General features: G+C 73.6%; 53 protein-coding genes (2 of these 53 running past the window's edge). 35 read left to right on the top strand and 18 right to left on the bottom strand.

Annotated elements, in window-relative coordinates; all coding sequences use genetic code 11:
* Together GA0070213_RS21105 and GA0070213_RS21100 are read right to left on the bottom strand one after the other, a co-directional pair.
* Window positions 1-198: the beginning of a HAMP domain-containing sensor histidine kinase gene (locus tag GA0070213_RS21105; protein ID WP_175441425.1), read on the bottom strand. 1,191 nt of this gene lie to the left of the window's left edge; 198 of the gene's 1,389 nt are visible here — the first part of the coding sequence; its start codon is at window positions 196-198; its stop codon lies beyond the left edge, outside the window.
* A gap of 29 nt (window positions 199-227) precedes the next feature.
* Window positions 228-917 (bottom strand): response regulator transcription factor, encoded by a 690-nt coding sequence (locus tag GA0070213_RS21100; RefSeq protein WP_018784999.1) that lies wholly within the window; start codon window positions 915-917, stop codon window positions 228-230.
* 73 nt (window positions 918-990) lie between these two features.
* On the opposite strand from GA0070213_RS21100, the gene GA0070213_RS21095 reads away from it, so the two are divergent.
* Window positions 991-1,920: an ADP-ribosylglycohydrolase family protein gene (locus GA0070213_RS21095; protein ID WP_091067417.1), complete on the top strand. Its 930-nt coding sequence runs from the start codon at window positions 991-993 to the stop codon at window positions 1,918-1,920.
* 158 nt (window positions 1,921-2,078) lie between these two features.
* Here GA0070213_RS21095 and GA0070213_RS21090 read toward each other — a convergent pair whose 3' ends face one another.
* On the bottom strand, window positions 2,079-2,939 hold the full coding sequence (locus GA0070213_RS21090) for a DUF1775 domain-containing protein (RefSeq protein ID WP_091067414.1): 861 nt from the start codon (window positions 2,937-2,939) through the stop codon (window positions 2,079-2,081).
* Window positions 2,940-3,140: 201 nt separating this feature from the next.
* Between GA0070213_RS21090 and thrS the strand changes: the two genes are divergently transcribed.
* Complete coding sequence (thrS, locus tag GA0070213_RS21085; RefSeq protein WP_091067409.1) at window positions 3,141-5,150, top strand: threonine--tRNA ligase; 2,010 nt, start codon at window positions 3,141-3,143, stop codon at window positions 5,148-5,150.
* 50 nt (window positions 5,151-5,200) lie between these two features.
* The gene (locus GA0070213_RS21080; RefSeq protein ID WP_091067406.1) at window positions 5,201-5,746 is read left to right on the top strand and encodes an HIT family protein; all 546 of its coding nucleotides are present in this window, start codon (window positions 5,201-5,203) and stop codon (window positions 5,744-5,746) included.
* Window position 5,747: 1 nt separating this feature from the next.
* Here the strand turns inward: GA0070213_RS21080 and GA0070213_RS21075 are convergent, their stop codons facing one another.
* Entirely contained in the window at window positions 5,748-6,284 is a 537-nt protein-coding gene (locus tag GA0070213_RS21075) for a hypothetical protein (RefSeq protein ID WP_091067402.1), read from the bottom strand.
* A gap of 82 nt (window positions 6,285-6,366) precedes the next feature.
* On the opposite strand from GA0070213_RS21075, the gene GA0070213_RS21070 reads away from it, so the two are divergent.
* Both GA0070213_RS21070 and GA0070213_RS21065 read left to right on the top strand, forming a co-directional pair.
* Window positions 6,367-7,059, top strand: a complete 693-nt coding sequence (locus GA0070213_RS21070; protein ID WP_091067399.1) for a CG0192-related protein — start codon at window positions 6,367-6,369, stop codon at window positions 7,057-7,059.
* A 175-nt stretch (window positions 7,060-7,234) separates the two neighbouring features.
* Window positions 7,235-8,293, top strand: a complete 1,059-nt coding sequence (locus GA0070213_RS21065; protein ID WP_091067396.1) for an aldo/keto reductase — start codon at window positions 7,235-7,237, stop codon at window positions 8,291-8,293.
* A gap of 4 nt (window positions 8,294-8,297) precedes the next feature.
* Here GA0070213_RS21065 and GA0070213_RS21060 read toward each other — a convergent pair whose 3' ends face one another.
* Window positions 8,298-10,457 carry an elongation factor G-like protein EF-G2 gene (locus GA0070213_RS21060; protein ID WP_091067391.1) on the bottom strand — a complete coding sequence of 720 codons (2,160 nt, stop codon included), beginning with the start codon at window positions 10,455-10,457 and terminating at the stop codon, window positions 8,298-8,300.
* A gap of 253 nt (window positions 10,458-10,710) precedes the next feature.
* On the opposite strand from GA0070213_RS21060, the gene pgsA reads away from it, so the two are divergent.
* From pgsA to GA0070213_RS21025, 7 genes are all read left to right on the top strand, one after another.
* Complete coding sequence (gene pgsA, locus GA0070213_RS21055; RefSeq protein WP_091067387.1) at window positions 10,711-11,331, top strand: phosphatidylinositol phosphate synthase; 621 nt, start codon at window positions 10,711-10,713, stop codon at window positions 11,329-11,331.
* A complete protein-coding gene (locus GA0070213_RS21050) occupies window positions 11,328-12,263 on the top strand; it encodes a phosphatidylinositol mannoside acyltransferase (protein WP_091067384.1) in 936 nt (311 codons plus the stop codon). The genes pgsA and GA0070213_RS21050 overlap by 4 nt, the downstream gene beginning before the upstream one ends.
* 9 nt (window positions 12,264-12,272) lie before the next feature.
* Complete coding sequence (locus GA0070213_RS21045) at window positions 12,273-13,433, top strand: glycosyltransferase family 4 protein (protein ID WP_091067381.1); 1,161 nt, start codon at window positions 12,273-12,275, stop codon at window positions 13,431-13,433.
* 32 nt (window positions 13,434-13,465) lie between these two features.
* A complete protein-coding gene (locus GA0070213_RS21040; protein WP_091067378.1) occupies window positions 13,466-13,969 on the top strand; it encodes a hypothetical protein in 504 nt (167 codons plus the stop codon).
* Between the two features lie 199 nt (window positions 13,970-14,168).
* Window positions 14,169-15,080, top strand: a complete 912-nt coding sequence (gene pdxS / locus GA0070213_RS21035) for a pyridoxal 5'-phosphate synthase lyase subunit PdxS (RefSeq protein ID WP_091067375.1) — start codon at window positions 14,169-14,171, stop codon at window positions 15,078-15,080.
* Window positions 15,081-15,155: 75 nt separating this feature from the next.
* Window positions 15,156-15,761 (top strand): pyridoxal 5'-phosphate synthase glutaminase subunit PdxT, encoded by a 606-nt coding sequence (gene pdxT, locus GA0070213_RS21030; RefSeq protein ID WP_091067371.1) that lies wholly within the window; start codon window positions 15,156-15,158, stop codon window positions 15,759-15,761.
* A 123-nt stretch (window positions 15,762-15,884) separates the two neighbouring features.
* Window positions 15,885-16,634 carry a YebC/PmpR family DNA-binding transcriptional regulator gene (locus GA0070213_RS21025; RefSeq protein ID WP_091067368.1) on the top strand — a complete coding sequence of 250 codons (750 nt, stop codon included), beginning with the start codon at window positions 15,885-15,887 and terminating at the stop codon, window positions 16,632-16,634.
* A gap of 215 nt (window positions 16,635-16,849) precedes the next feature.
* Here GA0070213_RS21025 and GA0070213_RS21020 read toward each other — a convergent pair whose 3' ends face one another.
* A complete protein-coding gene (locus GA0070213_RS21020; protein ID WP_091067365.1) occupies window positions 16,850-17,365 on the bottom strand; it encodes a DinB family protein in 516 nt (171 codons plus the stop codon).
* 100 nt (window positions 17,366-17,465) lie between these two features.
* Between GA0070213_RS21020 and GA0070213_RS21015 the strand changes: the two genes are divergently transcribed.
* The gene (locus GA0070213_RS21015; protein WP_091067361.1) at window positions 17,466-18,026 is read left to right on the top strand and encodes a GNAT family N-acetyltransferase; all 561 of its coding nucleotides are present in this window, start codon (window positions 17,466-17,468) and stop codon (window positions 18,024-18,026) included.
* Between the two features lie 39 nt (window positions 18,027-18,065).
* Here the strand turns inward: GA0070213_RS21015 and GA0070213_RS21010 are convergent, their stop codons facing one another.
* From GA0070213_RS21010 to GA0070213_RS20990, 5 genes are all read right to left on the bottom strand, one after another.
* Window positions 18,066-19,115, bottom strand: a complete 1,050-nt coding sequence (locus GA0070213_RS21010) for a hypothetical protein (protein ID WP_091067358.1) — start codon at window positions 19,113-19,115, stop codon at window positions 18,066-18,068.
* A gap of 4 nt (window positions 19,116-19,119) precedes the next feature.
* Window positions 19,120-19,719 (bottom strand): hypothetical protein, encoded by a 600-nt coding sequence (locus GA0070213_RS21005; protein ID WP_091067355.1) that lies wholly within the window; start codon window positions 19,717-19,719, stop codon window positions 19,120-19,122.
* 98 nt (window positions 19,720-19,817) lie between these two features.
* On the bottom strand, window positions 19,818-20,438 hold the full coding sequence (locus tag GA0070213_RS21000) for a hypothetical protein (RefSeq protein ID WP_139128706.1): 621 nt from the start codon (window positions 20,436-20,438) through the stop codon (window positions 19,818-19,820).
* Window positions 20,439-20,499: 61 nt separating this feature from the next.
* A complete protein-coding gene (locus tag GA0070213_RS20995) occupies window positions 20,500-21,444 on the bottom strand; it encodes a permease prefix domain 1-containing protein (protein WP_091067348.1) in 945 nt (314 codons plus the stop codon).
* Complete coding sequence (locus tag GA0070213_RS20990; RefSeq protein WP_091067344.1) at window positions 21,441-21,782, bottom strand: PadR family transcriptional regulator; 342 nt, start codon at window positions 21,780-21,782, stop codon at window positions 21,441-21,443. The genes GA0070213_RS20995 and GA0070213_RS20990 overlap by 4 nt, the downstream gene beginning before the upstream one ends.
* Before the next feature lie 183 nt (window positions 21,783-21,965).
* Between GA0070213_RS20990 and dnaE the strand changes: the two genes are divergently transcribed.
* Both dnaE and GA0070213_RS20980 read left to right on the top strand, forming a co-directional pair.
* Window positions 21,966-25,499 (top strand): DNA polymerase III subunit alpha, encoded by a 3,534-nt coding sequence (dnaE, locus tag GA0070213_RS20985; protein WP_091067341.1) that lies wholly within the window; start codon window positions 21,966-21,968, stop codon window positions 25,497-25,499.
* Window positions 25,500-25,537: 38 nt separating this feature from the next.
* Window positions 25,538-26,434 (top strand): hypothetical protein, encoded by an 897-nt coding sequence (locus tag GA0070213_RS20980; RefSeq protein WP_091067339.1) that lies wholly within the window; start codon window positions 25,538-25,540, stop codon window positions 26,432-26,434.
* Window positions 26,435-26,439: 5 nt separating this feature from the next.
* Here GA0070213_RS20980 and GA0070213_RS20975 read toward each other — a convergent pair whose 3' ends face one another.
* Complete coding sequence (locus GA0070213_RS20975; protein ID WP_091067336.1) at window positions 26,440-27,117, bottom strand: response regulator; 678 nt, start codon at window positions 27,115-27,117, stop codon at window positions 26,440-26,442.
* Window positions 27,114-28,700 (bottom strand): sensor histidine kinase, encoded by a 1,587-nt coding sequence (locus GA0070213_RS20970; protein WP_091067332.1) that lies wholly within the window; start codon window positions 28,698-28,700, stop codon window positions 27,114-27,116. Before GA0070213_RS20970 ends, GA0070213_RS20975 begins: the two co-directional genes overlap by 4 nt.
* 108 nt (window positions 28,701-28,808) lie before the next feature.
* Between GA0070213_RS20970 and GA0070213_RS20965 the strand changes: the two genes are divergently transcribed.
* Window positions 28,809-30,200: a cation:dicarboxylate symporter family transporter gene (locus GA0070213_RS20965; protein WP_091067329.1), complete on the top strand. Its 1,392-nt coding sequence runs from the start codon at window positions 28,809-28,811 to the stop codon at window positions 30,198-30,200.
* 400 nt (window positions 30,201-30,600) lie between these two features.
* The gene (locus GA0070213_RS20960; protein ID WP_091067326.1) at window positions 30,601-31,638 is read left to right on the top strand and encodes an aminotransferase class V-fold PLP-dependent enzyme; all 1,038 of its coding nucleotides are present in this window, start codon (window positions 30,601-30,603) and stop codon (window positions 31,636-31,638) included.
* Here the strand turns inward: GA0070213_RS20960 and GA0070213_RS20955 are convergent, their stop codons facing one another.
* The gene (locus tag GA0070213_RS20955) at window positions 31,639-32,811 is read right to left on the bottom strand and encodes an acyl-CoA dehydrogenase family protein (RefSeq protein WP_091067322.1); all 1,173 of its coding nucleotides are present in this window, start codon (window positions 32,809-32,811) and stop codon (window positions 31,639-31,641) included.
* An 89-nt stretch (window positions 32,812-32,900) separates the two neighbouring features.
* Between GA0070213_RS20955 and GA0070213_RS20950 the strand changes: the two genes are divergently transcribed.
* From GA0070213_RS20950 to GA0070213_RS20940, 3 genes are read left to right on the top strand one after another with little or no spacing between them, the layout of a single operon-like run.
* On the top strand, window positions 32,901-33,554 hold the full coding sequence (locus tag GA0070213_RS20950; protein WP_091067319.1) for a TetR/AcrR family transcriptional regulator: 654 nt from the start codon (window positions 32,901-32,903) through the stop codon (window positions 33,552-33,554).
* Between the two features lie 42 nt (window positions 33,555-33,596).
* Window positions 33,597-35,039, top strand: a complete 1,443-nt coding sequence (locus tag GA0070213_RS20945; protein ID WP_091067316.1) for an aldehyde dehydrogenase family protein — start codon at window positions 33,597-33,599, stop codon at window positions 35,037-35,039.
* Window positions 35,036-36,112, top strand: coding sequence for an alcohol dehydrogenase catalytic domain-containing protein (locus GA0070213_RS20940; protein ID WP_175441424.1), 1,077 nt, complete (start codon window positions 35,036-35,038; stop codon window positions 36,110-36,112). Before GA0070213_RS20945 ends, GA0070213_RS20940 begins: the two co-directional genes overlap by 4 nt.
* Window positions 36,113-36,141: 29 nt before the next feature.
* Here the strand turns inward: GA0070213_RS20940 and GA0070213_RS20935 are convergent, their stop codons facing one another.
* Window positions 36,142-37,116, bottom strand: coding sequence for a TetR/AcrR family transcriptional regulator C-terminal domain-containing protein (locus tag GA0070213_RS20935; RefSeq protein ID WP_091067310.1), 975 nt, complete (start codon window positions 37,114-37,116; stop codon window positions 36,142-36,144).
* 147 nt (window positions 37,117-37,263) lie between these two features.
* On the opposite strand from GA0070213_RS20935, the gene GA0070213_RS20930 reads away from it, so the two are divergent.
* The 7 genes from GA0070213_RS20930 (at window position 37,264) to GA0070213_RS20900 (ending at window position 44,067) form a co-directional block, all read left to right on the top strand.
* On the top strand, window positions 37,264-38,463 hold the full coding sequence (locus tag GA0070213_RS20930; protein WP_091067307.1) for an FAD-dependent monooxygenase: 1,200 nt from the start codon (window positions 37,264-37,266) through the stop codon (window positions 38,461-38,463).
* A 218-nt stretch (window positions 38,464-38,681) separates the two neighbouring features.
* Window positions 38,682-39,443 (top strand): ABC transporter ATP-binding protein, encoded by a 762-nt coding sequence (locus GA0070213_RS20925; protein WP_091067303.1) that lies wholly within the window; start codon window positions 38,682-38,684, stop codon window positions 39,441-39,443.
* Window positions 39,430-40,122, top strand: a complete 693-nt coding sequence (locus GA0070213_RS20920; protein ID WP_091067300.1) for an ABC transporter ATP-binding protein — start codon at window positions 39,430-39,432, stop codon at window positions 40,120-40,122. Before GA0070213_RS20925 ends, GA0070213_RS20920 begins: the two co-directional genes overlap by 14 nt.
* 42 nt (window positions 40,123-40,164) lie before the next feature.
* Complete coding sequence (locus GA0070213_RS20915) at window positions 40,165-41,421, top strand: ABC transporter substrate-binding protein (protein WP_091067296.1); 1,257 nt, start codon at window positions 40,165-40,167, stop codon at window positions 41,419-41,421.
* Between the two features lies 1 nt (window position 41,422).
* Complete coding sequence (locus GA0070213_RS20910) at window positions 41,423-42,304, top strand: branched-chain amino acid ABC transporter permease (protein WP_091067292.1); 882 nt, start codon at window positions 41,423-41,425, stop codon at window positions 42,302-42,304.
* Between the two features lie 53 nt (window positions 42,305-42,357).
* Complete coding sequence (locus GA0070213_RS20905) at window positions 42,358-43,362, top strand: branched-chain amino acid ABC transporter permease (RefSeq protein WP_091067675.1); 1,005 nt, start codon at window positions 42,358-42,360, stop codon at window positions 43,360-43,362.
* 75 nt (window positions 43,363-43,437) lie between these two features.
* The gene (locus tag GA0070213_RS20900) at window positions 43,438-44,067 is read left to right on the top strand and encodes a transcriptional regulator (protein WP_245716490.1); all 630 of its coding nucleotides are present in this window, start codon (window positions 43,438-43,440) and stop codon (window positions 44,065-44,067) included.
* A 27-nt stretch (window positions 44,068-44,094) separates the two neighbouring features.
* Here the strand turns inward: GA0070213_RS20900 and GA0070213_RS20895 are convergent, their stop codons facing one another.
* Window positions 44,095-44,661, bottom strand: a complete 567-nt coding sequence (locus GA0070213_RS20895; RefSeq protein WP_091067285.1) for a TetR/AcrR family transcriptional regulator — start codon at window positions 44,659-44,661, stop codon at window positions 44,095-44,097.
* A gap of 54 nt (window positions 44,662-44,715) precedes the next feature.
* Here GA0070213_RS20895 and GA0070213_RS20890 point away from each other — a divergent pair, with 54 nt between their 5' ends.
* The 3 genes from GA0070213_RS20890 (at window position 44,716) to GA0070213_RS20880 (ending at window position 48,133) form a co-directional block, all read left to right on the top strand.
* Window positions 44,716-45,777 (top strand): FAD-dependent monooxygenase, encoded by a 1,062-nt coding sequence (locus GA0070213_RS20890; RefSeq protein WP_091067281.1) that lies wholly within the window; start codon window positions 44,716-44,718, stop codon window positions 45,775-45,777.
* Window positions 45,778-45,947: 170 nt separating this feature from the next.
* Window positions 45,948-47,513 carry an MFS transporter gene (locus tag GA0070213_RS20885; protein ID WP_091067278.1) on the top strand — a complete coding sequence of 522 codons (1,566 nt, stop codon included), beginning with the start codon at window positions 45,948-45,950 and terminating at the stop codon, window positions 47,511-47,513.
* Window positions 47,514-47,524: 11 nt separating this feature from the next.
* Window positions 47,525-48,133, top strand: coding sequence for a TetR/AcrR family transcriptional regulator (locus GA0070213_RS20880; RefSeq protein ID WP_091067275.1), 609 nt, complete (start codon window positions 47,525-47,527; stop codon window positions 48,131-48,133).
* A gap of 43 nt (window positions 48,134-48,176) precedes the next feature.
* On the opposite strand, the gene GA0070213_RS20875 is transcribed toward GA0070213_RS20880, so the two are convergent.
* Together GA0070213_RS20875 and GA0070213_RS20870 are read right to left on the bottom strand one after the other, a co-directional pair.
* Complete coding sequence (locus tag GA0070213_RS20875) at window positions 48,177-50,096, bottom strand: helix-turn-helix domain-containing protein (RefSeq protein WP_091067270.1); 1,920 nt, start codon at window positions 50,094-50,096, stop codon at window positions 48,177-48,179.
* Between the two features lie 14 nt (window positions 50,097-50,110).
* Window positions 50,111-50,893, bottom strand: coding sequence for a 3-hydroxybutyrate dehydrogenase (locus GA0070213_RS20870; protein WP_091067266.1), 783 nt, complete (start codon window positions 50,891-50,893; stop codon window positions 50,111-50,113).
* Between the two features lie 182 nt (window positions 50,894-51,075).
* Between GA0070213_RS20870 and ruvC the strand changes: the two genes are divergently transcribed.
* The 5 genes from ruvC to secD form a co-directional block, all read left to right on the top strand.
* A complete protein-coding gene (ruvC, locus tag GA0070213_RS20865) occupies window positions 51,076-51,606 on the top strand; it encodes a crossover junction endodeoxyribonuclease RuvC (protein WP_091067263.1) in 531 nt (176 codons plus the stop codon).
* Complete coding sequence (gene ruvA, locus GA0070213_RS20860; protein ID WP_091067261.1) at window positions 51,603-52,205, top strand: Holliday junction branch migration protein RuvA; 603 nt, start codon at window positions 51,603-51,605, stop codon at window positions 52,203-52,205. The genes ruvC and ruvA overlap by 4 nt, the downstream gene beginning before the upstream one ends.
* Window positions 52,202-53,266 (top strand): Holliday junction branch migration DNA helicase RuvB, encoded by a 1,065-nt coding sequence (gene ruvB / locus GA0070213_RS20855; RefSeq protein ID WP_091067258.1) that lies wholly within the window; start codon window positions 52,202-52,204, stop codon window positions 53,264-53,266. The genes ruvA and ruvB overlap by 4 nt, the downstream gene beginning before the upstream one ends.
* 138 nt (window positions 53,267-53,404) lie before the next feature.
* The gene (yajC, locus tag GA0070213_RS20850; RefSeq protein ID WP_091067253.1) at window positions 53,405-53,749 is read left to right on the top strand and encodes a preprotein translocase subunit YajC; all 345 of its coding nucleotides are present in this window, start codon (window positions 53,405-53,407) and stop codon (window positions 53,747-53,749) included.
* Window positions 53,750-53,973: 224 nt separating this feature from the next.
* Window positions 53,974-55,678: the 5' portion of a protein translocase subunit SecD gene (secD, locus tag GA0070213_RS20845; RefSeq protein ID WP_175441423.1), read on the top strand. Its footprint extends 227 nt past the window's final position; only the first 1,705 of its 1,932 coding nucleotides appear in the window; the start codon lies at window positions 53,974-53,976; the stop codon falls past the right edge of the window.

Genomic DNA, 55,678 nt, shown 5'->3' with positions numbered 1-55,678 from the left:
CACGACCGGCCGCAGCGCCGGGTCGTCGCCGCTGGCCGCCACCGCCCGCTTGACCACCTCGGCGTCGGTGCTGACCGCCAGCGCGCCGGTGACCAGCGCGCTGCGCCGGGCCGCGTCGGCCAGCTTCTCCTCGCGGGACTGACCGGACAGGGTGATGCCGAGCGGGATCAGGAAGGCGAGTGCGACCAGGCTGCACATGCCGGCGGTGAGCCAGGCCAGCGCCGGCCTCAGTCCGGCGCCACCAGCCGGAAGCCGACCCCCCGCACGGTGCGCAGGTAGCGGGGCTTCGCCGCGGACTCGCCCATTTTGCGGCGGAGCCAGTACAGGTGAACGTCGATGGTCTGGTCCTCGCCGACCGATGGCTGCCGCCATACCTCCTCCAAGAGTTCCCGCCGGGACACCACCCGGCCGGGCCGAGCGGCGAGATACGCCAGCAGGTCGAATTCCTTGCGGGTCAGGGCCAGGGACTCCCCGTCCAGCACCGCGCTGCGCTCGCCCACGTCCACCCGTAGACCGCCGACCGTGTGCACGGCCGGTTGCACGGTACGGCTGGCCCGACCGGCCCGCCGCAGCACGGTGGTGATCCGGGCGTCGAGGTGCGCGCCGGTGAACGGCTTGACCATGTAGTCGTCCGCGCCGGCGCGCAGCAGCCGGACCACCGACTGCTCGTCGTCGCGGGCGGTGGCGATGATGATCGGCACGTCGGTGATGCCGCGCAGCATCCGCAGCGCGTCCGAGCCGTCCAGGTCCGGCAGGCCCAGGTCGAGCACGACCAGGTCGGGCGTCTCCGCGGCGACCCGGCGCAACGCGTCCAGGGCGGTGCCGACGGCGTGCACCGCGTGCCCCCGGTCGGTCAGCGACCGCAGCATCGCGCCACGCACGACGTGGTCGTCTTCGACCAGCAGGACGGTTGCCACGTCAGCACCGTACTCGGCGTGGCAAGTCGATCGCGTTGCGACGGTCCGGGGAAGCGGGCAAGCTGGGACGGCGATGACGTTCACCCTCTTCCCCGACACCCGCCTCACGCTCGCCCGCGACGCGCTGGCCGGCCTGTCGGTGGGTGACGCCCTCGGCTCCCAGTTCTTCGTCCCCGGCCGGCGCCCGGCCGACCTCGCCGCGGGGCGGCTGCCCCCGCCGCCGTGGGAGTGGACCGACGACACCGAGATGGCCTGCTCCGTGGTGACCGAGCTGGCCTCGGCCGGTCGGATCGACTCCGACCGCCTGGCGCTGGCCTTCGCCGAGCGTTGCGAGCCCTACCGGGGCTACGGCCCGGGCGCGGTGACCGTCCTGCGGCTGATCCGCACCGGCACGCCGTGGCCGGTGGCCGCCGCGTCGGCCTTCGACGGTCAGGGCTCCTGCGGCAACGGCGCGGCCATGCGCGTCGCCCCGCTCGGCGCCTGGCACGCCGACTCCACCCGACGCGCCGCCGACCAGGCCCGTGCCTCGGCCGAGGTGACCCACGCCCACCCGGAGGGCGTCGCCGGCGCGGTGGCGGTGGCGGTGGCCGCCTCGCTGGCCGCCCGCGCCCGGCTCGACGGCGACCGGCCCGAGCCGGCCCGGCTGCTCGGCGCGGTGGCCGGCACGCTCGACCCGGCCGGCGAGGTGCACCGCGGCGTACGCCGGGCCGCCGCGCTGCTCGGACGCCCGCTCGGCGAGGTGGTCGAGGCGGTGGGCAACGGCTCCCGGGTCACCGCGCAGGACACCGTCCCGTTCACGCTCTGGGTCGCCGCCACGCTGCTGCACGACTACCCGGCCGCGATCCGCGCGTGCGTGGAGGCGGGCGGCGACGTGGACACCACGGCGGCGATCGTCGGCGGGATCGTCGCCGCCCACACCGGGGTCGGCACGCCCGGCGGCGTACCCGAGGGCTGGCTGACCGCCCGCGAACCGCTCCCCGGCTGGCTCACCACCCCCGCCTGACCCGCCCCGCCTCCCCCCGCCTCGCCTCGCCTCGCCTCGCCGATCTTGGATCTGTGGTCGTTGACAAAGGGCGCGATCCCGACCATCCAGGTGCCACAACTCCAAGATCGACGAGACGAGACGAGACGAGACGAGACGGGCCGTGGCGGGGTGGGGGGTCATGGAGTGGGGCGGGTGCTGCCTGCGGTGACCGGATCGGGGGTGCGGGGGGCGGTGGGAGTGGCTGGGTCGGACGGGAGGGCCATGGTGCCGCGGCGACGGCGGCTGAGCAGCCAGCCGATCGCCGCGCCGCCGGCCAGCCCGGCGAGCAGGCCACCGCCGAGCAGCAGGTCAGCGCTGGGCCCGTCGTCGGCCGCCCCGGTCGTCGGGCCCCCGGCGGTCGCCCCGGCCGGTGCCGCGCCGTCCTGGCCGCCGGACACGCCGCCGTGCCCGCCGTGGGCCGCGCCGCCCGCACCGGCGTCGCCACCGCCCGTGGCGGCGCCCTGCGGTGGCGGCAGCAGCGCGACCGTCGGCGCCGGGTGCGCGCCGCCGGCCGGGTCCGCCCACCGGACCACCGTGCCGTCGGCGAACGTCTGCACCACGGTGAAGGTGAGCCGGTCGGTGGCCGGCATCGGCCCCATGCCGAGCGGCAGCCGGGCCGCGCCGGCGCCCCCGCCCGGCACCCGGAGCCAGGTCACGGCATGGGTCACCTGGTTCAGTTCGGGCGCGTGGATGCCGGCCACCGGCCGGTCCAGGGTGCGGGTGGTGATGGTCGGCGCCCAGTCCGGCACGGAGAGCGGATAGACCTCGCCGATCGGGGCGTCCGCCGGCATGGTCAGCTCCACCTTCGTGGTCCGGCTGCCCGGCCGGTCCGCGGGCACCACCACGGACAGCTCGATCGCGTCGCCCTGGTGCACCTCACCGGGGGAGGTCGTGACGGTCACGCCGGCGGCGCTGGCCGGGCCCGGCCACCCCACCGCTCCGGCGAGCGCGGCGGCCAGCAGGGCCGCCGCCCACCGGCCCTGACGGGTCATCCTCATCGTCGTCCCCATCCTTCTCGACCGGGGTCGGTACCGGCTCCGGCCCCACCAGGTAGTTCGCACCCGACGGTCGAAAGGTTCAACGCCGCGCGGAACTCGTGCCCCGGGGGCCGCGTCGCCGACGGCGCGGATCGGGGCGACCGATACCATCGCAGGGGCCGGTCATCCGGCAGATCCGTACCGTCGACGACAGGAGTCACCGTGTCCGCACCCCGTATCCCCGTCGTGGCCGACCCCGTCGTCGTCGCCGCCGGGACCACGGCGGCCGACGCGGTGGCCGCGGCCGGCCTGCCCACGAGCGGGCCGAAGGCGGTCGTGGTGGTCCGCGACCCGCAGGGCAAGCTGCGCGACCTGGACTGGAAACCGGCCGAGGAGACGTCGGTCGAGCCGGTGCCGCTGGACAGCCCGGCCGGCCTGGAGGTGCTGCGGCACTCCACCGCCCACGTGCTCGCCCAGGCCGTGCAGGACGTCTTCCCGGAGGCGAAGCTCGGCATCGGCCCGCCGATCGAGAACGGCTTCTACTACGACTTCGGCGTCGACAAGCCGTTCCAGCCGGAGGACCTGACGAAGCTCGAGAGGCGGATGCAGGAGATCGTCAAGTCCGGCCAGCGGTTCCGCCGGCGCCGCTTCGCCAGCCTGGACGAGGCCCGCGGAGAGTTGGCCGCCGAGCCGTTCAAGCTGGAGCTGATCGAGGTCAAGGGCGAAGGGCTCGACTCCTCCGAGGTGATGGAGGTGGGCGGCGGCGAGCTGACCATCTACGACAACCTCGCCGCGAACGAGGACAAGGTCTGCTGGTCGGACCTGTGCCGGGGCCCGCACCTGCCGAACACCCGGCTGATCGGCGCGTTCAAGCTGATGCGTTCCGCCGCCGCCTACTGGCGCGGGTCGGAGAAGAACCCGCAGCTCCAGCGGGTCTACGGCACCGCCTGGCCGACCCGGGACGAGCTCAAGGCGTACCTGAAGCTGTTGGAGGAGGCCGCCCGGCGCGACCACCGCAAGCTCGGCACGGACCTCGACCTGTTCAGCTTCCCCGACGAGATCGGTTCCGGCCTGCCCGTCTTCCACCCCAAGGGTGGCGTGCTCAAGCGGGTGATGGAGGACTACGTCCGCACCCGCCACATCGAGGAGGGCTTCCAGTACGTCGGGACGCCGCACATCTCCAAGGAAGGTCTCTTCCACACCTCGGGACACCTGCCCTACTACAAGGACACGATGTTCCCGCCGATGGAGATGGAGGGCAGCGACTACTACCTCAAGGCGATGAACTGCCCGATGCACAACCTGATCTACCGGTCGCGCGGGCGGTCCTACCGGCAGCTGCCGATCCGGTTGTTCGAGTTCGGGTCGGTCTACCGGTACGAGAAGTCGGGCGTGATCCACGGCCTGACCCGGGTGCGCGGCTTCACCCAGGACGACTCCCACTCCTACTGCACCCGGGAGCAGGCGCCGGCGGAGATCAAGCACCTGCTGGGTTTCGTGCTCAGCCTGTTGCGTGACTTCGGCATCGACGACTTCTACCTGGAGCTGTCCACCCGCGACGACACCCGGCCGGACAAGTTCGTCGGCACCGACGAGGACTGGGCGACCGCCACCGCCGTGCTGGAGGAGTGCGCCCGGGAGACCGGCCTCGACCTGGTCCCCGACCCGGGCGGCGCGGCGTTCTACGGCCCGAAGATCTCGGTGCAGGCCAAGGACGCCATCGGCCGCACCTGGCAGATGTCGACGATTCAATATGACTTCAACCAGCCGAAGGGCTTCGGCCTGGAATACCAGGCGGCGGATGGCACCCGGCAGCAGCCGGTGATGATCCACTGCGCCAAGTTCGGCTCGATCGAGCGGTTCATCGGCGTGCTCACCGAGCACTACGCGGGCGCGTTCCCGGCCTGGCTCGCGCCGGTGCAGGTGGTCGGCATCCCGATCCGCGACGAGCACGGCGACTACCTGGAGGAGTTCGCGGGCACGCTGCGGCGGCACGGCATCCGGGCCGAGGTCGACCTGGGTGACGACCGGATGCAGAAGAAGATCCGCAACGCCCAGCAGCAGAAGATCCCGTTCATGGTGATCGCCGGCGACGACGACGTGGCCGCGGGCACGGTCTCCTTCCGCTACCGGGACGGCTCGCAGCGCAACGGGGTGCCGCTGGCCGAGGCGGCCGCGCACGTCCGCGAGGTGGTCGAGTCGCGCACCAACAGCGGCCCCACCGCCGCCTGAGCCGCGGCGCGGTTCGGCGGCGGCGCGGCGCGGATCGTAGGATCGCCGGTGTGACAGGGGTGGAGCGGCACGCGGACAGTGGTCTGGCGGACGGGCTGGAACGGCTCTGGACGCCGCACCGGATGACCTACATATCCGGCGAGGACCGACCCGACGGCGGTTACGAGAAGCCGACCGGCTGCCCGTTCTGCCTGGCTCCCGGCCGCCCGGCGGAGGAGAGCCTGGTGGTCGCCCGCGGTGAGCACGTGTTCGCGGTGCTCAACCTCTATCCCTACAACCCCGGGCACCTGTTGGTCTGCCCCTACCGGCACGTGGCCGACTACACCGAGCTGGACGCGCCGGAGACGGCCGAGCTGGCCACGTTCACCAAGGACGCCATGCGGGTGGTCCGCCAGGTGTCCAGCGCGCACGGGTTCAACCTGGGCATGAACCAGGGCGGCGTGGCCGGCGCGGGCATCGCCGCGCACCTGCACCAGCACGTGGTGCCGCGCTGGGGTGGCGACGCCAACTTCATGCCGGTGATCGGCCGCACCAAGGTGCTGCCGCAACTGCTCACCGACACGCGTGACCTGTTCGCCAAGGTGTGGCCGGCCTGACTCAGCGCAGCCGGCCCCGGACCCGGGCGAGCCGGCGGCGGGCGCCGGTGGCGGTCCGCTGGGCGGCCGCGGCCCGGTCGGCGGCGAGTTCCGCGCGGAGCGCGAGCTGACGCAGCCGCCGCTGCACCATCCGGTCGCCGTGCCGGGCGATCCACAGGCACACCCCGGCCAGCGGCAGCTCGACCAGCGCTGCCAGCGCTATCGACACCACCAGGTCGGGGCCGGGCGGCGTGGTGGTCACGTCGAACCAGGCGTCCACCGCGAGCATGGTGGCGGTGGCGGCGGCCGCGAGCACCACCTGCCGGTTTCCCCGGTACGCGTGCCAGGCGGTCAGCCCGAGCAGGGCCACCAGACCGAGGTCGAAGCCGACCCAGGCGGCCCGGTAGTGCACGGTCACCTGGTGCCGGGGCAGGGTGAACGCCAGGTATCCGATCCAGGGCAGGGTGAGCACGGCCAGCGCCACGAACGTGGGCGCCACCCAGCGCGGCGCCGGGCTGACCCGTGCCGCCTCGTCGACCTGCTCCACCGACGTCTCCATCCGCGCCTCCCGGCCCCGGTGGTGCCCGCGCCGCCGGGCTCGGCAAACCCGACGGCCACCTTCCGACAGTACGATCTTGCGCATGGCCCTGCTGCATCGCGCGGAACTGCGCCCCTCGAAGCTGGAGTTGCTCGCATCCTGGCTGCCGTCCCGATCCTGGTTCGCCGGGGACGCCGGCGCGCCGGTGAGCCGGGTGGCGGCCTACCGCTTCGACGACCCGGCCGGCGCGGTCGGCATGGAGACGCTGCTGGTGCGTGCCGGTGACGGGCCCGTGCTGCAGGTGCCGCTGACCTACCGGGGCGCCCCGCTGGCCGGCGCGGACCGGTTTCTGGTCGGCGTCGTGGCGCACTCGGTGCTCGGCCGCCGCTGGGTGTACGACGCCGTCGGTGACCCGGTCTACCCGCCGGTGCTGGCCGCCGCGGTGCTGGCCGACGCCGGCCAGGCGGAGGAGTACTTCGAGGTCGACGGCGAGCGGCAGGTGCGGAAGCCGAGCATGACGGTGTCGGGCAGCCGCACCGACCGGGCGCTGCCGGGCGGACCGGCCGACGAGGTGGTGGACGGCGATCCGACGCTGATCCGGGGCGGCGGTGTCGAGTTGGCGCTGATTCGTCGCCCCGTCCCGGCGATGCCGTCCGAGGTCGGGGCGGCGTCGGCCGGCGCCCGGCCGGTGGGTGGCGGTCGCCGCGCGGGGACGGCGGATCTCCCGGAGGTGGGCCGGCTCACCGGCGCGTGGCCGGGGCAGGACGTCGAGGTGCTCCTGGCCTACGCCCGCTGAGGTCCGGGTGCGGCCGGCGCGGGTCGACCGAGGTGTCGGCGTGGCCCATGTCGCCGTGGCCGCATGTCGCTCCTACCTCGACGATCGCCCACCCCCATCACGGATAGTGATGACAAAGGGTGGCGTGGGGTGACGAAACCGCCCACAGGTGCCGTGAAGGTGACAGGATTCGGCGATGGCAGTCAGCACGCGGCCGCTCGGTCGCAGCGGCATCGAGGTGAGCGCCCTCGGCATGGGGTGCTGGGCGATCGGCGGCCCGTGGGCCGAGGGCGCCCGCCCGCTGGGGTGGGGCGCGGTCGACGACGCCGAGTCGGTGCGGGCGGTCCGCCGCGCCCTCGACCTCGGGGTCACGCTCTTCGACACCGCCGACACCTACGGAGCCGGGCACGGCGAGCGGGTGCTGGGGCGCGCCCTCGCGGGCCGGCGCGACGAGGCGGTGGTCGCCACCAAGTGGGGCTACACGTTCGACGAGCGCAGCCGGCAGGCCACCGGGGAGAACGCCTCGCCGCAGTACCTGCGCCGCGCGGTCGTCGACTCGCTGCGCCGGCTGGACACCGACCGGATCGACCTCTATCAGCTGCACCTCGGCGACCTGCCGCTGCCCCGCGCCGAGGCGCTGATCGGCACGCTCGACGACCTGGTCGCCGACGGCCTGGTCCGGGCGTACGGGTGGAGCACCGACCGGGCCGACCGGGCCGCCGCGTTCGCCCAGGTCGCCCGCGGCGCCGCCGCCGTGCAGCACACGCTGTCGGTGCTGCGGGACGCCCCGGCCATGCTCGCCGCCTGCGACAAGCACGACCTCGCCAGCCTGGCCCGGGGACCGCTCGGGATGGGGCTGCTCACCGGCAAGTACACGCCGGAGTCGACGCTGCCCCGCGACGACGTCCGCGGTCTCGGGCCGACCTGGCTGGAGTGGTTCCGCAGCGGCCGGCCGGCCCCGGAGTGGCTGCGCCGGGTGGCCGCCGTGCGGGGCGCGCTCACCGCCGACGGACGCACCCCGGCCCAGGGCGCGCTCGGCTGGATCTGGGCGCGCAGCGACCGGGCGGTGCCGATCCCCGGCGCCCGTACGGTCGCCCAGGTCGAGGAGAACGCCGCCGCGCTGGCCCGGGGCCCGCTCGCACCGGACCACTTCGCCGAGGTGGAGCGGCAACTCGCGGCCCTACGCTCGGCCGCCCGCCGCGACGCCGACCGCCCGCACTGGCCGATGACCCCGGTCCCCGCCGTCCGCCCCTGAGCGGTCAGGGGTGGGTGGTGGCCTCCTTGCGGGCCTGGTCGGCCAGGTGCGCCGGCATCGGGTCGTGGCGGGCGAACACGCGGCGGAACGTGCCGGTGCCGGCGGTCATCGCGCGCAACTCGACCGCGTACCGCAGCAGTTCGGTGGCGGGCACCTCGGCGCGCACCAGGGTGCGGCCCTCGGCCTCCGGGTCCGGCTCGGTGCCGAGGACCCGGCCGCGTCGGCCGGACAGGTCACCCATGATCGCGCCGACCGAGGAGTCGGCCACCCGGACGGTGATCTCGTCGACCGGCTCCAGCAGCGTCGGCTGCCCCTTCTCGGCGGCGTCGCGCAGCGCCAGCGCGCCCGCGGTCTGGAACGCGGCGTCGGACGAGTCGACGCTGTGCGCCTTGCCGTCGACGAGGGTGACCCGCAGGTCCACCACCGGGTGGCCGGCGACCAGGCCGCGTTCCATCTGCGCCCGGACGCCCTTCTCCACCGACGGGATGTAGTTGTGCGGGACCGCGCCGCCGACCACCCGGTCGACGAACTCGAAGCCGGCGCCGCGGGGCAGCGGCTCCACCTCGATGTCGCAGACGGCATATTGGCCGTGGCCGCCGGACTGCTTGACGTGCCGGCCGTGCCCGCGGGCGGTCGCGGTGAACGTCTCGCGCAGCGAAACCCGGACCGGCTCGGTGTCCAGCTCGACGCCGCCGCCGCGCAGCCGGTCGAGCACCACGTCGGCGTGCGCCTCGCCCATGCACCAGAGCACCAGCTGGTGGGTCTCCGGGTTGCGCTCCAGCCGCAGCGTCGGGTCGCCGGCGACCAGTCGGGACAGGTTGCGGGCCAGCGCGTCCTCGTCGGCCCGGCTGCGGGCCACGATCGCCACCGGCAGCAGCGGCTCCGGCATCTCCCACGGCGCGATCAGCAGCGGGTCGTCCTTGGCGGAGATGGTGTCGCCGGTCTCCGCGCTGCCCGACTTGGTGACCGCGCAGAGGTCGCCGGCGACACACGCCGACACCTCGCGCAGCGTCGCGCCGAGCGGGCTGTAGACGTGCCCGACCCGTTCGTCGGCGTCGTGGTCGGGGTGGCCGCGCTCGGCCAGGCCGTGACCGGACACGTGGATCACCTGGTCGGGGCGGAGCGTGCCGGAGAAGACGCGGACCAGTGAGACGCGCCCGACGTGGCGGTCCACCGTCGTCTTGACCACCTCGGCGACCAGCGGGCCGTCCGGGTCGCAGGTCAGCGGCGGGCGCGGCGAGCCGTCCAGGCCGGTGACCGCCGGCAGGTCGTGCTCCAGCGGCGACGGGAACGCCGCGACCAGGCCGTCCAGCAGCGCGTCCAGGCCGACCCCGGTCTCCGCGCACACCGGCACCACCGGATAGAAGTGGCCGCGGGCCACCGCCGTCTCCAGGTCGGTGACGAGCACCTCGGGGTCGATCTCCTCGCCGCCGAGGTAGCGGTCCATCAGGGTCTCGTCCTCGCTCTCCGCGATGATCCCCTCGATCAGCTCGTCGCGGCTCTCCCGGATCGCCGGCAGGTGCTGCGGGTCCGGCTCGCGCACCGCCGCCGGCAGCCCGGCCGAGTAGTCGAACACGCGGCGGGTGATCAGGCCCATCAGGCCGGCCACCGACTCGCCGTCGTCGCCGAGCATGGGCAGGTAGAGCGGGAGCACGTTGTCGCCGAAGACGCGCTGGCAGAGCGCCACCGCCTCGTCGAAGTCGGCGCGCGGGTGGTCCAGCCGGGAGACCGCCACCGCGCGCGGCATGTCGACCGCGGCGCACTCCTCCCAGAGCGCGGCGGTGGCGGCGTCCATCCCGTCGACCGCCGAGACCACGAACAGCGCCGCGTCGGCGGCGCGCAGCCCGGCGCGCAGCTCGCCGACGAAGTCGCCGTAGCCGGGCGTGTCCAGCAGGTTGACCTTGACGTCGCGGTGGGTCAGCGGGGCGCAGGCCAGGCTCACCGAGCGTTGCTGGCGCACGGCCGCCGGGTCGTGGTCGCAGACCGTGGTGCCCTCGGTGACGGACCCGGCCCGGCCGATCGTGCCGGCGGCCGCGAGCAGCGCCTCGACCAGGGTGGTCTTGCCGGCGCCGGAGTGCCCGACGAGCACCACGTTGCGAACCCTGCCGGGCTCGGTCACCACCGGCGCGCCGCCGGTGACACCCTTCTCGTTCTTCTGCGCCATCGCGGCGCACCTCCCTCAACCGGTGGTGGTGGCGACCGCCGCGGGCGACGGGGGAGCGGACCCCGGTGGGGCGCCGCGGCGATATCTTCCGGTGGACTCCTGCGGGACGGGCACGCCGACCGGTGTTCCGGTGAAGTGGCTCACCTCCCACGCTCGATCTCACACCCGAGCCGGTGCCGGCACAAGGGCCGCCGGGCGGGTCGTCCGCCCGGCTGTGTCCCCGGCCGCTGCCGGCCGTTATCGTGGGACCGCCATGGCGAAGATCTTCCAAGTGACGGCCCGCGCGGGCATGACCCGCGTCGTGGAGCCGATCGCGCGCGGGTTGCTCCGCGCGGGTGTGTCCCCCAACGCGGTCACCGTGACCGGCACGGTCGGTGTGCTCGTCGGCGCGCTCGGCTTCGGCGCCCGCGGCCATCTGGTCGCCGGCGCGCTGATCGTCACGGTCTTCGCGCTCACCGACCTGCTCGACGGCACGATGGCGCGGATGAGCGGCGGCTCCACCCGGTTCGGGGCGTTCCTCGACTCGAGCATGGACCGGGTCGCCGACAGCGCGGTGTTCGGCGCGGTCGCCTACTGGCTGGCCACCCAGCACCACTATTCGGGCGTGGCCGCCGCGCTGCTCTGCCTGGCCGCCGGTGGGCTGGTCTCCTACGTCAAGGCCCGCGCCGAGGGGCTCGGCATGACCTGCAACGTGGGCATCGCCGAGCGCACCGAGCGGCTGCTCATCGTCGGGGTCGGCGGGGTGCTCACCGGCGTCGGGCTCGATCCGGCCCTGGAGGTCGCGCTCTGGCTGCTCGCCGCGGTCTCGATCTTCACGGTGGGCCAGCGGATGGCCCACGTGTACCGGCAGGCCCAGCGGGTCGGCGCGGAGTGAACCTCACCGAGGCGGGCTTCGTCGCGGGCTGGCGGCTGATCCGGGCGCTGCCCCGGCCCGCCGCGGCCGCGGCGTTCCGGGTGGGCGCCGACCGCGCCCACCGCAAGGACGGCGGGGGTACGCGTCGACTGCGCGCCAACCTGCGCCGGGTGGTCGGCCCGGACCTGCCCGACGCGGAGCTGGACGCGCTGGTGCGCGCCGGTCTGCGCTCCTACGCCCGCTACTGGCTGGAGGCGTTCCGGCTGCCGGGCCTGAGCCGGCCGGAGATCCTCGCCGGGTTCCGCCTCGACGGTGCGGAGAAGCTCGCCGCGGACGTGGCGGCCGGGCGCGGCGCCGTGGTGGCGCTGCCGCACGCCGGCAACTGGGACGCCGCCGGCGCCTGGGTGGCGGCCACCGGCTGGCCGATGACCACTGTCGCCGAGCGGCTCAAGCCGGAGGGCGTCTACGAGCGGTTCGTCGCGTTCCGGGAGGGGCTGGGGATGGAGATCCTGCCCACCCACGGCGGCCCGCGTCCCGCGTTCGACGTCCTGGTGGACCGGCTGCGGGCCGGCTCGGTGGTGCCGCTGCTCGCCGACCGGGACCTCTCCGCCCGGGGCGTCGAGGTGGACTTCTTCGGTGGCCGGACCCGGATGCCGGCCGGCCCGGCGCTGCTGGCGCTGCGCACCGGCGCGCCGCTGTACGTGGCCTCGATGTGGTACGAGCCGGACGCCGCCTGCGCCTCGATCGAGGGCCCGCTGGCGCTGCCGGCGGAGGACAGCGCCCCGCTGGACGCCCGGGTCCGGGTGGTGACCCAGCGGATTGCCGACGGACTGGCGGCGGGCATCGCCCGGCATCCGCAAGACTGGCACATGTTGCAGCGGATGTGGCTGGACCAGGGGTCGGGCGGGGCGCCGGCGTCGGCGCAGCCGCCGACCACCACCGGGACGGTCTAGGGGGACGCCATGCGGATCGGCATCGTGTGCCCGTACTCCTTCGACGTCCCGGGCGGGGTGCAGAACCACGTCATGGACCTGGCCGAGGCGCTGCTCGGGCTCGGCCACGAGGTGAGCGTGCTGGCCCCGGCGGACGAGGACTCGACGCTGCCGCCGTACGTGGTGTCGGCGGGGCGGGCGGTGCCGCTGCCCTACAACGGGTCGGTGGCCCGGATCGCGTTCGGCCCGGTGTCGACCGCCCGGGTACGCCGGTGGATCAACCGCGGCGACTTCGACGTGCTGCACGTGCACGAGCCGCTCACCCCGAGCCTGTCGATGCTGGCGGTGCTCTGCGCCCGGGGGCCGGTGGTGGCCACCTTCCACACCGCGATGACCCGCTCGCGGGTCCTCTCCGCGGCGCAGGGCGTGCTCCAGATCCTCCTGGAGCGGATCACCGCCCGGATCGCGGTCAGCGCGCTGGCCCGCAAGGTCCAGGTCGAGCACATGGACGGCGGTGCGGTGGAGATCCCGAACGGGGTGGCGGTGGCGAAGTTCGCCGGGGTGCCGCCGCTGCCCGACTGGCCGGGTGAGTGCGCCCCCGGCAGCGGCGGCACGCTGGGCTTCCTCGGTCGGTTCACCGAGCCGCGCAAGGGCTTCCCGATCCTGCGTGACGCGTTCGTCGCGCTCGCCCCGCACCGTCCCGGGCTGCGCCTGCTGGTGGCCGGCCCGGGCGACGCCGACGAGCTGTACGGCCGCTTCCCGGCCGACCTGCGCGACCGGGTCACCTTCCTCGGCCTGGTCTCCGAGTCGGACAAGGCGCGCATGCTGCGCAGCGTGCACCTCTACGTCGCGCCGAACACCGGCGGGGAGTCGTTCGGGATGATCCTCACCGAGGCGCTCGCCGCCGGGACCACCGTGGTCGCCAGCGACCTGGACGCGTTCCGCCGGGTGCTCGACGGCGGGCGGGCCGGGCGGCTCTTCCCGACCGGGGACGCGGTCGCGCTGCGCGCCACGCTGACCGAGCTGCTCGACGACGCCGGGCAGCGGGCCGGCCTGACCGCCTCCGGCGACCAGGTGGTGGCGAATTTCGACTGGCCCGTGGTTGCCCGCCGCGTTCTGGAGGTATACGCAGCCGCGATCGAGGCCACCGACGGCCGGGTCATGGACCAGGAGTGGGCGGGGCTGGGCTGACCAGGCCGGCCGGGATGAGGAGCAGCACTACGATGCCGGGCATGTGGTGGGTGGTGGGCACGGCGCTGGTGCTCGGGCTGGTCTCGGCGTACCTGATCTGGACCGCCGGCCGGGTGCAGCGGCTGCAGGTCCGGGCGGAGTCGGCGGCCCGGGCGCTCGACGCCCACCTGCTGCGCCGCGCGGCCGCCGCCGCGGTGCTGGCCGAGCAGCGGTACGGCGTGGAGCTGTACGCCGCGGCCCGGATCGCGCTGGACGCGGTTCCGGAGGAGCGTGAGGCGGCCGAGAACGACCTGACCCGCCAGTTGCGCGGGGTGCGGCTCGATCCGGACGATCCGGCCTGCGGCGCGGTGATCGCGGCCAGCCGGCGGCTGGCGTTGGCCCGGCAGGTGCACACCGACCTGGTGCGGGACGCCCGTTCGGCGCGCGGGCGGCCGGTGGTACGCCTGTTCCGGATGGGGCGCGGGCGGGAGTGGCCCCGTTACTTCGACATCGACGACCCGACGTTGGCCCCGCGGGCGGACGTCACCACCGGCTGACGCTGTGGGCGGTGGTCGCCCTGCGGCTCCGGGTGACCTTCTTCGCGCCTGCAAACGTGATGGCGTAGGTGGATCGGGGAAGGCGTGACGGCGGACACACGGCAGGCCACCGGGGGTGCGATTGGCTGTCGGAGCTGGCCGGCGCCGGTCGTAGCATTCTGCGCAGCCACCAAGACCGCACGCTGAGGAGCGATGACCCGTGTCCGAATCCACCGCCCCGACCACCGACGCCACCGTCGGCACCGCCCGCGTCAAGCGGGGGATGGCCGAGATGCTCAAGGGTGGCGTGATCATGGACGTGGTCACCCCCGAGCAGGCGAAGATCGCCGAGGACGCCGGCGCCGTGGCCGTGATGGCGCTGGAGCGGGTCCCGGCCGACATCCGCGCCCAGGGCGGCGTGTCCCGGATGAGCGACCCCGACATGATCGACGGCATCATCTCCGCCGTCTCGATCCCGGTGATGGCCAAGGCCCGGATCGGGCACTTCGTCGAGGCCCAGGTCCTCCAGGCGCTCGGCGTCGACTACGTCGACGAGTCCGAGGTGCTGACCCCGGCCGACTACGCCAACCACATCGACAAGTGGGCGTTCACCGTCCCGTTCGTGTGCGGCGCGACCAACCTGGGCGAGGCGCTGCGCCGGATCACCGAGGGCGCCGCCATGATCCGCTCGAAGGGCGAGGCGGGCACCGGTGACGTCTCGAACGCCACCACCCACATGCGGAAGATCCGGCAGGAGATCCGCCGGCTCCAGAACCTGCCCGCCGACGAGCTGTTCGTCGCCGCGAAGGAGTTGCAGGCCCCGTACGAGCTGGTCAAGGAGGTGGCCGAGCGCGGCAAGCTGCCGGTCGTGCTGTTCACCGCCGGCGGCATCGCCACCCCGGCGGACGCGGCCATGATGATGCAGCTCGGCGCCGAGGGCGTCTTCGTCGGCTCGGGCATCTTCAAGTCCGGCAACCCCGCCCAGCGGGCCGCCGCGATCGTCAAGGCGACCACCTTCCACGACGACCCGGACGTGCTGGCGAAGGTGTCGCGCGGCCTGGGCGAGGCGATGGTCGGCATCAACGTCGACGAGATCCCCCAGCCGCACCGCCTCGCCGAACGCGGCTGGTGAGCGGTAAGGCGGGGCCCCCGCTTAACGCATTCGGTATAGGCGGGGCCCCCGCTTAACACCTGTGAGAGGAGCGGCGTGACCGTACCGGTGATCGGCGTGCTGGCGCTGCAGGGCGACGTACGCGAGCACGTCGCGGCGCTGACCGGCGCGGGCGCCGACGCCCGGCCGGTGCGCCGCCCCGGTGAGCTGGACGCGGTCGACGGCCTGGTGGTGCCCGGCGGCGAGTCGACCACGATCAGCAAGCTGGTGGACATCTTCGAGATGCGCGAGCCGATCGACAAGCGGATCGCCGGCGGCATGCCGGTCTACGGCTCCTGCGCCGGCCTGATCATGCTGGCCGCCGAGGTGCTGGACGGTCGCCCCGACCAGCGCGGCTTCGCCGGCATCGGCATGACGGTCCGGCGCAACGCGTTCGGCCGCCAGGTGGACTCGTTCGAGGCGCCGGTGTCGATCGCCGGGGTCGACGGCGACCCGTTCCACGCGGTCTTCATCCGCGCGCCGTGGGTCGAGCGGGTCGGCCCGGACGTCGAGGTGCTGGGCCGGGTCACCGACGGGCCGGCCGCCGGCCGGATCGTCGCGGTCCGCCAGGGCAACCTGCTGGCCACCTCCTTCCACCCGGAGCTGACCGGTGACCTGCGGCTGCACCGCCTCTTCGTGGACGTGGTCCGGGTCGCCCGCTGACCGGTCGCGGTCCGGCCGCGGTGACGGGTGTGACGCGCGGTGACCTCCGCTCGGTAGGATTGCCGGGTTCGGCTCCGGCGTGGGCTGTCGACGCAGGCGTGGATCACTAACGGAGGTACTCAGATGTCCGGCCACTCAAAGTGGGCGACCACCAAGCACAAGAAGGCCGTGATCGACGCCAAGCGCGGCAAGATGTTCGCCAAGCTGATCAAGAACGTCGAGGTGGCGGCCCGCACCGGCGGCGGCGACCCGGCCGGCAACCCCACCCTCTTCGACGCCATCCAGAAGGCGAAGAAGAACTCGGTCCCGAACGACAACATCGACCGCGCGGTCAAGCGGGGCTCCGGCCTGGAGGCCGGCGGCGCCGACTGGCAGACGATCATGTACGAGGGCTACGGTCCCAGCGGCGTGGCGATGCTGATCGAGTGCCTGACCGACAACCGCAACCGCGCCGCCACCGAGGTGCGCACGGCGCTGACCCGCAACGGCGGCTCGCTCGCCGACGCCGGCTCGGTGTCGTACATGTTCTCCCGCAAGGGCGTGGTGATCGTGCCGAAGGCCGGCACCAGCGAGGACGACGTGATGATGGCCGTCCTGGACGCCGGCGCCGAAGAGGTCAACGACCTCGACGAGGCGTTCGAGGTGATCTCCGAGCCGGGCGACCTGATCGCGGTGCGCACCGCGCTGCAGGACGCCGGCATCGAGTACGAGTCGGCCGAGTCGTCGCTCGTGCCCAGCGTGAACGTGCCGCTGGACGAGGAGGGCGCGCGCAAGATCTTCAAGCTGATCGACGTGCTGGAGGACTGCGACGACGTGCAGAACGTCTACGCCAACTTCGACGTCTCCGACGAGGTGATGGCCGCGGTCGGCTGACCGCGCACGCCTGCTCCGGCGCATGATCGACTCCAGCTCGGCGTAGTGGCGGTATCCCAGTCCCGGGATACCGCCACTACGCCGAACTGGCGGGAAGGGTGGGCCGCGCCCCGCCTCCGATGCCGTGATCATGAGGTTGACGGCGGTGTTGATCTCCGCTGATGCCGCTCGCCTCGACCGGGCGCGATCAGGTCTCCTGACCCGCTGGACGGAGCCTAGGCGCCGGTCCGGCCGTCAACGAGCTCACGCACCACGTCCAGGTGGCCGTTGTGCCGGGACGTCTCCTCGATGAGGTGGAGGACCACCCAGCGGAGGTCCACGTGACGGCCGTCGCCGATCGGGCGCTTGGCCGTCGAGTCCAGGTCGTGCTCCGAGACGAGGCGACGGTAGCGCGCGCTCTGCTCGTCGTACTCGGTGAGAAGTTGGGGCAACGGGATGTCGACGGCGGTCCGCATCTCCGGGTCGGGATCGTCGTCGGTCGCCCCGGCGAGCGGCCCCGCGAACTCCTCGCCGAGGAACATCACCTCGAACCAGTAGTACTCGACCCACCGCAGGTGACTGATCAGCCCGCACAACGTCATCAGCGGCGAACCCGGAAGCGGTGCCTTCCGGGAGTCTTCGGCGGACACGCCCTCGCACTTGGCTCGTGCGGTGTCGCGGGCGTAGTCCAGGAAGGTGGCGAGCTGCGCCCGCTCGTCCCACGTGGCAGGCGTGTCGGTTCGTCGCGTCATCGGCAGGAGCTTGCCGCAGTCCGGGCCGCGCCGCGACCCGATTCGCGCCCGTCCCGAAACCGGGCTGACCGGGGCGCTGACGGGCCCGTACCCTGCCCGGGTGCTCGTACCCGATCTGCCGCTGCGCACGGCGCGCCTGGTGCTGCGTGCCTTCACCACCGACGACCTCGCCGTGGTCCGCGACTACCGGGGCCGCCCGGAGGTCACCCGGTTCCTCTACCACCAGCCCTACGACGACGCCGCCGCCCGGGCGGCGATCGACCGGCTGGTCCGGCGTACCGCGTTGCGCGCGCCGGGTGACGTGCTGAACCTGGCCGTGACACTGGCGGACACCGGCGAGTTCGTCGGCGACGTGCTGCTGACCTGGACCAGCGCGGAGCACCGGCAGGGCGAGATCGGCTACGTGGCGCACCCGGACCACACCGGCCACGGCTACGTCACCGAGGCGGCCCGGGAACTGCTGCGGCTGGGTTTCGACGGGCTGGACCTGCACCGGATCGTCGGTCGGTTGGACGCCCGTAACGTCGCCTCGGCCCGGGTGCTGGAGCGGTTGGGCATGCGTCGCGAGGCGCACCTGCGGGAGAACGAGTTCGTCAAGGGCGAGTGGACCGACGAGGCCGTCTACGCCCTCCTGGCGCGGGAGTGGCGGGCGGCGGCCTGAACGCCGCCGGGCCCGGGGGTGCCGGGCCGACGTGGGAGGTCACCGGCGGGCGAGCTGTCCGCGCACGCGGGCTCGCAGCTTGGGGAAGGCCACGAAGGGCAGGACGGCCAGCAGGAGTGCCACCAGGCCGGCGAGCAGGAGCGCCCACCGCGGGTAGCGGTCGGCCTTGGCCGCGTCGCCCCAGACGTTCCGGCCGTCGGGGAACGTCAGGGTGCCGCTCACCTCCCGGTGCAGCCGTCCGCTCTCCAGGCGTAGCCGCACCCGCCAGGGGCCGTCCGGAAGCTGCCGGTCCAGGGGGACCTCCACCTGGGCGGTGCCCCCGATCGGCACGGTGGTGCCGAGCCGGGCCGGGAACGGCCCGGCGGAGAGGCCACCCGGCCCGTCCGACAGCCAGAGTTTCCCGACCATGTCGAGGGCCCGCTCACCGGTGTTGTGCACGGCGGCGCGGACCACCGGAGCGCCGGTGTCGCCACGGCCGGGGAGAAGGTCACCGATGGTGAAGTCGGAGGGCGGGTCGCCGCCGGGACCGACGTCCAGGTAGAGCCGGATGCCCACCCGGTTGACCTGCTGGATCTCCGTCCCGGCGCGGTCCTTCTGCCGGGAGGTGACGGCCGCCCAGATGGCGCCGTAGCGCTCCCCGCGCGGCGCGTTCGGCGGGACGGCGACCGTGGCGCGCAGCTCGGTGGTGCTGTCCGGCGGGGCGACGAACGAGCTGCGGTTCACGGTCACCCACTCGGGCAGCTCGTTGGCCCGCGGATCGTCGGCGGGGACGAACTCGTTCTCCTTGATCTCGGCGGGCCCGACGGAGAGCCTGATCCGTTGTGGACCGCTGGAGGTGTTGGTCACCGCGAACCGGCGGGTCATCCGGGTGCCCGGGTTCACGTGGTCGATGAGATAGATGCTGGCGCGCGGGTCGTCCCTGCGGCCCCTGGTGGCCTCGAGGAGTTGGACACCGATGCGGCCGTCGGGCCGCGCGCCGCCGGCGCCCCCGCGGCCGTCGGCCGAGGCGGGGGCACCGGCGACAGCCGTGCCCGACAGGACGGTGAGTGCCGCGAGCGCGGCGACCGTACGGCGGGATCGTGCGGCCATGCGCTCAGGTGACGGTGTGGGTGATGGTGCCGGTGTAGGAACCGGCCACGGCGTTCAGTGGGATCTGCACGCTGAGCGACGGCGTCCAGGACGCGGTGTTGACGCCGATGCCGGCGGTGTGGGTGAACGCCGTCTGCGAGCTGCTCAGCGAGACGCCGACCGGTGGCGGCGGCGCGGTGCAGGGGCCGAGCTGGCCGGGGTTGAAGTTGCCGACGCCGCCGCTGGAGGTGGCGGGGCCGGAGCAGTAGTAGACGTCGGCGCTGGAGATGAGCGGGCCGGTGCCGCTGTGGGTGAAGTCGGTGCTCGCCACCGTGACCACCCAGTTGGCGGGGTTGCTGGCACGCAGGTCGGTCACCGTGACGCCGGTGCCCAGCGTGCCGAACGCCCACCACGAGGTGGGCGAGCCGGAGGGGGGCTGGGTGGTCAGTGTGGCGGTGTCGGGCACGGTGATGTTGAGGGCCCCCGCGGTGATGGTGAACGTGACACCGGTGGGGCAGGCGACGGTCGCCAGGCAGTCGGCGGCGTAGGCCGGTGCGGCGGTGAGCAGCCCGCCGGTCAGGGCGGCCGCGCCCACCACGGCGGCCGCGGTCAGTGTGCGTTTCATGCAGGTACTACCTCCCGTTCGGTGGAACCGATCGTTCCGAGCAGGAGATTAGGGGGATTTCGACCGTCTATTGCCCTGATGCGTTTTCTGTACAGCCTCTACACCACCGAGTGGATGACCGTGCCCTGGTAGGCGCCGGCCACGGCGGCCGGGGGAGTGTTGATGATCAGCGAGGGGTTCCAGGCCACCCTGCTGAGGAAGAGCAGGTCGAGGTCGGCGCGGAACGCCACCCGCGAGACGTCCAGGGTGACCGCGTCCTGGGCCCGGGGCTGCCCCGGGTGCACGGCGAGCGTGCCGACGTTCAGCGTGGCGGTTCCCGACCAGTAGCTCACGTGGCCGGCGTCGATCGTCCTCGTCGGATCCCCGGCGCCGGTCTTGAAGGAGGTGGCGGTGACCGAGGTGGTCCAGCTTCCGCCGAGCAGGCGGTCGTCGTCGACCTCCACCGTGCCCAGGTGGCCGGTGAGCGTCCCGCCCGGGGCGGTCGCGCCGAAGGAGACCGGGCCGGTGGGCACCGTGATGGAGAGCCCGGTCTGCAACGGTCCGACGGGGGGCTCGGCTCGGGCCGTCGCGGGGACGGCGGCGAGGGCGGTCAGGGTGACCGCCGCGAGCGAAACGGCACGACGTGGACGGTGGACGGTCGGCATCGGCATCACCGGGAGTTGGTCGAGGAATTCCGGCATACCGTAGCCGAACTGGATCACCCGGGCCGGGATCTTCACATTGCCGGCCGCGTACGGTCCCGGTCCGGCGCCCCCGTGTGCGCCGGACCGGGACCGGGTCTCATCGGGCCGCACGCCGGGCCTTGACCACGCTGTCGACCACGTCCCAGACCGCGATCACCACGGTCACCACCACGGCGATGCGGGCGACGTCGTCCGCGCCGCCCTCGCGCAGCCAGGCGAACCGGTCGATCAGCTCCGGGTTGAGCATCCGGTCGGTGAGCAGCAGCCAGACCACCGGCGCGGCGAACGCCAGGTTGAGCACCGCGTTGACCGCCACCAGCGGCCAGGTCCACCGCCGAGCCCGGTACTTCGCGACCTCCAGGCCGATGGTGGCGACCAGCACCGCGATCAGGGCCGGGAGCCAGAAGCTCCACAGTGCCGGGTCGAGCACCGGCAGCCGGGAGCCGTCGTCGGTGCTCCAGCGCTGGAAGTGCTGCCCGACGAGGACCGCGATCGTGCCGAGCAGGAAGACGACGGAGGCGCAGCTGTCCGGCTGGCTGATCTGCCGGTCGCCGGTCTCCTCGGGGAGCTGGTCGACGGTCCACTCGGGCAGGCCCAGCGGCGCCTGGGCGCGCTCCAGGACGGCGAAGCTCAGCGTGACCCAGAACGCGACCTGCACCGCGGTCTGGAACGCGACCGAGATCGCCGCGCCGATGGCCCTGCCCGGCTCGTCGCCGACGGTGGCCGTGACGAGGCCGGTGGCGGTGCCGGCGAGCGCCGGGATCCAGGTGAGCAGCATCCGCAGCACCCCCCACCACACCAGGTAGTAACGCGGCCCGATGAGCTGGAGCGTGCGGTCGCTGTAGCGGGCGGCGAGCTGCTCGGGGCGGCCCATCTCGGTGAGCACCTCGCGCTCGGCCGAGGCGTGGTCCTGCCCGCCGGCGGTCCGGTCGTCGATCATGTCGGCGATGGAGGCGCGCAGCTCCTCGGCCAGCTCGGTGCGGCGGGGCGCCGGCACGGTCCGCAGGGTGGCCGCCACGTAGCGGTCGGTCAGGGAACTCATCGTCCCGCTCCTTCGATCAGCTGGGTGATGGACGCCTGCACCGCGGACAGGTCGTCGAGCAGGCGGGTCAGGACCGTCTCGCCGTCGGCGCTGGTGCGGTAGAACTTGCGCGGCCGGCTCTCGTCGGTGTTCCACTCGCTGGTCAACAGCCCCTGGTCCTCCAGGCGGCGCAGCAGCGGGTAGAGCGTGTTGGCGTCGACCGCGAAGCCGTGTGCGGCCAACCGTTGCAGCAGGGCGTAGCCGTAGTCGGGACGGCGGAGCGCCACCAGGCTGGCGACGACGATCGTGCCGCGCCGCAGCTCCTGAAGGTGGGTCCGGAGAACCTCGTCGCTGACCATGCGACACACGATAGTGTGTGCCACACACCATTGCAACCAGATACAGCATCGTGCGGCACGCACCAGGCTTCGGAGAGACGCGGGCCACCCCCGGCGCGGACGGTGGAGCCGGCGAGATCACCTCGGTAGGGTGGGTCGGTCGACTCCGACGCAGCTTGATCCACAACCCGGGGGGCGCCACGCATGGGCGATTCGTTCGCGCATCTGCACGTACACACCGAGTACTCGATGCTCGACGGTGCGGCCCGGCTCAAGGACCTCTTCGCCGAGGCGGCGCGCCTCGGCATGCCGGCGGTGGCGATCACCGACCACGGCAACATGCACGGCGCGAACGACTTCTACAAGCAGGCCATGGCCGCCGGGGTCAAGCCGATCCTCGGCGTCGAGGCGTACGTCGCGCCGGAGTCGCGCTTCCACAAGGCCCGGGTCAAGTGGGGGCGCCCGGAGCAGAAGAGCGACGACGTCTCCGGCAACGGCGCCATCACCCACATGACCATGTGGGCGGCGAACCGCACCGGCCTGCACAACATGTTCCGGCTCAACTCCCGCGCCTCGATGGAGGGCCACTACGTCAAGTGGCCCCGGATGGACATGGAGCTGATCGCCGAGCACGCCGAGGGCATCATGGCCACCACCGGCTGCCCGTCCGGCGCGGTGCAGACCCGGCTGCGGCTCGGGCAGTTCGACGAGGCGCTCAAGGTCGCCGCCGCCTACCAGGACATCTTCGGCAAGGACAACTACTTCCTGGAGATCATGGACCACGGCCTCGACATCGAGCGCCGGGTCCGCGACGGGCTCACCGAGATCGCCCGCAAGCTCGACATCCCGCCGGTGGTCACCAACGACTCGCACTACACCCACGAGGCGCAGGCCGAGGCGCACGACGTGCTGCTCTGCGTGCAGACCGGCAGCAACGTGGCCGACCCGAACCGGTTCCGCTTCGAGGGCGGCGGTTACTTCGTCAAGTCGGCCGACCAGATGCGCGCGGTCGACTCCTCCGAGCTGTGGCAGCAGGGCTGCCGCAACACGCTGCTGGTGGCGGAGAAGGTCGACCCGACCGGGATGTTCACCTTCCACAACCTGATGCCGCGGTTCCCGATCCCCGAGGGCGAGACCGAGGAGTCCTGGTTCCGCAAGGAGACGTTCGCCGGGCTCAAGCGCCGCTTCCCCGGCGGCATCCCGGAGGGCCACGTCGTCCAGGCGGAGTACGAGCTGGGCGTCATCATCCAGATGGGCTTCCCGTCCTACTTCCTCGTGGTCGCCGACTTCATCCAGTGGGCGAAGAGCCAGGGCATCGCGGTCGGCCCCGGTCGTGGCTCGGCGGCCGGCTCGCTCGTCGCGTACGCGCTGGGCATCACCGACCTGGACCCGATCCCGCACGGCCTGATCTTCGAGCGGTTCCTCAACCCCGAGCGCGTCTCGATGCCCGACGTCGACATCGACTTCGACGAGCGCCGGCGCGGCGAGGTCATCAAGTACGTGACCGACAAGTGGGGCGAGGACAAGGTCGCGCAGATCGCCACGTTCGGCACGATCAAGGCGAAGGCCGCGATCAAGGACTCGGCCCGGGTGCTCGGTTTCCCGTACGCGGTCGGCGACCGGATCACCAAGGCGATGCCGCCGGCCGTGATGGGCAAGGACATCCCGCTGTCCGGCATCTTCGACCCGAAGCACCCGCGCTACGCCGAGGCCGGCGAGATCCGCGGCCTCTACGAGACCGACCCGGACGTCAAGAAGGTCATCGAGACCGCGAAGGGCATCGAGGGGCTGATCCGGCAGAGCGGCGTGCACGCGGCCGGCGTCATCATGTCCGCCGAGCCGATCATCGACCACATCCCGCTGATGCGGCGCGACGCCGACGGCGTCATCATCACGCAGTTCGACTACCCGACGTGCGAGTCGCTCGGGCTGCTGAAGATGGACTTCCTCGGCCTGCGCAACCTCACCATCATCGACGACGCGGTGAAGAACATCGGGCTCAACCACGGCAAGGAGCTGGACCTGCTCGGCAGGCCGCTGGACGACAAGGCCGCGTACGAGCTGCTCGCCCGGGGCGACACGCTCGGCGTGTTCCAGCTCGACGGCGGGCCGATGCGCTCGCTGCTGCGGATGATGAAGCCGGACAACTTCGAGGACATCTCCGCCGTGCTGGCGCTCTACCGGCCCGGTCCGATGGGCGTCGACTCGCACACCAACTACGCGCTGCGCAAGAACGGGCTCCAGGAGATCACCCCGATCCACCCGGCCCTGGAGGAGCCGCTGCGCGAGATCCTCGCCCCCACCTACGGCCTGATCGTCTACCAGGAGCAGGTGCAGCGCGCCGCGCAGATCCTCGCCGGCTACACGCTCGGCCAGGCCGACCTGCTGCGCCGCGCGATGGGCAAGAAGAAGAAGGAGATCCTGGACAAGGAGTTCGTCCCGTTCCGGGACGGCTGCCGCGCGAACGGCTATCCCGACGACGCCATCCAGGCGGTGTGGGACGTGCTGGTCCCGTTCGCCGGCTACGCGTTCAACAAGGCGCACTCCGCCGCGTACGGCCTGGTGTCGTACTGGACCGCGTACCTCAAGGCGCACTACCCGGCCGAATACATGGCGGCGCTGCTCACCTCCGTCGGTGACGACAAGGACAAGATGGCGCTCTACCTGTCCGAGTGCCGCCGGATGCGGATCCAGGTGCTCCCGCCGGACGTCAACACCTCCGCCGGGCCGTTCACCCCGGTCGGCAAGGAGATCCGCTTCGGCCTCGGCGCGGTGCGCAACGTCGGCGCGAACGTGGTCGCGTCGATCATGCGCTGCCGCGAGGAGAAGGGCGAGTACGCCGACTTCTACGACTTCCTGTCCAAGGTGGACGCGGTCGCCTGCAACAAGAAGACCATCGAATCGCTGATCAAGGCCGGTGCGTTCGACTCGCTGAAGCACTCGCGCAAGGGGCTGCTGGCCGTGCACGCCGACGCCATCGACGCGTACGCCGACGTCAAGCGCAAGGAGGCGGTCGGCCAGTACGACCTGTTCGGCGCCGGTTTCGGCGACGCCGACGTCGGCGGCAGCACCACCGTCATGCCGGTCATCGGCGACGGGGAGTGGGACAAGCGCGACAAGCTGGCGTTCGAGCGCGAGATGCTCGGCCTGTACGTCTCCGACCACCCGCTGTTCGGCCTGGAGCACGTGCTGGGCGCGGCGGCCGACACCACCATCGCCGCGCTCTCCGAGGAGGGCACCGTGCCCGACGGCGCGGTCGTCACGCTGGCCGGCATCCTCTCCGGGGTGCAGCGCCGGGTCACCAAGCAGGGCCGGGCCTGGGCCTCGGCCACCCTGGAGGACCTGGCCGGCGGCGTGGAGACGCTGTTCTTCCCCAACACCTACGAGGTCATCGGGCAGTACATCGCCGAGGACGCCATCGTGGTGGTCAAGGGCCGGGTGGACCGCCGCGACGACACCCCGCGGATCATGGCGATGGACATGTCCATGCCGGACGTGACCAGCAGCCCGGGGAGCAAGCCGGTCACCCTGACCATCCCGGTGCACCGCTGCACCCCGCCGCTCGTCGAACGGCTCAAGGAGACGCTGGTGCTGCACCCCGGCGACACCGAGGTGCACGTCAAGCTGCTCAACGGCGGCAAGGTCACCACGCTGCGCCTCGGCCCGTTCCGGGTCGCCGCGACCACCGCGCTGATGGGTGACCTGAAGAGCGTCCTGGGCCCGGCCAACGTGAGCTGACCGTGCGGGGCGGCCGGTGACCGGGCACCATCGGGCGCATGCCCGCCACCGACCTGCTGCGCGTCCGTGATCTCGTACCCGACTTCGTCGCCGTCCTGCGCGAGTGCCGCGCCGTCCCGGCCGAGCGGTGGCCGGGGCTGTGGCGGTCCCGCTACCTCGACCGGCATCCGGACATCGCCCGCGTGGTGGACCGCGACGCCGGCCCGCCCGCCCCGGCGGACGTGCGAGCCGCCGTCGACCGGCTCCACGACCGGGCCGCCGACCTGACGGCCCGCGCCGAGACGGTACGCGGACTGCTGCCCGACGGCGTCGCGGCGTCGGCCCGGGCGCTCGGCTGGACCGGCGACGGCGGCCCGGTGGAGTGCGTGGTACTGGTCGGGCTGCACCGGGCGAACGGCTGGGCCGGCGACCTCGACGGTCGGTACGCGCTCTTCCTCGCGGTGGAACAGCTCGACCCGCCCGAGGACGTTCGGATGCTCGTGCACCACGAGGCCGCCCACGTCGTCCACGACCGCCGGGCCGGCATCCGCGACTGGCCGGAGCACGGGGTGGCGAAGAACCTGTTCGTCGAAGGGCTGGCCACCCAGGTCACGGCGGAACTCGACAGCGGTCGGCCCGACGAGGCGTACCTCTGGTTCGGTCGGCCCGGCCACCGGTCCTGGCTCGACGAGTGCCGTCGCCGCTGGCCGGCCGTCCTCGACCGGGTGCGGGCCGACCTCGACGCCACCGACCCGGACCACCACGCCGCGTACTTCCTCGAGCGGGACTCGCCGCTGCGCGGCGACCTGCCCCCACGCTGCGGCTATCTGGTCGGGCTGGCGGCGGTGCGGCGGCTACGCGAGCGGCACGACCTGCCCGAGCTGGCCGGTTGGCCGCTGCCCCGGGTCCGGGCGGAGATGGCCGCCGTGCTCGCCGACCTGCCCGTGCCCGGATGAGCCGGTCAGGCCGGCCGGTACTCGACCTCCGGCCGGCCGGGCGTGCCGTAGCGGGGGGTGCGGACCGCACGGTCGGCGGAGACCAGGTATTCCAGGTAGCGGCGGGCGGTGACCCGGGAGATGCCGGTGCGCGCGCCGACCTCGGCCGCCGACCGCCCCTCGGTGTCGAGCGCGGCCAGCACGGCGTGCAGGGTCTGCTCGTCCAACCCCTTCGGCAGGGTGTGCGCCGCCGCGCCGCGCAGCGTGGCGAACATCCGGTCCACCTCGTGCTGCGCGGCCACCTCGCCGTCGGCCAGGGCGTGCCGGCGGTATTCGGCGTAGCGCTCCAGCTTGTCGCGGAACGCGGCGAAGGTGAACGGCTTGAGCAGGTAATGGGTCACCCCGAGGGAGACGGCGGTGCGCACCGCGGTCAGGTCGCGCGCCGACGTCACGGCCAGCACGTCGACGCCGCTGCCGGCCGCCCGCAGCGCCCGGCAGACCTCCAGCCCGTGCAGGTCGGGCAGGCGGAAGTCGAGCAGCACCAGGTCGACCCCACCACCGGCGCGCAGCGCCGCCATCGCGTCCCGGCCGGTGTGCGCCACGCCGACCACGACGAAGCCGGGCACCCGTTCGGTGTACGCCTTGTGCGCCTCGGCCAGCAGCGGCTCGTCCTCCACCACCAGCACCCGGACGACGGCGCTCATCGCTCCGCCCCGGGCAGCGGCAGGCGGACCGTGAAGACGGTCTCGCCGCCGTCGGTGCGGGTCACGTCGGTGGTGCCGCCGTGCCGGCGGACGACCTGACCGACCAGGGCCAGACCGAGCCCCCGGCCGGCGCTCTTGGTGGACCAGCCGCGCCGGAACGCGTCCGCCACCCGCTCCGGCGCGAGACCGGGGCCGCTGTCGCCGACCCGGACCACCAACTCGTCGTCGCGGGTGCCGACGAACACCCGCACCCGGCGCGGCGGCGGGGTGGCGGCGACCGCGTCGAGCGCGTTGTCGATCAGGTTGCCCACCACCGTGATCAGGTCGGTTCCGGGCACCGGACTGCCGTCGAGGCGGCAGTCCGGCTCGACGACCAGGTCCACCCCGCGCTCACCGGCCCGCGCCGACTTGCCGAGCAGCAGCGCGGCCAGGGCCGGCTCGCTCACCGCGCCGACCACCCGGTCGGTGAGCTGCTGGGCGAGCGCCAGGTCGCGGGTGCCCAGCCGGACCGCCTCGTCGGTACGGCCCAGCTCGACGAGCGTCAGCACGGTGTGCAACCGGTTCGCCGACTCGTGGGTCTGCGCCTGCAACGCCTCGGTCAGCGCGCGTACCGAGTCCAGCTCGCTGGCCAGGTTGCGCAGCTCGGTCTGGTCGCGCAGGGTGAGCACGGTGCCGAGCACGGTGCCCTCGAACCGGGTGGTGCGCTGGTTGGCCACCAGCACCCGGTCGCCGGCGAGCACCGGCTCGTCGTGCGCGTCCCGGCCCGCGGCCAGCAGCTCGGCCACCGCCGGCGGCAGGTCGATCCCGGCCACCGGCCGGTCGGTGACCGCGGCGTCCTCGGCCAGCCCGAGCAGCCGCCGGCCCTCGTCGTTGACCAGCGCCACCCGGCGGTCCCGGGTCAGCACCACCAGTCCCTCGCGTACGGAGTGCAGGACCGCGTCGTAGTACTCGTACATCCGGGTCATCTGGGCCGGCCCGAGCCCGTGCGTCTGCCGACGCAGCCGCCGACTGAGCAGCCACGAGCCGGTGGCCGCCAGCGCCAGCGCCGGCACCGCCGCGCCGAACAGCACGGGCGCCTGGGCGAGCAGCTTCCGGTTGATCGCCCGGGTGGTGATGCCGACCGAGACCAGCCCGATGATCCGCCGGCCGTCGCCGTACACCGGGACGACCGCGCGCACCGACTCGCCGAGCGTGCCGACGTTGGTCACGGTGAACGGCTCGCCGCCCAGCGCCGGACCGATGTCACCGATGAACGGTTGACCGATCAGGTCGGTGTTCGGGTGCGAGTAGCGGGTCCGGTCCGGCGCCATCACCACCACGAAGTCCGTCCCGGTGGCCCGCCGGGTGGCCTCCGCGTACGGCTGGAGCGTGGCCGCCGGGTCGGCGGCGGTGAGGGCCGCGCGGACGCTGGGGGAGCCGGCCACCGCCTGCGCCACGGCCAGCACCTCGTCGTTCGCGGCCTGGTGGGAGTCGCTGCGGGCGAGCCAGACCGCGCCACCGGCGCCGGCCAGCACGAGCAGCGTCACCACCACCGCCTGCAGGGCGAAGAGTTGCCCCGCGATGCTCCACTGCCGCCGCGCCACCGTGCCAGTGTGGCGCACCCGCCCGGCGGCGTTTCGGCGGCGCGTCCCCCGGGTGAACAGAATGAACGCAATCGTGCGGTCCGGTGAGACCTGCTTCACAGTGTGGAAATGGACACCACCACCCCCACCCCCGCGGACGTCCGGCCGGCCCGCCGGGACCGGACTCGTTACCTCTACCTGGCGGTCATCGTGGCCGTCGTCGCCGGCATCGTGGTCGGCCTCGTCGCGCCCGACGTCGGCAAAGCGCTGAAACCGCTCGGCACCGGCTTCGTGAACCTGATCAAGATGATGATCAGCCCGGTCATCTTCTGCACCATCGTGCTCGGTGTCGGGTCCGTCCGGCAGGCGGCCAAGGTCGGCAAGGTCGGCGGCCTCGCGCTCGGCTACTTCCTGGTCATGTCGACGGTGGCGCTGGCGATCGGCCTGGTCGTCGGCAACATCATCCACCCCGGGGCGGGACTGGACCTGGGCCCGGACGTGGCCGACGCGGGCCGGTCCGCGGCCGGCGAGGAGAGCGGCGGCACTGTCGACTTCCTGCTCGGGATCATCCCGACCACGTTGGTCTCCGCGCTGACCGAGGGCGAGGTGCTGCAGACCCTGTTGGTCGCGTTGCTGGTCGGCTTCGCGGTGCAGAGCCTGGGCAGCCGGGGCGAGCCGGTGCTGCGGGCGGTCGGGGTGCTCCAGCGCCTGGTCTTCAAGGTGCTGGCGATGATCATGTGGCTGGCGCCGATCGGCGCGTTCGGCGCCATGGCGGCCGTGGTCGGCGCCACCGGCGTGGACGCGCTCAAGAGCCTGGCGCAGATCATGCTCGGCTTCTACGCCACCTGCCTGATCTTCGTGATCGTGGTGCTCGGCCTGCTGCTGCGCCTGATTGCCGGGATCTCGATCTTCTCGCTGCTGCGCTACCTGGGCCGCGAGTTCCTGCTCATCCTCTCCACCTCGTCGTCGGAGTCGGCGCTGCCCCGGCTGATCGCCAAGATGGAGCATGTCGGGGTGGGCCGGCCGGTCGTCGGCATCACGGTCCCCACCGGCTACTCGTTCAACCTGGACGGCACCGCGATCTACCTGACCATGGCCTCGCTCTTCGTGGCCGACGCGCTGGGCAAGCCGCTCGCGGTCGGGGAGCAGATCTCGCTGCTGGTGTTCATGGTGATCGCGTCCAAGGGCGCGGCGGGCGTGACCGGCGCCGGGTTGGCCACGCTCGCCGGCGGCCTCCAGTCGCACCGGCCGGACCTGGTCGACGGCGTCGGCCTGATCGTCGGCATCGACCGGTTCATGTCCGAGGCCCGGGCGCTGACCAACTTCGCCGGCAACGCCGTCGCGACCGTGCTGGTCGGCACCTGGACCGGCGAGTTCGACCGGGACCAGGCCCGCGCCGTGCTGGCCGGGGAGCGACCGTTCGACGAGTCCACCATGGTCGACGAGCACGACGACGAACCCGTCTCCGACTCGGCGGCCCCGCCCGACGCCGAGCGCCCGCTGGCCGGCTCCACCGCCTGACCCGGCTCGGCCTGTCCGGCCCGGGCCCGGCTCGGCCTGTCTGGCCCGGCTCGGCCTGTCTAGCCCGGCTCGGCCTGTCTGGCCCGGCTCGGCCTGTCTGGCCCTGCCTGGCTCTGCTCGGTCCTGCCCCACACGGCTCGTTTGACCCATCACTTCTTGGCGATATACCTCTCAGTCATTTTTATGACTGAGAGGTATATCAATCTCAGGTGTCACCTCCCTCCCCGGCCGGCCCGACGAGCGCGGCAGCAACACCCCGATCTTGCACTTTCCGCCCTGGCAAATCGGATCTATCGGGTGCAACGAAGACTGAAACTGCAAGATCGGCGAGGGGCGAGGCGGGCCACGGGGGTGGGATTGGCGGTGGTGGGTGGCGACGGGGGGTGGTTAGCGTCGGGCTATGGAGCTGGAGCAGGCGCAGAAGTTGTGGCAGCCGGAGCCGGGCTGGTTGAACACCGCCACCTACGGACTGCCGCCCGATCCGGTGTGGGACGCCGTGCAGCAGGTGCTCGCCGACTGGCGGACCGGCCGGGTGTCGTTCGAGGTCTGGGACGAGTCGGTCGGTCGGTCCCGGGCCGCGTTCGCCCGGCTGGTGGGCGTGGATCCCGCCGACGTGAGCATCGGCTCCGCCGTCTCCCAGTTGGCCGCGCCGATCGCGGCGGCGCTGCCGCCGGGCGCCACGGTGGTGGTGCCCGAGGGGGAGTTCACCTCGATCCTGTTTCCCTGGCTGGCGCAGGAGGAACGCGGGGTGCGGGTGCGGACCGTCCCGCTCGCCGGTCTGGTCGACGCGATCGACGCCGACACCGACCTGGTGGCGTTCAGCCTGGTCCAGTCCGCCGACGGCGCCCTCGCCGCGTACGACGAGATCGTCGCGGCGGCCCGAGCGCACGACGCGCTCGTGGTGGTCGACGCCACCCAGGCGTGCGGCTGGCTGCCGTTCGAGGCCGGCCGGGCGGACGCGGTGCTGGTCGGGGCGTACAAGTGGCTGATGGCGCCGCGCGGCTCCGCGTTCGCCTACCTGGCGCCGGCGTTGCGCGACCGGCTGCGCCCGGACGCCGCGGGCTGGTACGCCGGCAAGGACCCGCACTCCTCCTTCTACGGCACGCCGTTGCGGCTCGCCGACGACGCCCGGCGGTTCGACGTCTCCCCGTCCTGGCTGTGCTACGCCGGGGCGGCCCCGGTGCTGGAGCTGCTCGCCGACCTGGACCTGGCCGCGGTGCGGGACCACGACGTGGCGCTGGCCAACCGGTTCCTCACCGGGCTGGGCCGGCCGCCCGGCGACAGCGCGATCGTCAGCGTCGAGGCGCCGGGCGCGCAGGAGAAGCTGGCCGCGGCCGGGGTGCGGGCGGCGGTCCGGGCCGGCCGGGTGCGCGCCTCGTTCCACCTCTACACCACCGAGGTGGACGTCGACCTGGCCCTGGACGCGCTGACCGGCTGATCAGGCCAGGTGCCCGCCGATCTTCGTGTAGCCACGCAGCAGGTCCCGCGAGATGATCAGCCGCTGCATCTCGTCGGTGCCCTCGAAGATCCGGTAGAGCCGCACCTGCCGGTACCAGCGCTCGATCGGCAGCTCCCGGGTGTAGCCCATGCCGCCGTGGATCTGGAGCACCCGGTCCACCACCCGGTTGACCATGCCGGCACCGTAGAGCTTGCCCATCGACGAGGCGTGCCGGGGGTCGAGACCCTGGTCGACCGTCCACGCGGACCGCAGGATCAGCCAGCGGGCGGCCTCCAGCTCGGTCTCCGAGTCGGCGATCATCCACTGGATGGCCTGGTTGGTGGCGATCGGCGCGCCGAACGTCTCCCGGGTGGTGGCGTGGTCGATCGCCATCTGCAGGGCCCGTTCGGCGATGCCGATCGCGTGCGAGGGGATGGTGTAGCGGCCCTTGCCGATCCACTCCATGCCCAGCGTGAAGCCCTGGCCGGGCTCGCCGAGGATGTTGCGGTGCGGCACCCGCACACCGTCGAAGACGAGCGAGGCGGGGCCGCCCTCGCCCATCGTCTGGATGAACTCCGACCGCCAGCCCATGGCCCGGTCGACCAGGAACGCGGTGGCGCCGCCGCGCCGGGCGCCCTTCTTCGGGTCGGTCACCGCCACCACGATGGCGAAGTCGGCGTCGTTGCCGTTGGTGATGAACGTCTTCTCGCCGTCGAGGATCCAGTCGTCGCCGTCGCGGCGGGCGCGCAGCTTGATGTTCGCCGCGTCCGAGCCGGCTCCCGGCTCGGTGATGGCGAAGCAGGAGGTCCGCTCCCCCTCGATCGTGGGGAGCAGGAACTCGCGCTTCTGTTCCTCGGTGGCGTGGAAGAGGATGTTGTCCGCCTCGCCGCCGAACCGGAACGGCACGAAGCTGCGGCCCAGCTCGGTCCAGATCAGCGACTGCATGACCGCCGGCAGCGCCATCCCGCCGTACTCCTCCGGCGTGGCCAACCCCCAGAAGCCGAACTTCCTCGCCTTGAGCTGGAGTTCGCGCAGCTCGGAGCGGTCCAGGCCGGGCTGGTGGGCGCGTTCGCGGCGCAGCACCTCCGGTTCCAGCGGCATCACCTCGCGGGTGACGAACGCGCGCACGGTGTCGCGTACCGCGCGTTCCTCGTCGGACAGTGCGAAGTCCACGGTGCCCCCTCGGGTCGGCGTCACCTCTAAACTAGCGCTGGAAGTTTTCCGCCGTCCAGACCCGAGGCGGAAGGGAGGATGATGACGAGGTGCCACGACCCCGACAGGCCCTGCTCAGCCGGGAACGGATCGTCGAGACCGCGCTCGCGCTGATCGACGCGGACGGGCTGGACGCGCTCTCCACCCGGCGGCTCGCCGCCGCGCTCGGCGTACGCGGTCCCTCGCTCTACAACCACTTCGCCACCAAGGAGGAGATCCTGGACGCGGTGGCCGACAGCGTCACCGCGACCGTCGACGTGGGGGCGTTCGACAGGTACGACTGGGCCGAGGCGCTGCGCCGCTGGGCCGGCTCCTACCGGGCCGCGCTGGCCGCCCATCCGCACGTCGTCCCGTACCTGGCCCGGGGGCCGGGCCGCCGGCCGGCCGCGCTCGCGATGGCCGACGCGGTCTACGGCGCCCTGGTCCGGGCCGGTTGGCCGCCCGCGCGGGCCACCCACATCGGCGCGGCGATGCGCTACTTCGTGGCCGGCTCGGCGCTCGGCTCGTTCGCCCGCGGCTTCGTCGAGGACCCGTCGCTCTATGCCGCGCACCCGCACCTGCACCAGGCCCACCGGCTCCCCGGCCACCAGCGCAGCGTCGACGAGGGCGCGTTCGCGCTCGGCCTGGACGCGTTGCTGCACGGCCTCGCCGCCGAGTACGCGGCAACGGTCACCCCGCTGGAACGGACCGCCGGTCGGGAGTAGCGTCGAAACTCCCACCGCTAGTTTCCGCCCCCGAAGGACGCCATGGATCTCGCCACCGCGCCTCCCGCCCCGCTGACGCGCCACCACCTGCACGTCGCCGGTGACTGGGTCGACCCGTCGTCGGGCGACACGATTCCGGTGGAGAACCCGGCCACCGGGGAGACGATCGGCGAGGTGCCCGCCGGCGCCCCGGCCGACGTGGACCGCGCGGTGGCCGCCGCCCGGGCGGCGTTCCCCGGCTGGGCCGCCACCGCCCCCGCCGAGCGGGCCGCACACCTGGACCGGCTGCACGCCGCGCTCGCCGCCCGCGCCGACGACATCGCCCGCACCGTCGCCTCGGAGCTGGGCGCCCCGCTCAAGCTGGCCACCCGGGTGCAGGCCGGCCTGCCGCTGATCGTGCTGCGCGGCATGGTCGAGCTGGCTGCCCGGCCGGCCGCCGAGCAGGTCGTCGGCAACTCGGTGGTGGTCCGCGAACCGGTCGGCGTGGTCGGCGCGATCACCCCGTGGAACTATCCGCTGCACCAGGTGGTCGCCAAGCTCGCACCGGCGCTCGCCGCCGGCTGCACGGTGGTGCTCAAGCCCAGCGAGCTGACGCCGCTCACCGCCTACCTGCTCTTCGACGCGGTGACCGAGGCCGGGTTGCCGCCGGGGGTGGTCAACCTGGTGCCCGGCACCGGCCCGGTGGTCGGCGAGGCGCTCGCCGCGCACCCCGACGTCGACCTGGTCTCGTTCACCGGCTCCACCGCGACCGGCCGGCGGATCGCGCACCTGGCCGCCGACCGCATCGCCCGGGTCGCGCTGGAGTTGGGCGGCAAGTCGGCGAACGTGATCCTGGCCGACGCCGACCTGCCCACCGCGGTCAAGGTCGGCGTCGGCAACGTGCTCGTCAACTCCGGCCAGACCTGCACCGCCTGGACCCGGATGCTGGTGCACCGCGACCGCTACGACGAGGCGCTCGAACTGGCCGCGACGGCGGTGGCCGGCTACCGGCTCGGCGACCCGTTCGACCCGGCCACCCGGCTCGGCCCGCTGGTCTCGGCCGCCCAGGCCGATCGGGTACGCGGGCACGTCGACCGGGCGATCGCCGACGGCGCCCGGCTCGTCGCCGGCGGCCCGGCCGCGCCGCTGCCGCCGCGCGGCCACTTCGTCGCGCCCACCGTCCTCGCCGACGTGCACCCGGACAGCGCGCTGGCGCAGGAGGAGGTCTTCGGGCCGGTGCTCGCGGTGATCCCGTTCACCGACACCGACGAGGCGGTCGCGATCGCCAACAACTCCCGGTACGGGCTGGCCGGCGCGGTCTGGTCGGCCGACGAGGACGCGGCGTTGGCGGTGGCCCGGCGGCTGCGCACCGGGCAGGTGGACGTCAACGGCGGCGCGTTCAACCCGCTCGCCCCGTTCGGCGGCTACCGGCAGTCCGGGCTCGGCCGCGAGCTGGGCACGTACGGCGTGGAGGAGTTCACCGAGGTGAAGGCGATCCAGCGATGAGGGCACTGGTGGTCCGCGGCCGGGGCGCCACCCCGGCGGTCGAGGAGGTCCGCCTGCCCGCGCCCGGCCCCGGCGAGCTGCGGGTCCGGATCCGCGCCGCCGGCATCTGCCACTCGGACCTGGCCATGGTGGACGGCACGCTGGCGCCCGCCTACCCACTGGTGCTGGGGCACGAGGCGACCGGCGTGGTGACCGAGGCCGGGCCCGGTGCCCGGCTGGCCGTGGGCACGCCGGTGGTGCTCAACTGGGCGCCCGCCTGCCGCGACTGCTGGCACTGCCGGCACGGCGAGCCCTGGCTCTGCGCCGCCAACACGGCCGCGTCGGTGCCCCGGGGGGAGACCGCTGCCGGGGAACCGCTGCAGGTCACCCTCGGGCTGGGCGCGCTCGCCGAGGAGGTGGTGGTGCCCGAGCGGGCGGCCGTGCCGGTGCCGCCCGGGCTGCCACCGGCCGAGGCGGCGTTGCTGGGCTGTGCGGTGCTCACCGGCGCCGGCGCGGTCCGCAACACCGCCCGGGTCGCCGCCGGTGAGTCGGTCGCGGTGATCGGGCTGGGCGGCGTCGGGCTGGCGGTGCTCACCGCGGCCCGGCGGGCCGGCGCGGCGCCGATCCTCGCCGTGGACGTGGTGGAGGCGAAGCGGGAGCTGGCGCTGGCCGCCGGCGCGACCGACTTCCTGCGCTCCGACGACACGCTCGGCAAGGAGGTCCGGGCCCGCACCGGCGGGCGCGGCGTCGACCACGCCTTCGAGTGCGTGGGCCGGGCCGCCACCATCCGGGCCGCCTGGCGGGCGACGCGGCGCGGGGGAGCGGTCACCGTGGTCGGCATGGGCGGCAAGGACGACCTGCTCAGCCTCTCCGCGCTGGACGTCTTCCACTCGGCGCGCACGCTGCGGTCCTCGGTCTACGGCTCGACCGACCCGGATCGGGAGGTGCCGGAGCTGGCCGCCGCGCTGGCCGCCGGCGACCTTGACCTGGCGCCGCTGGTCAGCGGCACGGTGTCGCTGGCCGAGGCGCCGGAGGCGCTGGCGCGGCTGGCCCGCGGCGAGGGTGCCCGCTGGGTGGTCACCTTTCCGGACTGACCGGCCCCTGCGCCGGCACCGCGCGCCGGTCAGGTGTGCGAGGGGTGCCCCGCTCTACCGGAGGCGTCAACAGGGGCCCCTCCTTGCACCGGGCGGTCGACGAGCGTGGCGATGCCGTCGAGCAGGCGCTGGAGGCCGAAGTCGAAGACCGTCGCCAGGTCCAGGTCGACCCCGCCGGCGGTCAGCGCGTCCATGGTGGTCAGCCCGCCGCCGGCCATCAGCCGCTGGAACGTGTCCTGCTGCCGGTCCACCCACTCCTCGTCGGTGAGCCCGGTGTCCTGCACCGCCTGCGCGCCGGCCTCCAGGTTGACGGCGACGCCCTTGACGTACGTCATCAGGGTGATCGCCACGTGCCAGCGGGTGTTGCGGTCCAGGCCCAGGCCGGCGGTGGCCCGCAGCGCGAGGTCGGTGTGCGCCATGCCGTGCGGCAGCGGCTGCGGCCGGGCGATGGTGATGACGTGCGGCACCCAGCGGTGCCGCCGGTAGACGGCCCACTGCGCCCGGGCGAGCACCTCCAGCCGGGCCCGCCAGCCGGTGGGCTCGACCGCCGGCAGCGGCGCGCCGGCCAGCGCCGCGTCGGCCATCGCCAGGATCAGCTCGTCGCGGCCGCGCACGTGCCGGTGCAGCGCGAGGGTGGCCACGCCCAGCTCGGCGGCGACCGACCGCAAGGAGACCGCGGCCAGCCCGCCGGCGTCGGCCAGCGCGACGGCGGTCCGCAGCACCCGGTCGCGGCTCAGCTCCGGGCGGGCCCGCACGGGTCGCGGCGGGACGGCGGCCTCCGCCACCACCGTGCCGGCGCCGGGCCGGGTGACCACCAGCCCGTCGTCGCGGAGCCGGGCCAGCACCCGGGTGGCGGTGGCGATGGCGATGCCGTGCTCGCGGGTGAGCTGGCGGGCCGAGGGCACCCGGTCGCCCGGGCGCAGCTCACCCCGCTCGATCCGGTGGCGGATCTCGGCGGCGATCCGCCGGTACGGCGGCTGCCGTTCCTGACCCTGCGGCGACATCCCCGGGCACCTCCGCGCCGAAGCGTACTAGTGCGGTGGGCGTCCGAGGGGCCCCGCGCGGGCGGCGTACTAGGTCGTCCGGCCCGGTGCCGGACGGGCGGACCTAGCGTCCGGCGTGACCGAGGTGTGCGACCCAGGGGAGACGTCATGAACGACCGCACCGTGCTCATCTCCGGCGCCGGCGTGGCCGGCCCGGCCCTCGCCTTCTGGCTGTCCCGGCACGGCTTCGCGGTGACCGTGGTGGAACGCGCGCCCGGGCTGCGCCCCGGCGGGCAGGCGGTGGACGTGCGCGGGGCCGCCCGCGAGGTGCTCGACCGGATGGGGCTGACCGAGCGGGTCCGGGCCGCGGGCGTCCGGGAGCAGGGCATGGAGTACGTGGACGCCCGGGGGCGCACCCGGGCCCGGCTGCCGGTGGCGGCGTTCGGCGGTGCGGGGATCGTGGCCGACCTGGAGATCGAGCGCGGGGCCCTGGCCGGGCTGCTGTACGAGGCGACCCGGGCCGACGTCGAGTACGTCTTCGACGACTCGATCGAGACGCTGGCGCAGCACGACGCCGGGGTGCGGCTCACCTTCACCCGGTCCGCCCCGCGCACGGTCGACCTGGTGGTCGGCGCGGACGGCTCGCACTCCCGGACCCGGGCGCTGGCGTTCGGCCCGGAGTCGGCGTACGTCCGCCCGCTCGGCGCGTACCTGGCGTACTTCTCCACCCCGTACCGGAACGCGGACGGGTGGTTCCGGATGCACAACGCGCCCGGCGGCCGGGTGGTCGGCACCCGGCCGACCAGCGACGGGCGGACGGCGGCGTTCTTCAGCTTCCGCTCCGACGCGCTGGACGTGGACCGGCGGGACCGGTCCGCCCAGCAGCGGCTGCTCGGCGAGCGGTTCGCCGACGTGGGCTGGCGCGCCGCCGAGTTGCTTGCCGCCGCGCCCGCCGCGACCGACTTCTACTTCGACAGGTACGCCCAGGTGCGGATGGACTCGTGGAGCACCGGGCGGGTGGCGCTGCTCGGCGACGCGGCCTGGTGCCCGTCCCCGCTGACCGGGCAGGGCACCAGCCTGGCCCTGGTCGGCGCGTACCTGCTGGCCGGGGAGCTGGCCGCCGCGGACGGCGACCACCGGGTGGGCCACCGCCGGTACGAGGAGGCGTTGCGGGCGCACGTGGCGAAGGGGCAGGAGTTGCCCGGCGGCGGCATCTCCGGGTTCCTGCCGGCGGGCCGGGCCGCGATCCGGCTGCGCGACGCGTCGATGCGGGCGATCGCGTCCCGGCCGATGCGCGGGCTCGCCACCCGGCTGTTCTTCAGCCACGCCGACGGGCTCGACCTGCCGGAGTACGCCGCCGGCCGGTGACGGTGCCGGGCCACATGTCGACGGGCACCGATCCGTCCGGATCCGGCGGTACGGGGCCGACCCCTGTGGAGGTCGGCCCCGTGCCGTACCCGGGGAATGTGTGGCGGATCGACATGGCTCGACCACTTCGGCGCGCCGTAGGTTTCCTGCACGCGACGGCCCTGTGACCCCGGTCACCGATCTGGCCGTGGCGGGACGGACCTGCGGAGGGTGAGGCGATGGCCGGGCAAGCGATCCTGTCGGCCCGTGGGCTGACCCGGGACTTCCGGGGCTTCCGGGCCGTCGACGGGGTCGACCTGGACGTGGCGGCGGAGACCGTGCACGCCCTGGTGGGCCCGAACGGCGCCGGCAAGACCACACTGTTCAACCTGCTCACCGGCTTCCTTCCGCCCAGCGGCGGGCGGATCGAGCTGGACGGCCGGGACGTCACCGGGCTGCCCCCGGAGCGGGTGGCCCGCCTCGGCGTGGCCCGGTCGTTCCAGATCACCAGCCTCTTCCCGCAGCTCGGCGCGCGCGAGCACGTGGAGCTGGCCCTCCAGTCGTCGAGCGGGCTGGGCTGGCGGTTCTGGCGGTCGGCGAAGCTGATGCGCCGCTACCGGGAGCGGGCCGCCGAGCTGCTGGACATGGTCGGTCTCGCCGACCTCGCCGAGGCCCCGGCCGAGGCGCTCGCGTACGGGCGCAAGCGGGCCCTGGAGCTGGCCATCGCGTTGGCGCTGGACCCGAAGGTGCTGCTGCTCGACGAGCCGACCGCCGGGATGGGGCTGGAGGACGTCGACCGCACCGTCGAGCTGATCTCGACCGTCCGCACCGGCCGGACCGTGGTCATGGTCGAGCACAACATGAGCGTGGTGGGCCGGCTCGCCGACACGGTCACCGTCCTGCAGGCCGGCAAGGTGCTGGTCGAGGGGCCGTACGAGCAGGTCCGCGCCGACGAGCGGGTCATCACCGCCTACCTGGGAGCCGCCGATGCTGCGCATTGACAACCTCTCCGCCGCCTACGGCGAGGCGCAGGTGCTGCGGGAGGTGAGCCTGGAGGTGGCCGCCGGGGAGGTGGTCACCCTGGTCGGGCGCAACGGCGCCGGCAAGTCCACGCTGCTGCGGTGCGTGATGGGGTTGCACCCCGACCAGCGCGGCGCGGTGCGCCTCGACGGCCGGGACATCAGCCGGCTGCCGGCGTACAAGCGGGCGCGGGCCGGGCTCGGCTGGGTGCCCGACGACCGGGGCGCGTACGCCACGCTCACGGTCACCGAGAACCTGACGCTGCCGCCGCGGGTCGGCCCGGACCCGTGGCCGCTGGAGCGGGTGTACGAGGCGTTCCCCGCCCTATACGAGCGGCGCGACTCGGCCGCGACCATGCTCTCCGGCGGCGAGCAGCAGATGCTCGCGCTGGCCCGGGTGCTGCGCATGGGTGCCCGGCTGCTGCTCTGCGACGAGCCCACCGAGGGGTTGTCGCCGCTGCTCGTGCAGCAGGTCGGCGACCTGCTGCGGGAGGCCAAGAAGCACGGCGTGACAGTGCTGCTGGTCGAGCAGAACCTGCACTTCGCCACCGGCGTCGCCGACCGGCACTACCTGCTGGCCGAGGGACGGATCGCGGAGGCGATGGAGAACGCCGAGGTGCGCTCGCGGGAACGCGAGCTGCTGGCGTACCTCGGTATCTGAATTCCGACGGCTGACCCGCGCGGACCGCGCGGTACGAAGGGGATGAACATGCGTAGGAGCGTGGGTGTGGCCGCCGCCTCGGCGGCGGCGCTGCTGGTGGCCGGTTGCGGCGGCGGTGGTCCGCAGTCCGGCGGCGACTCGAAGCTGACCGGCGACAAGATCGTGTTGGGCGTGCTCAACGACCAGTCGGGCGCCTACTCGGAGCTGTCCGGGCGCAACTCGGTGAAGGCCGTGGAGATGGCCATCGCCGACTTCAAGGCCGAGCACGGCGACGACGCGGTCACCAAGGACATCACGGTGGAGACCGCGGACCACCAGAACAAGCCGGACGTGGCCAACAGCAAGGCCCAGGAGATGTACGACCGCAAGGGCGTCGACGCCATCCTGGACGTGCCCACCTCGTCGGCCGCGCTGAAGGTCGCCGACGTGGCCAAGGAGAAGAAGAAGCTCTATTTCAACATCGGCGCGGCGACCACCGACCTGACCGGGAAGAGCTGCAACAGGTACACGTTCCACTACGCGTACGACACCTACATGCTGGCCCACGGCACCGGCACGGTGACCACCGAGCAGGTCGGCAAGAACTGGTACATCCTCTACCCGAACTACGCGTTCGGGCAGGACATGGAGAAGAGCTTCTCCACCGCCATCGCCGCGGCCGGCGGGACGGTGGTCGGCAAGGACGGCGCGCCGTTCCCGAACACCAGCGGCGACTACTCGTCGTTCCTGCTCAAGGCGCCGACGCTGAACCCGAAGCCGCAGGTGCTCGGCACCATGCAGGCCGGCGCCGAGCTGGTCAACGTGGTGAAGCAGTACAACGAGTTCAAGCTGCGGGAGAAGGGCGTCGGGCTGGCGGTCGGCCTGATGTTCATCACCGACATCCACTCGCTCACCCCCGACGCGCTGGCCGGCACCACCTACACCGACGCCTGGTACTGGAACTTCGACCAGCAGAACCGGGAGTGGGCGGACCGGTTCCAGAAGGAGACCGGCACCCGGCCGTCGTTCGCGCACGCCGCGAACTACTCCGCCGCGATGCAGTACCTGGAGGCGGTACAGGCCGCCGGCACCGACGACGCGGACGCCGTGGTCAAGCAGCTGGAGGGCAAGGAGGTCAACGACCTCTTCCTGCGCAACGGCAAGATCCGCGCCGAGGACCACCGGGTCGTGCACGACGCCTACCTGGCCCAGGTGAAGCCGCAGGCCGAGGTGAAGGAGCCGTGGGACTACGTGAAGGTCCTCAAGACCATCCCGGCGGCGGAGGCGTTCCGGGCGCCGTCGGCGGACTGCAAGCTCTGACATGTCCGGGTTCCTGCAGAACACGTTCAACGGGCTGGTGGGCGGGGCGTTCTACGCCCTGCTCGCCCTCGGGCTCGCGGTCATCTTCGGCATGCTCCGGGTGGTGAACTTCGCCCACGGCGCGTTCTACATGCTCGGCGCGTTCGGCGCCTACGTGCTGCTCGCCGAGGCGGGCGTGCCGTTCTGGGCCGCACTGGTGATCATGCCGCTGGCGCTGGGCCTGCTCGGCATGGTGCTGGAGCGGGCGGTGATCCACCGGCTCACCCGGCTCGACCCGCTCTACAACTTCCTGCTCACCTTCGGCCTGACGCTGATCCTGCAGGACCTGGTGAAGTCCCGGTACGGCGTGCAGTCCAGCCCGTACGCCACGCCCGCCGAGCTGAGCGGGACCGTCGACTTCGGTCTCTTCGACTTCCCGACGTACCGGGTCTTCATCCTCGGCTTCACCGTGCTGCTCTGCGTCGCGGTGTGGTGGGTGCTCGGGCGGACCCGGATCGGCATGGTGGTCCGGGCCGCCACCGAGCGGCCGGAGCTGACCCGGGCGTTCGGCATCGACGTGGGCCGGTGGGTCACCCCGGTGTTCGGCTTCGGCATCGCCCTGGCCGGGCTGGCCGGGGTGCTCGCCGCCCCGATGCGGGCGGTCAACCCGCTGATGGGCGCCGACCTGATCATCGTGGTGTTCGCGGTGGTGGTGATCGGTGGGCTCGGCTCGATCTTCGGCTCGGTCGCCGCCGGCTTCGGCATCGGCCTGGTCCAGGCGTGGGGCGAGGCGTACCTGTCGGACTACCCGCTGGTGTCGCAGACCGTCGTGTTCGTGGTGATGGCCGCCGTGCTGCTCTGGCGCCCGGCCGGCCTGTTCGGCCGTGAGGAGGCTCCCGCATGACCGAACGCACCGAGCGGAGCGAGGGCCGTGAGGGCATGCCCGGTCAGCACGGCATGAGCGCGACGGTGGACACCAAGGCCCCACCGGCCCGGTCCGGGCTGCTCGCCGTGGCCCGGGCGCCGGGCTGGGTGCGGTACGCGCTGCTGGCCGTGGGCCTGCTGGTCGCGCTCTGGCTGCCCAACGGCCTCTACCCGGCGGTCGCGGTGGACATCCTGTGCTGGGCGCTGTTCGCCGTCTCGGTGGACCTGCTGCTCGGCTTCACCGGGCTGATGTCGTTCGGGCACGCCGCCTTCTGGGGCACCTCGGCGTACCTAACCGGGTTGGTCGCGATCCACGCCGGCCTGCCCTTCCCGGCCGCGGTGCTGGCCGGGGCGCTGGGCGCGGCGCTGCTCGCGCTGCCCATCGGCTACCTGGCGGTGAAGCGCACCGGGATCTACTTCGCCATGGTCACCCTGGCGTTCGCGCAGATGGTCTATTACGTGGCCAACGAGTGGCGCTCGGTCACCCAGGGGGAGAACGGGCTGCAGGGCGTGCCACGCGCGTTCTTCGGGGCCGACCTCACCGACGACTACTACTTCTACTACGCGATCCTGCCGATCGTGCTGCTCGGCCTCTTCGCGGCCTGGCGGATCGTGCACTCGCCGTTCGGGCGGGTGCTGGTCGGCATCCGGGACAACCCGGCCCGGGCCCGCGCGCTGGGCTACCCGGTGCACCGCTACAAGCTGACCGCGTTCGTGCTCTCCGGTTTCCTGGCCGGGCTCGGCGGCGGGCTCTTCGCGGTCGGCCACCGGTTCGTCTCCCTGGACGTGCTGCACTGGACCACCTCCGGCAAGGCGGTCATCGTGGTGGTGCTCGGCGGCATCGGCACGCTGTGGGGCGGCGTGCTCGGCGCGGCGCTGGTGGTCCGCCTGGAGGACTGGCTGTCGTTCTCCGGGTTCGAGGCGATCGGGCTGGTCACCGGCGGCATCTTCGTGCTGGTGGTGCTGCTGTTCCGGCGGGGCCTCTGGGGCACGGTCGCCCACCTGCTGAGGCGTCGGGGGGCCGCCCGGCGCGAATGATTTTCCCCCCGGCGCATCCGGATCGGGGCGACCGGACGAACCCCCTGGTAGGAGAGCTACCCGGGGGTACGTCCGTTGCTGTGGAACAACATGCCGGCCGGGGCCGCCGAGACGGCCCGTAAGCGGCTGCTGGCCGCCGCCGAGGACCTGGACGACAACCAGGTCGCCGGGCTGGTGCTCGACCTGGCCGCCGAGGCCGGGGTGGCGCCGGTCTGGGAGCAGGTCTGCCTGCCTCTGCTGGGCGGCCTGCGCGGGGAGAGCCCCGCCGACATCGCGGTGGAGCACGCCCTGTCCGAGGGGGTGCGGGTCGGGTTGGACGTCTTCCGCCGCGACCCGAGCCGACCGCTGCCCGCGCGCGGGTTGCTGCTCGCCGGCGCCGAGCACGAGACGCACTGCCTCGGGCTGCACGCGCTGGCCGCCGCGTTGCGCGAGCGGGGTCGCGGTTGCCTGCACCTCGGCCCGGCGCTGCCCTGGTCGGCGCTGGCCGGCGCGGCGGCCCGGGTCCGGCCGCGGGTGGTGGTGGTCTGGTCGCAGTCCCCGCTGACCGGCCGGGCGTACCGGCTGGTCCGCCTCCGGCGGGATCTTCCGGGTGTCCGGGTGCTCGCCGCCGGCCCGGGCTGGATCGAGCCGTTCCCGCCCCCGCTGCGCCTCACCACCCTCCCCGAGGCCATCGCCGCCTGCCTGCAAGGCGGGGCCCCTTCTTAACGCCTCCGGTAGAGGAGGGGGCCCCTTTTAACAACGACCGCCGGCGCGGAAGCCGTGCAGCAGGGTGGCCACCGCGGACTCGGGGTCGAAGGCGTCGTCGGGCGCGGCGAGCTGGTTGCCGAAGAGCCCGTCGACGAGCGCGAGCAGCATCCGGAAGTGGGCCGGCGGGTCGGTCGAGCCGAGCGCGGCGAGCAGCGGTACCCCCCACCCGGCCAGCTGGGCCCGGCCGGCCTCGATCGCCGGCCGCAGTTCGGGGCGTACCGCCGCCTCGACGAAGAGGGCGTAGCGGGCCAGCGTGACCTCCCGCCGCTCGGTGGTGAACTCCCGGATCAGCCGGCCGAGGACGCGGGCGGTCGCGTCGACGTCGCCGGGGGGCAGGTCCGCCGCGAGCCGCTGCCAGGCCTGCGTCTCCACCTCGACCAGCCGGGCGAAGACGGCGTCGACGAGCGCCTCGCGGGTGCGGAACCGGTTGGAGGCGGAGCCTTCGGGCAGCCCCGCCTCGGCGTCCACCGCGCGGTGGGTGAGGTGGCGCGGCCCGCGGGTGCCGAGCACCCGGACGGCGGCGTCGAGCAGGAGCTGACGGCGGTCGGTCACCGGGTCAGACTACAGCCGTAGTGCCGCCGACTACATCTGTAGTACGGTGACCGCATGGACGGGCGTGCGGTGGTGGTCGGCGGCGGCATCGGTGGGCTCGCGGCGGGCCTCGGCCTGCGGGCGGCGGGCTGGCAGGTGACCGTCCTGGAACGCTCTCCCGGGTTGCCGGAGACCGGCACCGGGCTCGGCATCTGGCCCGGCGCGATGCGCGCCCTGGACGCGCTCGGCGTCGGCGACGAGGTGCGCCGGCGCGCCCGCCGGCAGGCCGGCGGGTCGATCCGACGGCCGGACGGCAGCCGCATCGCCACCATCGACGTCGGCCGGATCGAGCGACGCCACGGCGAGCCGGTGCACCTGGTCACCCGGCCGGCGCTGCTCACCACGCTGGCCGCCGCGCTGCCCCCCGAGGCGCTGCGGTTCGCCGCGCCGGTCGCCGACCCGGGCGCGCTGCTCGACGCGTACGACCTGGTGGTCGGCGCGGACGGGATCAACAGCGTGGTCCGCGCGTCGGTGCACGGCGGGCGCTACCCGCTGCGTTACGCGGGCACGGTGGCCTGGCGCGGCGTGGTCGACGCGGAGTCGGCCGAGGGCGGCGAGACCTGGGGTCGGGGGCGCAAGTTCGGCCTCACGCCGGTCGGCGGCGGGCGGACCAACTGGTACGCCTCGGTGAGCCTCCCGCCCGGGCATCCCGCACCGGCCGACGACGTGGCCGAGCTGCGCCGCCTCTTCGGTGACTGGCACCCGCCGGTGCGTCGGGTGCTGGACGCGCTCACGCCGGCCGGGGTGCTGCGGCACGAGATCCGCGACCTGACCCCGCTGCCGTCCTACGTGGCGGGCCGGGTGGCGCTGCTCGGCGACGCCGCGCACGCCATGACCCCCGACCTCGGGCAGGGCGCCTGCCAGGCGCTGATCGACGCGGTGGCGCTGGCCGAGTGCGTCCGCGACGCCACCGACCTGCCGGCCGCGCTGCGGACGTACGACCGGCGGCGCCGCCGGCCCACCCAGCGCATCGCGGCCGGCGCGCGGTGGGCGGGGCGGCTCTCCCAGGCCCGACGGATGCTGCCGGTGCGCGACGCGGTGCTGCGGCTGGCGCTGGCCGCCGGCCCGCCCGCCTGAGTCGCCGGGCGCGGGCCCTCGCACGGGGGTGGGCCCGCGCCCGGACGTGAGCTGGCGCACATTCGATACGAACCGGTTCCGTATCGAAACTCCCTCACCTACGCTCGGCGGGAGTTACGAGTCTGCCCCGTATCGTATTCGGACGCGGGTGAACCGGGGGGAGAACCCGAATGGAACCGCACGAGAACACCGGACACCCGAGGAGGTGGGCGATCCTCGGGGTGCTGGTGATCAGCCTCCTCGTGGTCGTCCTCGACAACACCATCCTCAACGTCGCGCTGCGCACCCTCGCCGACCCGGTGCGCGGCCTCGGCGCCAGCCAGGGCGAGCTGGAGTGGGCGATCAACTCCTACACGCTCGTCTTCGCCGGCCTGCTCTTCACGTTCGGCGTGCTCGGCGACCGGCTCGGCCGCCGGCGGTTCCTGATCCTCGGGCTCGCGCTGTTCGGGCTGGCCTCGCTGCTGTCGGCGTACGCGCAGGACCCGGCGCAGCTGATCGCCGCCCGGGCCCTGATGGGCGTGGGCGGCGCGGCCATCATGCCGGTGACCCTCTCGATCATCTCCAACGTCTTCGACCCGCGCGAGCGCGGCCGGGCGATCGGCGTCTGGGCCGGCGCGGTCGGCCTCGCCGTGGCCATCGGCCCGGTGCTCGGCGGCGCGCTGCTGGAGCACTACTGGTGGGGCTCGGTCTTCCTGATCAACGTGCCGGTGGTGGCGGTGGGCGTGCTGCTCGTCGCGCTGCTGGTGCCCGAGTCCCGCGACCCGTCCCCGGGCCGGGTGGACGTGCTCGGCGTGCTGCTCTCCGTGATCGGCCTGGTCGCGCTCACCTACGGCATCATCGACGGCGGCGAGCACGGCTTCGGTCGTCCGCTGGTCTGGGTCTCGATCGTCGGTGGTCTCGCGGTGCTCGGCTGGTTCGTCGCGCACGAGCTGCGCAGCGACCACCCGTCGCTGGACGTGCGGCTGTTCCGGGTGCCCCGGTTCGCCGCCCCGGTGGCCCTGGTCGGCCTGGTCTTCTTCGCCGCCATGGGCGTGATGTTCTTCGGCGCGTTCTACCTCCAACTGGTGCGCGGCTACAGCCCGCTGGAGAGCGGCCTGCTGTTCCTGCCCTTCGCGGCCGCGCAGCTGATCTTCGCGCCGCGCAGCGCCGCGATGGTCCGCCGCTACGGCGGCCGGGCCGTCGCCGCGGTCGGGCTGCTGCTCACCGTCGTGGCACTCGCCGCGTTCGTCCTCATCGACGCGGACACGCCGATCTGGATCTTCTCGGCCCTGGGCTTCCTCCAGGGCGCCGGGATGGCCAACATCATGCCGCCGGCCACCGAGTCGATCATGTCGGCGCTGCCCCGGGAGAAGGCCGGCGTGGGCTCGGCGGTCAGCAACACGATCCGCCAGGTGGCCGGCGCGCTCGGCGTGGCGGTGCTCGGCTCGGTGCTCTCCGCGGTCTACCGCGACCAGGTCGCCCCGGCGGTGTCCGCGCTGCCCGAACCGGTCCGCGACGCGGCCCGGGAGTCGGTCTCCGGGGCGTACGCGGTCGCCGACCGGCTCGGCCCGGCCGCGCCGCGGCTGATCGAGGCCGCGAACGACTCGTTCGTCTCGGCGATGCACTGGGCGGCCGGGATCTCCGCGCTCGTCGCCACGCTCGGCGTGGTGATCGTGTTCCGTTGGATGCCGGGCCGGCCGGTCGTCGCGGCCGACGCGACGCCGGCCACGGAGCCGGAGTTGGCCGGGACCGCATAGGTTCGTGGACAATGTCTGACATGACTTCCACGGCGGATGCTCCGCGGTCGCCCGGGCGACCGCGGAGCACCCGCGCGGACGAGGCGATCGTGGAGGCCACCCTCGACCTGCTGGCCGAGGGCAGCACCATCGAGGCGCTCTCCATCGAGGCGATCGCCGCCCGGGCCGGCGTCGGCAAGGCCACCATCTACCGCCGCTGGCCCGGCAAGGAAGCACTGCTGCTGGACGCGCTGCGCCGGCTCAAGGGCGACCCGCCCCGCACCCGCGGGCGCTCGGTGCGCGACGACCTGGTGCAGCTCGTCGGCGCCGTCGGCCAGCACGTCGACCCGCGGGCCCGCATGATCATGCCGTGCCTGGTGCCCGAGGTGAGCCGCAGCTCCGCCCACCGCCAGGCCTACGAGGCGATCATCGAACCCCGGCGGGAGGCGATGCGCGAGGTGCTGCGCCGCGCTGTCGAACGCGGCGAGCTGCGCGCCGACCTGGACGTCGAGGTGGCCATGGCGCTGCTCACCGCGCCGATGCTGACCCAGCGGATGGTGCACTGGTATCCCGGGCCGGACGAGCGGCTCCTGCCGGAGCGCATCGTCGACACGGTCCTGGACGGCCTGCGCGCCCGCTGACGCCATCGGCGCCGGCCTGCGCCCGCTGACCCCGGTCGGCGGCTCAGGCGGCCGGCGTGCGGAGCCGGTGCAGGCGCAGCGCGAGCTGCACCTCAAGCGCCCGCTCCGGCTTCTGCCAGTCGGCGCCGAGCAGCTGCCCGACCCGCTCCAGCCGCTGGGTCACCGTGTTCACGTGCACGTGCAACTGCTCGGCCGCCCGGGCCAGGCTGCCGCCCACCCCGAAGTACGCCTCCAGCGTCTTCACCAACGCGGTGCCCCGCCGCGCGTCGTAGTCGACCACCGGCCCCACCGTCGCGGTCAGGAACCCGCTCACGTCCCGGTCGCCGGCGTCACCGACCGCGCCCAGCAGCAGCCCGACGAAGCCCAGCTCCGCGGTGCTCGCCCCCTGCCCGGCCCGGCCCAGCGCGCCCAGCGCGGTCAGGCACCGCTCCGCCTCGGCGAACGTGACCGCCAGCGACGCCGGGCCGGTCGACGGCCCGCTCGCCCCCGCGGTCACCGGCCGGCCGGTCACCCGGGACAGGTCCCGGGCCACCGCCCGGGCCGCGCCGCCGGCGTCCTGTCCGGGCAGCATCAGCACCACCCGCCCGTCGCGCGCCGCGGCCAGCCCGCCCCGGGTCGAGGCGTACGTGGTGGCCCAGGAGAGGACCCGCTGCCGGGCCGACCCGGTCTCGGCGAACGCGTCGTCGCCGACCGCCACCAGCACGTGCGGGGCGTCCAGGTCCACCCCGATCCGGCGGGCCCGGCTGCGCAGCGCGTCGGTGTCCCGCAGCGGGCGGGCGATCAGGTCGTCGAGCAGCTCACCCCGGACCCGGCCCTCCGCCTCGGCCACCGTGCGGCGGAACAGCAGCAGCAACGCGGTCACCAGCGCGGCCCGCTCCAGGATGCGCTGGTCGGCGTCGACCAGCTCGTCGTCCGGGCGCAGCACCAGGGCGCCCAGGTTCTCCGCCCCGGCCACCACGGCCGCGTACCAGAGCGGACCGCGTCGCACGCTGCGCCCCTCGGTGCGCGACGCGGCGACCGCCTCCACGATGTCCGCCCGGTCCGGCTCCTCGATCTCGCCGACCCGGGCCAGCCGGCGGCCCTCGGCGTCCAGCGCCAGCAGCGCCCCGCCGAGCACCTCGGTCACCGCCGCCGCCACGTCCTCCATCCCGCCGCCACGCACCACCAGCGCGGTCATCCGGTCGTGCGCGGCGGCGGCCCGCTCGACCGAGCTGCTGTGCGCGCGGATCGTGCCGTTGGCCGCCGACAGCTCCTCCAGTGCGGCGCGGGTCTCGGCCAGCAGCCGGGCGGTGTCGATCGCCACCGCCGCGTGCGCGCCCAGCGAGACCAGCAGCGACACCTCCTCCCGGGCGAACGGGCGGGCCGAGCGGTTGGCCGCGTAGAGCACGCCGATCACGCTGGAACCGAGCCGCAGCGGCACGCCGAGGATGGCCACCAGGCCCTCCTCGCCCACCCCGCCGTCGATCTCCCCGGTGTGCCGGAACCGCTCGTCCTCCTGGTAGTTCGAGGTGACGTACGGGGTGCCGGTCTGCGCGACGAGGCCGCCCAGGCCGTCGCCCATCTCCAGCCGCAGCCGCTGGAACCGGGCCGAGATCGACCCGTCGGTGACCCGCATGTAGGTGTCGCCGCGCTCGTCGTCGTTGAGCGTCATGTACGCCACGTCGGTGCCGAGCAGGATCCGCGCCCGGTGCACGATCGCCCGCAGCACGTCGTCCAGGTCGCGCAGCCCGGCCAGGTCGCTGGCGGTGTCGTAGAGACCGGACAACTCGGTCTCCCGGCGACGCCGGCGCTCCAACAGCGCCCGGACCCGCAGCGCCACCACCTTCGCCTGTTCCAGCTCGGCCAGCCGGTCGGCGGGCAGGCCGGCGGCGCGCGCGGCGACCAGCGGGCCCTCGAACTCGACCGCGGCGGCCTCGCGCGCCAGCAGCTCCAGGAACTCCACCGGCGACGACATGACCGACATTGTGCGCGGCGCCACTAGTTCGCCGTCCAGCCCCCGTCGAGGGCGATCGAGGCGCCGGTGAGGAACGCGGCCGGCGGGGCGCACAGGTACGCCACCAGCTCGGCCACCTCCTCCGGCTCGATCAGCCGCTTGATCGCCGCCCGGGCCAGCATGATCTTCTCGATCACCTCGTCCTCGCCGATGCCGTGGCTGGCCGCCTGGTCGGCGATCTGGCTCTCCACCAGCGCGGTCCGCACGTACGCCGGGTTGATGCAGTTGGCCGTCACCCCGTGCGCGGCGCCCTCCAGCGCCACCACCTTGGACAGGCCCTCCAGCGCGTGCTTCGCCGAGACGTACGCCGCCTTGAACGGCGAGGCGCGCAGCCCGTGCACCGAGGAGATGTTGACGATCCGGCCCCAGCCGCCCGCGTACATCCGGGGCAGCGCCCGGCGGATGAGCAGGAACGGCGCCTCCACCATCACCCGCTGGATGTACTCGAAGCGCTCGACCGGGAACTCCTGCACCGGCGCGACGTGCTGCAACCCGGCGTTGTTCACCACGATGTCGGCGTCCACGTCGAGCCGGTCCACCGCCTCCGGGTCGGCCAGGTCGATCCCCTCGGCCCGGCCGCCGGCCTCGGCGGCCACGGCCTTGGCCGCCTCCACGTTGCGGTCCAGCACCACGACCGAGGCGCCGGCCGCCGCCAGGCGCAGGGCGCAGGCCCGTCCGATGCCGCTGCCACCACCGGTCACCAGGGCGTTGCGACCGGAGAGGTCGACGTGTACGACGTGGGGGACCGCCACGGGTTCTGCCGTCATGGCGCAGAAGTTACGAGGCGTGTGGCCCCGGGCACATGGGGCGGCGACACATACTCGACCGCTTCAGTGTGTGGTGCGGCGCGCGCCGGTCGTCCCCGGCGTGTCCGCCCGTCCGGCCGGCGCGGCGCACCAGTAGGGTGTGTCGAACACACGTACTGCTGGCGGCTCGGGGAGGAGGCGGCGTGCGCGTGCTGGGCGTCGACCCGGGGCTGACCCGGTGCGGGGTCGGCGTGGTCGAGGGCGTGCCGGGCCGCCCCTGCACCCTGGTCGCCTACTACGTCGTCTACACCGATCCCGCCGACGAGCTGCCGCTGCGCCTGCTGCACCTGGACCGCTCACTGACCGACCTGGTCGCCGAGCACCGGCCGGACGCGGTCGCGGTGGAGCGCGTGTTCAGCCAGCACAACGTGCGTACCGTGATGGGCACCGCCCAGGCCAGCGGCGTGGCGGTGCTGGCCGGCGCGCGCGCCGGGCTGCCGGTGACGACCTACACGCCGAGCGAGGTGAAGGCGGCGGTGACCGGCTCCGGCCAGGCGGACAAGAAGCAGATGACCACCATGGTCACCCGGCTGCTGCGCCTGGCGGAGCCGCCGAAGCCGGCCGACGCCGCCGACGCGCTGGCGTTGGCCATCTGCCACGTCTGGCGCGGCGGCACCCGGTCCAAGCTGGCCGCGGCGGCCGACCAGGCTCGACGAGGAGGGGCGCGACGATGATCGCGAGTGTGCGCGGCACGGTGACCGCTACCGGTCCGGACCACGCCGTGGTGGAGGTGGGCGGCATCGGCCTCGCCGTGCAGTGCGCCCCCGGCACCATCGCCGACCTGCGGGTCGGCCAGCCGGCCCGGCTCGCCACCAGCCTGGTGGTCCGGGAGGACTCGCTCACCCTCTACGGCTTCGCCGACGACGACGCCAAGCAGCTCTTCGAGCTGCTGCAGACCGCCAGCGGGGTCGGTCCCCGGCTGGCCCAGGCGGTGCTCGCCGTGCACACCCCGGACGCCGTCCGCAAGGCCATCGCCAACGCCGACACCGCCGCGCTGACCCGGGTGCCGGGCATCGGCAAGAAGGGCGCCGAGCGGCTCGTGCTGGAGCTGCGGGACCGGGTCGGTCCGGTCGCGATCGGCCCGGACGACGCGGGCGGGGTGACCGGGGGCGGCTGGCCGGACCAGGTGCGTCAGGCCCTGGTCGGGCTCGGCTGGTCGGCCGCCCAGGCGGAGCAGGCGGTGGTCGCGGTCGCCGAGACCGTCGACGGGGATACCCCGCCGGTGCCGGTCCTGCTCAAGCAGGCGATCCGCCTCCTGGGCCGCACCAGATGAGCAACGACAACCTGGTCTCGGCGTACGTCAGCGACGCCGAGCTGGACGCGGAGGCCAGCGTCCGGCCGAAGCGGCTCGGTGAGTTCATCGCCCAGCACCGGGTCCGCGACCAGCTCGACCTGCTGTTGCAGGGCGCGATGCGGCGTGGCTCCCCGCCGGACCACATCCTCCTGTCGGGGCCGCCCGGCCTCGGGAAGACGACCTTGGCCAACATCGTGGCCGCGGAGCTGGGCACCGGGATCCGGGTGACCAGTGGGCCGGCGATCGAGCGCTCCGGCGACCTGGCCGCGATCCTGACCAGCCTGGCCGAGGGCGACGTGCTCTTCATCGACGAGATCCACCGGATCGCCAAGCCGGCCGAGGAGCTGCTCTACAGCGCGATGGAGGACTTCCGGGTGGACGTGGTGGTGGGCAAGGGCCCGGGCGCGACCGCCATCCCGCTCGACGTGGAGCCGTTCACGCTCGTCGGCGCCACCACCCGGTCCGGCCTGCTGACCGGGCCGATGCGCGACCGGTTCGGTTTCGTCGCGCACCTCGACTTCTACTCCCCGGCCGACCTGGAGACGCTGCTGCACCGCTCCGCCCGGATCCTCGGCGTGCCGATCACGCCGGAGGGCGCGGCGGAGGTCGCCGGCCGTTCCCGGGGCACGCCCCGGATCGCCAACCGGCTGCTGCGCCGGGTCCGCGACTACGCCGAGGTGCGCGCCGACGGTGAGGTCAACCTGGAGACGGCGCGGGCCGCGCTCACGGTCTACGACGTGGACGCGCTGGGCCTGGACCGGCTCGACCGGGCGGTGCTCAAGGCGCTCGTCGACTCGTTCCGGGGCGGTCCGGTCGGGGTCTCCACCCTGGCGGTGGCGGTGGGGGAGCAGCCGGACACGGTCGAGGAGGTCTGCGAGCCGTTCCTGGTCCGGGCCGGGCTGCTCGCGCGGACGCCCCGGGGGCGGGTGGCCACCGAGGCCGCCTGGCACCATCTGGGCCGCAATCCCCCGAATGGTACATTTGGTGTGGATGCCCCTCCGGGGCCCGATCTGTTCTCGACGCAGACCGATCGGCCGTGATCCGTTCGTGATCTGTGCCGCATTCGGTCTTCCCAGGAGCAGGGACTAGACTTCGCCGCGGTCTGTACAGGACGTGAGAATCCGCTTCCGCTGCGGCGCCCCCCGGGGCCGGCGGAGGCCAACCGGAAGGTCGACACCGTGCTTTACGCAGCAGCGAGTGGCGGGGGAGCCGGCGGTCTGACGCCGATCCTCATGATCGCTCTGCTCTTCGTCGTCATGTACTTCATGATGATCCGTCCGCAGCAGAAGCGCCGTCGCGAGGCGGAGCAGATGCAGTCCGCCCTCGCCCCAGGCGACGAGGTGGTCACCATCGGCGGCCTGCACGGCACGGTCACCGTGGTCGAGGACGACACGGTCCTGCTCGAGGTGGCGCCGGGTGTGCAGACCCGGTACGCGCGCCCCGCCGTGGCCCGGGTGGTCAAGCGGGCCGAGGCGCCCGAGGCGGAGACCATCAGCGAGGAAGCCGAGTCGGTCAAGGAGTGACCACTTGCCCCCGAGGGGGCAGCGGAAACACCCCCACAAGTGGATAGTTGGGTCGGCGTCCGACGCCGGCGCGCGGCCAGGCCCGCGCGGCGCCCCCGCGCCGCGTCCGGGTCGGCGTGCCGGTGACCGGGTCGGCCAAGCCGGAGCAGTCGGGCGGACACCCCCGGCCCGACAGTTGTCGCCGCCGTGGAAGCGGCGCGACCGTACAGGGAGACAGGACAGCCGTGGCACCACCTCAGGGACAGATGCGCCCCGGACGGCAGCTCGCCGTGCTCGGGTTCATCTTCGTCGTCCTCTATCTTTTGGTGTTCTTCTCGGGCGGCGCCAGCGGTGGCTGGAAGGACCGGCTGGAGCCCCGGCTCGGCCTGGACCTCATCGGCGGCACCCGGATGACGCTCGAGGCCACCAACACGGTGGACGGCAAGCCGCCGACCGCCGAGAACCTCGAAGAGGCGCGGCAGATCATCGAGAGCCGGGTCAACGCCTACGGTGTGGCCGAGGCGGAGGTGGTCACCGAGGGCAACCGCAACATCGTCATCTCCCTGCCCGGCCAGAACCGCGACCTGACCGACGTCGGCGAGGCTGCCGAGCTGCGCTTCCGCAAGGTGCTCAAGGCCGCCGACGGCAGCGGCGCCGCCGCCGCGCCGGCGCCGAGCCCCAGCGTCTCCGCCGCGCCGCCGGGCAGCGTCAAGCCGTCGGGCAGCGCCTCGCCGAAGCCGTCCGGCAGCGCGTCGCCGAAGGCCAGCGCGAGCGCCAAGGTCACCGCGTCGCCGAGCGCCGGCGGGCAGGGTGGGATGGCCCCGGCGCCGAGCGCCAGCGCCACGCCGACCCCGTCGGCCTCGCCGAGCGCCGCCGCGCCGAGTCCGAGCGCCAGCGCCGAGCCGGTGCCGCAGAGCATCGAGCAGCAGCGCCAGGCCGTGCAGCAGAAGGTGGGCGCGGCCGCCTGGGCCGCCGCCTCCGGCCTGCAGGCCCCGGCGGACCTCACCGCCGACCCGTCGCTGGCCGACAAGCTCAAGCCGTTCGGCACGCTCTCCCCGCAGGAGATCGCGGTGCTGACGCCCGAGATGCAGTTCAACGTCCCGACCATCACCTGCGCCCAGCTCGACAAGCGGCCGGCCGGCTCGATCAAGGACCCGAAGCAGAAGGCGGTGGCCTGCGAGGCCGGCGCGAAGAACCTGCTCGACGTGGCCAAGGTCGAGGGCACCGACGTCAAGAACGCCTCCGCCCAGCTCGACCAGACCAGTTCCTGGGTGGTGAGCCTCAACTTCACCGGCGGCGGCCAGGAGAAGTGGACCGCGCTGACCCGCGAGTCGTTCAACAACGAGGGTCAGGCCTGCGACCAGACCGCGCTCGGGCAGGACGGCAAGTGCCGGGTCGCCGTGGTGCTGGACAACAAGATCGTCTCCTCGCCGGAGATCCAGGGCGTGCTGACCGGTGACTCGCAGATCACCGGCAGCTTCGACAACAAGTCGGCGAACGCGCTCGCCAGCCAGCTCCGCTACGGCGCGCTGCCGGTGACGTTCGAGCCGCAGGAGAGCCAGAACGTCACCGCGACGCTGGGCGACAGCCACCTCAAGGCGGGTCTGCTCGCGGCCGGCATCGGCATGCTGCTGGTCATCATCTACTCGTTCTTCTACTACCGGCTGCTCGGCTCGGTCATCTTCCTCAGCCTGGTGCTCTCCGCGCTGCTGGTCTTCGGCGCACTGGTGGTGCTCGGCCGGTCGATCGGCTTCACGCTCACCCTCGCCGGCATCGCCGGGATGATCGTCTCGCTCGGTGTGGCGGCGGACTCGTTCGTCATCTACTTCGAACGGCTCAAGGACGAGATCCGCGAGGGTCGCAGCCCGCGCAGCGCGGTGCCGCGGGCCTGGATCCGGGCCCGCCGGACGATCATCTCGGCGAACGCCATCACGCTGATGTCGGCCGTGG

The organism is Micromonospora humi, assembly GCF_900090105.1.
GTDB classification, from domain to species: domain Bacteria; phylum Actinomycetota; class Actinomycetes; order Mycobacteriales; family Micromonosporaceae; genus Micromonospora; species Micromonospora humi.
Note: the sequence above shows the minus strand (reverse complement) of the source record. Positions and strands in the feature narration are given on the sequence as shown.

Excerpts from the sequence above, each read along its gene's own strand:
- GA0070213_RS21095 (WP_091067417.1), top strand. The coding sequence starts at position 991 with ATGACGTTCACCCTCTTCCCCGACACCCGCCTCACGCTCGCCCGCGAC.
- GA0070213_RS21090 (WP_091067414.1), bottom strand. The coding sequence starts at position 2,939 with ATGAGGATGACCCGTCAGGGCCGGTGGGCGGCGGCCCTGCTGGCCGCC.
- GA0070213_RS21075 (WP_091067402.1), bottom strand. The coding sequence starts at position 6,284 with ATGGAGACGTCGGTGGAGCAGGTCGACGAGGCGGCACGGGTCAGCCCG.
- GA0070213_RS21070 (WP_091067399.1), top strand. The coding sequence starts at position 6,367 with ATGGCCCTGCTGCATCGCGCGGAACTGCGCCCCTCGAAGCTGGAGTTG.
- GA0070213_RS21065 (WP_091067396.1), top strand. The coding sequence starts at position 7,235 with ATGGCAGTCAGCACGCGGCCGCTCGGTCGCAGCGGCATCGAGGTGAGC.
- GA0070213_RS21060 (WP_091067391.1), bottom strand. The coding sequence starts at position 10,457 with ATGGCGCAGAAGAACGAGAAGGGTGTCACCGGCGGCGCGCCGGTGGTG.
- pgsA (WP_091067387.1), top strand. The coding sequence starts at position 10,711 with ATGGCGAAGATCTTCCAAGTGACGGCCCGCGCGGGCATGACCCGCGTC.
- GA0070213_RS21045 (WP_091067381.1), top strand. The coding sequence starts at position 12,273 with ATGCGGATCGGCATCGTGTGCCCGTACTCCTTCGACGTCCCGGGCGGG.
- GA0070213_RS21040 (WP_091067378.1), top strand. The coding sequence starts at position 13,466 with ATGCCGGGCATGTGGTGGGTGGTGGGCACGGCGCTGGTGCTCGGGCTG.
- GA0070213_RS21025 (WP_091067368.1), top strand. The coding sequence starts at position 15,885 with ATGTCCGGCCACTCAAAGTGGGCGACCACCAAGCACAAGAAGGCCGTG.
- GA0070213_RS21020 (WP_091067365.1), bottom strand. The coding sequence starts at position 17,365 with ATGACGCGACGAACCGACACGCCTGCCACGTGGGACGAGCGGGCGCAG.
- GA0070213_RS21010 (WP_091067358.1), bottom strand. The coding sequence starts at position 19,115 with ATGGCCGCACGATCCCGCCGTACGGTCGCCGCGCTCGCGGCACTCACC.
- GA0070213_RS21005 (WP_091067355.1), bottom strand. The coding sequence starts at position 19,719 with ATGAAACGCACACTGACCGCGGCCGCCGTGGTGGGCGCGGCCGCCCTG.
- GA0070213_RS20995 (WP_091067348.1), bottom strand. The coding sequence starts at position 21,444 with ATGAGTTCCCTGACCGACCGCTACGTGGCGGCCACCCTGCGGACCGTG.
- GA0070213_RS20990 (WP_091067344.1), bottom strand. The coding sequence starts at position 21,782 with ATGGTCAGCGACGAGGTTCTCCGGACCCACCTTCAGGAGCTGCGGCGC.
- dnaE (WP_091067341.1), top strand. The coding sequence starts at position 21,966 with ATGGGCGATTCGTTCGCGCATCTGCACGTACACACCGAGTACTCGATG.
- GA0070213_RS20980 (WP_091067339.1), top strand. The coding sequence starts at position 25,538 with ATGCCCGCCACCGACCTGCTGCGCGTCCGTGATCTCGTACCCGACTTC.
- GA0070213_RS20975 (WP_091067336.1), bottom strand. The coding sequence starts at position 27,117 with ATGAGCGCCGTCGTCCGGGTGCTGGTGGTGGAGGACGAGCCGCTGCTG.
- GA0070213_RS20965 (WP_091067329.1), top strand. The coding sequence starts at position 28,809 with ATGGACACCACCACCCCCACCCCCGCGGACGTCCGGCCGGCCCGCCGG.
- GA0070213_RS20960 (WP_091067326.1), top strand. The coding sequence starts at position 30,601 with ATGGAGCTGGAGCAGGCGCAGAAGTTGTGGCAGCCGGAGCCGGGCTGG.
- GA0070213_RS20945 (WP_091067316.1), top strand. The coding sequence starts at position 33,597 with ATGGATCTCGCCACCGCGCCTCCCGCCCCGCTGACGCGCCACCACCTG.
- GA0070213_RS20940 (WP_175441424.1), top strand. The coding sequence starts at position 35,036 with ATGAGGGCACTGGTGGTCCGCGGCCGGGGCGCCACCCCGGCGGTCGAG.
- GA0070213_RS20935 (WP_091067310.1), bottom strand. The coding sequence starts at position 37,116 with ATGTCGCCGCAGGGTCAGGAACGGCAGCCGCCGTACCGGCGGATCGCC.
- GA0070213_RS20930 (WP_091067307.1), top strand. The coding sequence starts at position 37,264 with ATGAACGACCGCACCGTGCTCATCTCCGGCGCCGGCGTGGCCGGCCCG.
- GA0070213_RS20925 (WP_091067303.1), top strand. The coding sequence starts at position 38,682 with ATGGCCGGGCAAGCGATCCTGTCGGCCCGTGGGCTGACCCGGGACTTC.
- GA0070213_RS20920 (WP_091067300.1), top strand. The coding sequence starts at position 39,430 with ATGCTGCGCATTGACAACCTCTCCGCCGCCTACGGCGAGGCGCAGGTG.
- GA0070213_RS20915 (WP_091067296.1), top strand. The coding sequence starts at position 40,165 with ATGAACATGCGTAGGAGCGTGGGTGTGGCCGCCGCCTCGGCGGCGGCG.
- GA0070213_RS20910 (WP_091067292.1), top strand. The coding sequence starts at position 41,423 with ATGTCCGGGTTCCTGCAGAACACGTTCAACGGGCTGGTGGGCGGGGCG.
- GA0070213_RS20905 (WP_091067675.1), top strand. The coding sequence starts at position 42,358 with ATGAGCGCGACGGTGGACACCAAGGCCCCACCGGCCCGGTCCGGGCTG.
- GA0070213_RS20890 (WP_091067281.1), top strand. The coding sequence starts at position 44,716 with ATGGACGGGCGTGCGGTGGTGGTCGGCGGCGGCATCGGTGGGCTCGCG.
- GA0070213_RS20885 (WP_091067278.1), top strand. The coding sequence starts at position 45,948 with ATGGAACCGCACGAGAACACCGGACACCCGAGGAGGTGGGCGATCCTC.
- GA0070213_RS20880 (WP_091067275.1), top strand. The coding sequence starts at position 47,525 with ATGTCTGACATGACTTCCACGGCGGATGCTCCGCGGTCGCCCGGGCGA.
- GA0070213_RS20875 (WP_091067270.1), bottom strand. The coding sequence starts at position 50,096 with ATGTCGGTCATGTCGTCGCCGGTGGAGTTCCTGGAGCTGCTGGCGCGC.
- GA0070213_RS20870 (WP_091067266.1), bottom strand. The coding sequence starts at position 50,893 with ATGACGGCAGAACCCGTGGCGGTCCCCCACGTCGTACACGTCGACCTC.
- ruvA (WP_091067261.1), top strand. The coding sequence starts at position 51,603 with ATGATCGCGAGTGTGCGCGGCACGGTGACCGCTACCGGTCCGGACCAC.
- ruvB (WP_091067258.1), top strand. The coding sequence starts at position 52,202 with ATGAGCAACGACAACCTGGTCTCGGCGTACGTCAGCGACGCCGAGCTG.